Below are 57,671 nucleotides of genomic sequence, written 5' to 3'. Positions count from 1 at the left end.
CTCGGCATCGTGCTGTGGCTGGGGCCGCTGGTCGCCGCCGGCTACTACGGTTCGCTCGGCCGCACCTGGGGTCCGGACGCGCGCCTGGACCAGACCATCGGCGCGGGCATCCTGTGGCTGCTCGGCGATTTCCTCGGGCTGATCTACTCGCTGGTCGTCATGCGGGCCTTCGCTGCCGACGAGAAGCGCCGGGCCGGGGAGATCGATGCCGAGCTGGATGCCGCCGAGGCGGCGCGGACGCGGCGGAAGGCGGTGTCGCGCACCGCGACCCGGGACACGGAGGCCGACGACGAGCAGGTGTCCACCGGACTGTGGTGGGAGAACGACCCGCAGCTGCGCGAGCGCTTCCGCCGCTGATCCACTGAAAGGTGACCTGGCTCACCATGTTTGGGAGTCAGTGATATCGGCTATCGATATACGCCCTTAGCTACCGCTCAGATTCTGACTGCTGGACACTTGACTAGGTGCCTGGCCGGTGCGGGGATCGGCATTCCGCTGGGCGCGGCGGCCGGGTTGATCCTGACCGGGGTGCCCGCGGCCATCATCATCGGCATCGGATTCGTCCAGCACATCAATGATCCGGCGAACCAGCAGTAATCGGCTCACGAAGATAGGCCCGCCTCGACGCTCCCAATGGGGTGTGAGGCGGGCCTCTTTATGCGCCGAAAGGTTGCCTGGGTCACTCGCAAAAGGCTCAGCGAACGCTATCTTTACGCAAAACGTACTTTAAGAAGTGTCTTCGCTACGGTTTGGCAACAAGTAGGCAACATTTGCTGACTTATCTTGTTTCGGGTGCTCGATGAGGACCTCGCTCCCAGGAGGGAAGCGCCCGATCAAGAAAGCGACGAGAAGTATGCGTTACACGAAGTTTGCCGCGACCTCGGCTCTGGCCATCGCGGCCCTCGGCATCTCCGCCGGGACCGCCTATGCGGATCCCGCGGCCGCCGCTGCTCCCGGGATCCACTGGGACACAAAGATCGACGGCGCTTCGGTGGTGCTGAAGACCGACGCGGGCTCGCTGACCACCCAGGACGGCCAGTTCCAGGTGCGTGACAACAACGGCGGCCTGGTCACCCAGTTCCCGCTCAATATCATCACCGGTGACGTCGCCCACCCGGTCGCCGCCAAGATCGACGGCAACACCGCCACCTTCACCCCGAACATGGACCCGGCCGCGAGCTTCGCCGCCCCCGCCCTCCCGGCCCCCGTGGTCAAGGACGTCGCCAGCCAGGCCGACCAGGACGCCGCGTTCGGCGCCGCGGTCAACCAGTTCGGCATCGCCAGCTCCATGGGCACCCTGCTGGGCACCCTCGTCGGCGGTGTGGCCGGCTGCGCCATCGGCGCGCTGGGCGGCGCCATCGCCGGTGTCGTGATCATGTCGGTTCCGACCGGCATCGCGGGCTGTGTCGCCGGCGCCGCGATCGGCATCCCGCTGGGCGCCGCGGCCGGTCTGATCGGTGTTGGCGGGCCCGCCGCCATCGCGGTCGGCATCGGCCTGTTCAACCGGCTGAACGCGCCGGACTCCACCCCGGCCAGCTAGCCGCTGAACGACTGCCGGACCGGGACCACCACGGTCCGGCCGGGCCGCGGCGGGCGGCGCGCCCGCCGCGGCGAGCGGCAGTGCCGATGCAGGTGGCATTGCGTAGCAACAGAATCAGGCATTGCGTGACAACAGAATTCGGGCCGGATCGCTTGGGGGCGATCCGGCCCGAATTCGTTCGCGGTGCTGCCGGAAGGGCCCGGCAAAACCCGAATGCCCCACGGACATGTCCGTGGGGCAAGGGATTTCGTATCGAACTAGCGCGGGCGGCGCGACACGATGGAGTCGCGGATCAGCACGAAGGCCAAACCGGCCGCGAACAGCACCAGGAAGATGTAACCGACATTGCCGGTGCCCGAGGAGCTGCCCTGCTGGTTCTCGAACAGCATGGCCAGCAGGATCACGACGACGACCCAGCCGGCGGCGCGAGCGGTACGGCGCGACTCGCCGCTCCAGCCCCACGCGGCGGACGGAACCTCGGCGGTGTCGACCTTGGTGACAACCTCAGAGGGGTGCGCGGGTTCCAGTTCCGTGGCGGCCACTGTGGCTCCTTTACGGCTCGAATCGATTGCTGGCCAATATCGTGACATACGACCCAGCGTCGTAGCGAGCAGGGGGCAGGGGACAATGGATCCGTGTCCGACGTTGTGAGAGTTCTGCTGCTGGGCAGCACCGGTTCGATTGGTACGCAGGCACTGGAGGTGATCGCGGCCAACCCCGACCGCTTCGAAGTGGTGGGTCTCGCGGCGCGCGGGGGCAATGCGGACCTGCTGGCCCAGCAGATCGCGGCCACCGGGACCGGCAACGTGGCGGTGGCCGATCAGGCGGCGGCCGCGAAACTCGGTGTGGCGCTGTCGGGTCCGGACGCCGTGACCGAGCTGGTCCGGCGCACCGACGCGGACGTGGTGCTCAACGCGCTGGTCGGCTCGCTCGGCCTGGAGCCCACCCTCGCCACGCTGGAATCGGGGCGGCGACTCGCCCTGGCCAACAAGGAGTCTCTGGTGGCGGGCGGCTCGCTGGTGACCCGGGCGGCCAAGCCGGGACAGATCGTGCCCGTGGACTCCGAGCATTCGGCGCTGGCCCAGTGCCTGCGCGGCGGCAGCGCGGGCGAGGTCGCCAAACTGGTGCTCACCGCCTCCGGCGGACCCTTCCGCGGCTGGACCACCGAGATGCTGGAGTCGGTGAATCCGGCCGAGGCCAAGACCCATCCGACCTGGTCCATGGGCCCGATGAATACGCTGAACTCGGCGTCGCTGGTGAACAAGGGCCTCGAGCTGATCGAGACGCACCTGCTGTTCGGCATCGACTACGACCGCATCGACGTCACCGTGCACCCGCAGTCCATCGTGCACTCCATGGTCACCTTCACCGACGGCTCGACGCTTGCCCAGGCCAGCCCGCCCGATATGAAGCTGCCCATCGCGCTCGCGCTGGGCTGGCCGGACCGCGTTCCCGGCGCGGCCGCCGCGTGCGACTTCTCCACCGCCTCCACCTGGACTTTCGAGCCGGTCGACAACACCGTCTTCCCGGCCGTCGAGCTGGCCCGCCAGGCCGGTAAGGCCGGCGGCTGCGTGACCGCGGTCTACAACGCCGCCAACGAGATCGCCGTGCAGGCATTCCTCGACGGGCTCATCCGATTCCCCGACATCGTGCGCACCGTTGCGCGCGTCGTGGAGTCCGCCGACCGCTGGAGCGCCGAACCCGGTAGCTTGGACGAGGTGCTCGCGGCCGATACGTGGGCGCGCGACACCGCACGCACGATCGTGCGCGGCTGACAGCAGGAGGGCTCGGAACCGGATGGTCTACGCGATCGGCTTCGTACTGTTCGCCCTCGGGATCACGGCCTCGGTCGCCCTGCACGAATGCGGCCACATGTGGACCGCGCAGGCCACGGGCATGAAGGTGCGGCGCTACTTCATCGGTTTCGGGCCCAAGGTCTTCTCCTGGCGGCGCGGCGAGACCGAATACGGTCTCAAGGCGCTGCCGCTGGGCGGGTTCTGCGATATCGCGGGCATGACCGCCCTCGACGAGCTCGAACCCGAGGAACTCGACCGGGCCATGTACCGGCAGGCCACCTGGAAGCGGCTGCTGGTGATGTCCGGCGGCATCCTGATGAACTTCCTCATCGGCTATCTGCTCATCGTGCTGCTCGCGGTGGGCTGGGGGCTGCCGCGTTTCGATCAGCCGCCGGCCACCCAGCTCGGGGCGATGAGCTGTGTGGCCAATATGGGCCCGGACCAGAAGGCGCTGCCCTGCACCGGCGAGGGCCCCGCGCAGCTGGCCGGATTGCAGCGTGGCGACCGGGTGACCGCGGTCAATGGCGTCAAGATCAAGACGTGGAACGACTTCCGCGCCGAGACGGAGAAGCAGACCGGCACCTTCACCTACACCGTCGAGCGTGACGGTCAGACCCTCCAGATTCCGGTCACCCCGCAGCTGGCCGTGATCTACCAGGAGAAGAACGGCACCCCGAAGACGGTCGCCAAGGTCGGTGTCGGCCAGGACTATTACGCGCCGGTGCAGCACAACATCCTGTCCGCCATCCCCGCGTCGGGCGCGTTCACCGGCCAGATCGCGGTGCGCACCGTCGAATCCCTGGCCCAGATGCCCTCCAAGGTCGTCGACCTGTGGCACGCCGTCACCGGCGGCACCCGCGACCCCGAGACCCCCGTCAGCGTCTACGGCGCCTCCAAGATCGGCGGCGAGACCGCCGAACACGGCCTCTGGTCGATGTTCGTCCTGACCCTGGCCAGCCTGAACTTCTTCCTCGGCGCCTTCAACCTGCTCCCGCTGCTCCCCCTCGACGGTGGCCACATGGCCGTCGTCGTCTACGAAAAGCTCCGCAACCTCTTCCGCAACCGCAAGGGCCTCCCCGACGGCGCCCCGGTCGACTACCTGAAGCTGCTCCCCGCAACCTACGTCGTGGTCGTCATAGGCGGCGCCTACATGATCCTCACCCTGGTCGCCGACATCGTCAATCCGGTCAAGCTGTTCCCCTGAGCCTGAAAACGGCTGGCTTCCAACGGAACCGGCATCAGTCGACCTGAGCGGTCCGCTGATGGGTGTCGGTGCGGCTGGGTAGTCTGTGTCGCCAAGGCCGCAACTGGGCTCGGATGCGGATCGGAAGTCCAAAGTTCCTGGCGCAGTGCGCGGCTCGAGATCAACTGTGCACGAGGAACGGGGTCTGGGTCGTGGAGTTGGCGCGTGGTGCAAATGCGCTCGTGGCCGCGTCGGCGGTATCGCTGGTGTTGGAATGGGATGGCGACCGGGAAGTCGACCCGCATGCTCTGCTGCTGGCCACGACGGGGAAGATCCGATCCGACGATGATTTCGTCTTCTTCAATGCGCCCCGCCATCCGTCCGGTGCCGTTGTGCTGGAACAGATCACGCCCGGGCGGGCCGGCTTGGCGGTGCACCTGAGCGAGATCGAACCCGGGGTGGACCGTGTCGTGATCGCGGGATCCGTCGCGACCGGTTCCTTCCCGGACGTTCCAGCGCTGGTGATCAGCGTTCAGGACGGCGGCCGTCGGCTGTTCGACTACCGTGTTTCGAGCCCGGAATCGGTGCAGGCCATGGTGTTCGGTGAGTTCTATCGCCGTGACGGCGGCTGGAAGTTCCGTGCGGTCGGACAGGGCTGGTCGAGCGGATTGCGTGGCCTCGCCGAGGAGTTCGGCGTTGCGGTGGACGACGATCAGGCGCCGCCATCGCCACCGGCTGTTCCAGCGGTACCGCCGCCAATGGCGGGTGCCGAGGTGCCTGCGCCGGTCATGGCTCCCGGCTGGTACGTGGCGCCGCAGAGCGCCGGGCAACTGCAGTGGTGGGATGGGACGGCCTGGACTGGGGACCGGCGGCCGCAACACCCACAGCACGATCCAGCGACCTGCGAGCGCTGCGGCCGGCCGAGGGCGGTGCGTCGAGTTGGCGGCGCACCGCCCAGTCGGCGCACCGACCGGTCCGCGGTACGCCGACTTGTTGTCGACTCGCCGTGCCAATGGTGCCTTCGCGAAGTCCACCAGCTGATGGAGACTTGGCGAGGCCAAGCATGGCAGGTGCTGACCGCAGACGGGCCCCGTGGGGCGCGCTGGGCCGAACTCTGGGTCGTGCTTCGTTTCCATATGGTCAGCGAGTTCACCGGGCGCGAGGCGTTGCGGCCGCTGGCGATCGCTCACCTGGAGCGGATGGTCGCCTTCGCTTTCGCCGACGACCAGATCGACCAGGAGGAGCTGGACGACTTCGACCGGACCGTTTCCGAGTTGGAGGCCGCCGCCGATCTGTCCGCCGCGGGATCGCTGATCCATGGTTTGCGGCAACGGATGCTCCGCGGCCGGTCGCTCACTCAGGTGCGGGCCGGGGATCTACCCCGGGTGAGCCGGCCCGATCTGCACCTCGGCGTGGACGAGCTGCTGCACGTGGACGTCGACGCGGTGCAGATCAGATACCTGGCCAGCGGTCCGAAACAGAGTTCGGGGCGGTTGATCGGCAGCAGCCGGAAGCTGCGTTTCATCAGCGCCGGTGCGGGGAGCGAACTGGCGTGGGCCAAGATCGTGTCCGTTCGGCACGAGTACGACACGGTAGTGATCGATGCGACAACGGCCCGAGGCGGCGGTCGCTACCGGGTGCGGGATGCCGAGTACGTCGCCGCCGTCTTGGAGGGCACGCTGCGTATCGCCAAACGTCTGGTGCTCGCGCCCGGACAACGCGACTCCCGTGCGATTCCGCAAGATGTGAAGTCGCAGGTCTGGCAGCGTGACGCCGGGAAATGCGCCGAATGCGGCTCCCAGGAGTACCTCGAGTTCGACCACGTCATTCCTTGGAGCCGAGGCGGTGCGACAAGTGTCGACAACCTCCAGATCCTGTGCCGGGGCTGCAACTTGGCCAAGGGCGCACGCATCTGACGGTGTCCCGCGCCTCAATGCGGTGAAGTTGTTCCAGTAGCGGAGATTTCGCGGAGGAGCTGGCGGCACAGATGATCGGCGCGGCGCGTCGTTTCGGGCTGGCGGTATTCGGGGGTCAATGAGAGGACCTGGCTACAGGCGGTATCCAGGTCGATCAGGTGGCCGACCGAGACATAGACCGGTTTGACGTCGGTGCGGGTGCGGAGGGCGCGGCCGACCGGGCCGCCGTCGATGGTGATGATGGTGGAGGCGCCGCGCTCGGGGGCGGGCTCCTCGAACTCGCCCCAGGCGTTCTTGGCGACTCCGATGGTCGGCACGCCGGTCAAGAGGCCGAGGTGGCAGGCGAAGCCGAAGCGCCGCGGGTGGGCCAGGCCCTGGGAATCGCAGACGAGCAGATCCGGTGTGACGGTGAGGTTTTCGAGGGCGGCCAGGGTGGTGGGGAGCTCCCGGAAGGCGAGCAGGCCCGGCACGTACGGGAAATCGGTGGTGCCGCGCGCGGTGGCGGTCTCGGCGGTCTCGAGCGTGGTGGCGTCCAGCACCACAATGGCGGCCGCCACATTGCCGTCGTCGTCGTAGGCCGAGTCAAGCCCCGCAATCGTCCGGAATTCCGGTGGCCGGGGGTTGGCGGCGATCACCCGCGCGCGCAGCCGATCTTGCAGTGCCACGGCCTCTTCCGGTGTTGCCGGCCACGGATCTGGATTCGCTACCTTCACTTTTCGGAGCGTAAACCTTCGCGTCGACTGCAAGGAATATGAACCGTAGGCCCCGGGCCGATTCCGAGTCCTGCAGCCGGCGCGGGTACCCTTGTCGCCGCCGTCACAGGGCGACCGGTATCAGAGCCTCGGTAAGCTCGGAGCCGGTAAGGGTGAGGACTTAGTCGAAAGTAGGCAGCCGATCGTGAGCAGTGCCATCGCTTTGGGGATGCCGGCCGCACCGGCGGCCGTTCTCGCACCGCGGCGCAAGACGCGCCAGCTGATGGTGGGCAATGTCGGAGTGGGGAGTGAGTTCCCCGTCTCGGTCCAGTCGATGACCACCACCAAGACCCATGACGTCAACGCCACCCTGCAGCAGATCGCAGAGCTGACCGCGTCCGGCTGCGACATCGTGCGCGTGGCCTGCCCGCGTCAGGAGGACGCGGACGCGCTGGCGACCATCGCCCGCAAGTCGCAGATCCCGGTGATCGCCGACATCCACTTCCAGCCGCGCTACATCTTCGCCGCCATCGACGCGGGCTGTGCCGCGGTGCGCGTGAACCCCGGCAACATCAAGGAGTTCGACGGCCGCGTCAAGGAGGTCGCCAAGGCGGCCGGTGACGCGGGCATTCCGATCCGTATCGGCGTCAATGCCGGCTCCCTGGACAAGCGGATGCTGGAGAAGTACGGCAAGGCCACCCCCGAGGCGCTGGTCGAGTCCGCGCTGTGGGAGGCGGGCCTGTTCGAGGAGCACGGCTTCGGCAATATCAAGATCTCGGTCAAGCACAACGACCCGGTGATCATGGTCGAGGCCTACCGCCAGCTCGCCGCGCAGTGCGACTACCCGCTGCACCTGGGCGTGACCGAGGCCGGCCCGGCCTTCCAGGGCACCATCAAGTCGGCGGTCGCCTTCGGCTCCCTGCTGAGCGAGGGCATCGGCGACACCATCCGCGTGTCCCTCTCCGCCCCGCCCGCCGAGGAAATCAAGGTCGGCACCCAGATCCTCCAGTCCCTCAACCTGCGCCCCCGCAAGCTGGAGATCGTCTCCTGCCCGTCCTGCGGCCGCGCCCAGGTCGACGTCTACACCCTCGCCGACCAGGTCACCGCGGGCCTCGAAGGCATGGAGGTCCCCCTCCGCGTGGCCGTCATGGGCTGCGTCGTGAACGGCCCCGGTGAGGCCCGCGAGGCCGACCTCGGCGTCGCCTCCGGCAACGGCAAGGGCCAGATCTTCGTCAAGGGCGAGGTCATCAAGACCGTCCCCGAGCACCTCATCGTCGAGACCCTCATCGAGGAGGCCATGCGCCTCGCCGAGGAAATGGGCGACACCACCGAATCCGGCGCCCCGGTCGTCACCGCCGGCTAGCCACACCCCAACCCCGGCCCGGTCCGCATCGGCATCACCGCCGCTGCCGCCCGGGCCGTTATAGTTCGCGCCTCGGCCCGGGACCCGTACCGGCCGCCGCGTTCGGAGTGGTGTGGGGCGGATGTCGTACCGAGAGGTTGGATTGGGTTGGGGGTTGGGGCTTTTGCCTGATGGGTGGGCGGTTGGGGACAATCGTGCGGCGCGGGCCGGGAAGTTCTGGCAGGCTGTGAGCGTGCGGAGTGTGCTGGAGCCGACTCGCAGGGGCCGGACGTCCGGGACCCGTCAGCTCGCGAACCGCGATCTGACGCAGGTCTTGCGTGTGCTCGACACCGATCCGGTGGCGACCTGTATGGTCGCCGCGCGCCTGCAGGAGTACGGGCTGGACCCGCGCGGGGTGTACGGCGAACTGTGGACCCGGGGTGGGCCGGCGGAGTCGCTGTGTTTCTCGGGCGCGAATCTGGTTCCGCTGCGCGGTGGTCGCGACGATATGAAGGCCTTCGCGGAGCGCGCGATCAAGGGGCCGCGCCTGTGCTCGTCGGTGGTGGGGCGGCGCGAGCTGGCTCTGCCGCTGTGGGAGTTGCTGGCCGAGCACTGGGGGACGCCGCGGGAGGTGCGCGAGGATCAGCCGCTGCTCGCGCTGGAACGGCCCGCGAGTATTGCGCCGGATTTGCGGGTGCGCCGGGTGCGGCCCGAGGAGATCGACCGGTATCTGGTCGCGGCGGTCGCGATGTTCACCGAGGAGATCGGGATCGATCCGCGCACGGGTGACGGCGGGCGCAGTTATCGCCGCCGGGTGTCGGGGCTCATCGAATCCGGCCGGGCCTGGGCACGATTCGAGGACGGTGAGGTCGTCTTCAAGGCGGAAGTCGGCGCGTTGTCACGACGCACCGGACAAATTCAGGGCGTATGGGTCCATCCGGACAAGCGTGGCCAGGGCTACGGCACCGCGGGCACCGCGGCCGTGGCGAATGTGGTGGTCTCCTCCGGGCGCACGGCCAGCCTATATGTCAACTGCTACAACAAAATTGCGCGCCGCGCGTACAGCAAGGTGGGGTTCCGTCAGGTCGCCACCTTTGCGACAGTGCTGCTGGATTGAGCCACATTCTGTGATGTGAGCGTGAAATCCGTTCCGGTGCAGTGTGTCGCACCGGTTTGCCGGTAGTTGGCTCTAGCATCTGATCCGATGTCAACACGGGTCTTCATCACGCTGATCGCCGCCGCGGTCGCCCTCCCGGTCACCGTCGCCGCGGCCGGTTGCTCGTCGGGTCCGCAGGGCCCCGCACAGGCGGCCGAGGCCTTCGTCTCCGCCTTCGCCGACCATGAGGTGCAGGCGGCGGCCGACCGCACCAGCCAGCCCGAAAAGGCCGGTGCCGCACTGGCTTCGGCGTGGGACCAGCTGCAAGCGGAGAAGCTGGTGGCCACCACCGGCGCCGCCCGCGTCACCGGCGATACCGCCATCGTCGACTACACCTACGAATGGCATCTGCCCAAGGACCGCGTCTGGACATACCAGGGCCAGCTGCAGATGGGCCGCGCCAACGGGCAGTGGCAGGTGCGCTGGTCCTCCGCCGACATCCACCCGCAGCTGGGCAATACCCAGACGCTGCAACTGCGTTCGAATCCCGCGCCCCGGGCGCGGGTGAACGAACGCTCGGGCAGTGACGTGATGGTGCCGGGCACGCTGTACCGGGTGCTGTTCAAACCGTCGGCATCGGCCGACCCGACCAGGGTCTCCGCGGCGCTGGCGAACGCCCTGCACCGCTTCGACGCGCACCTCACCCCGGACTCGCTGTTGCGCGCGGCCGGCAGGGCCGACGGCGCCTACACCGCGGCGCTGCTCTCGGAATGGGAGTTCGGCGAGGTGAATTCGCAGCTGCTGGGGCTGTCCGGGGTCACCTTCAGCAAGGAATTCGATCTGGTCCCCGCCGACCGCCACTTCGCCCCCGACCTCATGACCCAGGTCCGCAAGACCGTCATCGACGAGGTGGACGGCAAGGCGGGCTGGAGTGTGGTGACCGTGAATGCCAATGGCGTCGACACCGATGTGCTGCAGGAGGTCGATCCCCAGACCTCCCCGTCGTTCTCGCTCAGCGTCGACCGCTACATCCAGAACGCCGCCCAGAGCGCGGTGGATGCCCGCACCGAGCAGACCATGATGGTGGTGCTGCAACCCTCCACCGGCGCGGTGCTGGCCATCGCCCAGAACGAGGCGGCCGATGCCGACGGCCCGGTGGCGGCGATCGGCCTCTATCCGCCGGGCTCGACCTTCAAGACGGTGACCGCCGCCGCGACCATGACCGCCGGCCACGCCACCCCGGACACCGTGGTGCCGTGCCCGAGCCAGATCGTGGTGGGGGAGCGCACGATTCCCAACTACGACCTGTTCAGCGTCGGCAATGTGGCCATGGCGACGGCCTACGAGCGTTCCTGCAACACCTCGTTCGCCAAGCTCGCCTCGGAGCTGGGTGGCCAGGATCTGCGCACGGCCGCGTCTGCGCTGGGACTGGGCCCGGACTACACGATGGCGGGCCTGCCGACGGTGTCGGGTTCGGTGCCGCCCGACGATGATCCGGTGCAGCGCGCCGAGGACGGCATCGGTCAGGGCAAGGTGCTGGCCAGCCCGTTCGGCATGGCGATGGTGGCGGCGACGGTGGCGCACGGCTCGACGCCCGTGCCGTATCTGATCGCGGGCCATCCGACCCAGGTGTCGGGTGATCGGCCGCAGCTGAAGCCGGAGGTCATCGACGGGTTGCGGTTGATGATGCGCAAGGTGGTGCTCGGCGGTACGGCCGCGCGCATCGTCGATCAGGGCGAGGTCTACGGGAAGACCGGTGAGGCCGAGGTGGACGGCGGTTCGCACTCGTGGTTCATCGGATACCGCGGTGATCTGGCCTGGGCGACCCTGCTGGTGCGCGGTGGCAGTTCGGACAATGCGGTGGCGGTGACGCGGGACATGCTCGCGGCGCTGCCTCCGGGCTACTGAGGACCACCGCCCGGCAGGGTCAGCGTTCGCTGTAGGTGTCGAGTCGCGAGCAGGCGACGGGATGGATCGTGCCGAAGTTGTCGGTCACGAAGCGTTGGTCGGCAAGGGCTTGGACGGGTGGTCCGTCACTGGACGCGTCGCCGAGGATCTCGGTGACGCCCGCACCGGCGAGGATCATGCCTGCGGTGGTGATCAGCAGAAGGGCCGAGCGCTTCATGTCCCTCTCCCTTGTTTGGGGATGAGTTGGGAGACCCGAACGTTCGCCGCTATGGGCGAACACGGTGGTGATCCGGTGCTCATTAAGGGTTGGCTGACTGTTTGCCAATGGAAGAAACGGTAATCGGTCACTTATGCCGAGGCAACCCGCAAGTGTGCTGCCGCATTCCGTTTGGACGGAGATGCGGCAGGTTACGGGCCGGGTTGGAACCCGAAGTTCACTGTCAGTTTTGCCGCTGCATGGTCGCCGCGAGGTGATGGGTCAGCGGTTGCTCGACTGCGGCCATACGCAGCGAGTACTCGAGGGTGTCACCAGCGACGGTGATGGTGCGGCCCAGCGCGGTCACCGATTTCGCGGTGCTGCTGAGGCCGATCGAGGTGGAGTCGAGTTCCAGGCGCAGCTCGCCGTCCTCGGTCACCAGGCTGCCCTCGCAGATCTCGGTGATGCCGGTGGGATGGGCCAGGATGAGCTCGATGCGGTCGGGGCTGATCGCCCGCAGGTATCCGGTCTCGCTGTGCATGGGCCGACTGCCGTCGGCGGCGCGGGTGCGCTGCCGGTAGGTGAGGAAGGGGCGGCCGACGTGGCCGAAGTGCACTTCCTCCAGGTACTCGAACGGTTCGATGGTCGGGTATTCGCCGCGGCCGCGGCCGCGCCAGGTGCCCAGTAGCGGGGCCAGGTGGGCGATATCGGGGTGCGGCGCGACGGTGGATTCGGGTTCGAGCACGGCCGACAGCTTAATCGGCCCGGCGCGTAGCTGCGGGAGGTAGCCGCGCCTGGGCGCCGACATTCCCGGATAGGGGTATTGATCTCAGCGGCGGCTGGCCCGGCGGTAGCCGTAGGCGGAGGGGATGGCGAACACGATGATCAGGCCGGCGGACCAGGCGAGGGTCCGGATGAGCGGGCCCGCCACGGGTCCGCCCTCGGCCAGCGCACGCATGGTGTCGACGGCGACCGACATGGGCTGATCGCGGACCACGGGCTGAATCCACTGGGGGTAGGCCGGGAGCGGCACGAATCCGGTACTGAAGAACATGAGCAGTGACGACAGCAGTGCGACGGCCTCGACCAGGGTGGACTTGGCGGTGAACACGGCGATGGCGGTGACCATGGTGGCGAAGGCCAGTCCGAACAGCACCGGAATCCACAGGAAGGCGATGGCCTGCAACGGTCCCTGCCGGAAGCGGAAGCCGAGCGCGGTGCCGAAGCAGATGATCACGACGGTTCCGGCGAAGATGCGGCAGCCCTCGGCGATGATGCGCGCGGCGAGCCCGGAGGCACGGTGCACCGGCAGCACCCAGAAGCGGGACAGGATGCCCGCCTCCCGTTCCCGGCCGAGCATGACACCGCTGGCCACGGTTCCGGAGAGCGCGCCGACCAGGGTCACCATGGGGGTGGATCCGTAGAGGGCGCTGTGGCCGGAGAACTTCTGGATCTGTGAGCCCACCACGATGTCGAGCATGAGCAGCAGCAGGCACGGCACGATGAGGGTTTCGAGCAGCGTGATGGGGTCGCGGACCCAGCGCAGCAGCAAGCGCTGGGTCTGAATCCAGGTGTGCCGCAGCAGAGCTGGGGCCGAGCCTTCGCCGAAGACGATGGTGTCGGCGAGTTCGGGGTGGTCGAGGGTGGCCATATCAGGACCTCTTCAGGTTCTGCCGGGCGATGAAGTAGCAGGCCAGCGCGGTGCTGCCCACGAGCCACAGCAGCGGCGGCATCATGAGGGACCAGGTCACCGGGTGGGCCTTGCCGAGGGTGTCGCCGCCGAACGCGCGCAGCCCCTCGGCGTATTGGGAGACCGGCTGGTTGCGGACGAAGAACTGGACCCAGTGCGGGAATTGGTGGGCGGGGGCGAGACCGGTGGAGAGCATGCCGAGGATGAGCGGCGGCAGTACCAGCACCTGGGAGGTGGCCTCGGGGCTGTGTGTGGCGGTGCCGACGGCGTCCGCGGCGAGACAGAACGCGATGCCGATGGCCAGTCCGAGGGCCAGGAAGCCCAGGGTGTGCACCGTGCCGCCGACGAAGCGGAACCCGATCACGTGAGTGCTGACCACGGCCGAGGCGAGCCCGATGAGCAGCCGGAACACATTGGAGGACATGCGCGCCGCGGCGGGGACGAGCGGGTGCATGGGCATGGCGTCGAAGCGCCGGTCGAGGCCGGAGACCGCGTCGGTGGCGGCGCGGAAGGCGGCGGAGACCGCGGTGAAGGCGCACGCCTGCAGGATGACGATGGGCGCCATGAACTGCGCGTAGCTGCTGAATCCCAGTCCGGCGAAGGACATCACGCGGTTGAGCGGGATGTAGAAGCTGGCGGTGAAGGTGATGGGTGCCAGGATGGCGGTGATGATTTCGCCGGTTTTGACCGAGGGCACGATGAGCCGCGCCGTGAGCACCCACCACTGGGCGAGGGTGGCGGGGGTGGCGCGGACGTTGGTGAGCCACCCGGCGGGTGCGGCCCCGACGGCGGTCATGACCGGGTCCGATCCTCGGCGCTGAAGCGCCCGTCCGTCGTCCGGAACCGGACCGACGGCGAATCGTCTTCGGCTTCTTCGGATTTGGCGATGTGCCCGGTGAGTTCGAGGAAGACGTCGTCGAGGGAGGGCCGCCGCAGCGCGATGTCGACGAGTTCCATTCCGGCCGTGTCGAGCCGGCGCAGCGCCTCGGCGAGGGTCTTGGCGCCCTCCGGTGCAGGGATGGCGATCCGGTCCGAATCCCCGGTCAGCGCTTCGCGATTGGCGGCGGGCAGCAGGTCGCCGAGGGCGCGGGCGATGGCGGGCAGGTCCTCGATGCGCAGCGGCACGATCTCGCAGTAGCTGCCGCCGGTGCGGGCCTTGAGTTCATCGGCGGTGCCGTCGGCGATGACCAGGCCGTGGTCGATGACGATGATGCGGTCGCAGAGTGCGTCGGCCTCTTCGAGGTACTGCGTGGTGAGCAGGGTGGTGATGCCGTGTTTGCGGAATCCGCCGACGAGGTCCCAGACGCCCTGCCGGCTGCGCGGATCCAGGCCGGTGGTGGGTTCGTCGAGGAAGACCACCTCGGGCCGCACCACGAGTCCGCAGGCGATGTCGATGCGCCGTCGCATGCCGCCGGAGTAGGTGCCGACGCGGCGTCCGGCGGCCTGCACCAGGTCGAATTCCTCGACGAGTTCGTCGGCGCGGGCGCGGGCGGCGCGTTTGCGCAGGCCCATGAGGCGGCCGAACATGACGAGGTTCTCGTACCCGGACAGAGCGTCGTCGAGGGCGGCGAACTGCCCGGTCAGCATGATGGATCGGCGGACCGCGGCGGCGTCGGTGACGACGTCGTGCCCGGCGACCAGGGCGCGCCCGCTGTCGGGGGCGATGAGGGTGGACAGGATATTGACCGTGGTGGTCTTGCCCGCGCCATTGGGTCCGAGGATGCCGAGTACCTCGCCGGGCGCGGCCTTGAAGGTGATGCCGCGCAGCGCCCGGACCGCGCCGAAGGATTTCTCGACGTCTTCGACGACCACGCCGTCGACGCCGGTGTGCACGCTGCTCGGGGGTGCGACCGTCCTGGTTTCCACGTTTGTTGTATCGGGTTTGCCACTGTCGGTGTTCACGGCGTCCCTCCCAGGTGTGCGTCGAGAATGCGTGCGATGGCCGCGAGCGCGTGCGGTGCGGTGAGTTCGTCGTGGCTGACGTCGATGTCGTGGTTGCTGATGGTCCCGGTGATCCAGGGTCGCCAGCCGGCGGGTCCGAAGATGTCGGAGGTGTGCACGGTGGCGCTGAAATACAGTGCGTCGCCGTGGAATACGGGCCGTTGGTAGCCGGTGCGGGTGGCGGCGGAGGCGTTGTAGGAGGCGGCCATGCGTTCCAGGGTCTGCGCGTCGACCAGGCTGACGCCGCCCATGCGGTCGCGGATCATGGCCGCGGCCTGTTCGGCGCTGGCGTCGGCGGGAATGTCGGTGATCCCGAAGACCGAGCCGAAGGCCGCGACGAAGGAGCCGGCGGTGAGCTGGTCGATGCTGTCACCGTCGATATCGGTGCTGTCCGCGTCGAGCAGGGCCAGGGTGCCGACCTCGTCTCCGGTTGCCTCTAGCTGGGCGGCGATCGCGTGGGCGATCAGGCCGCCGAAGGACCATCCGAGCAGATGATAGGGGCCGTGCGGTTGCAGTCGGCGAATTTCGGCCACGTAGCGCGCGGCAAAGTCGGCGATGCTACGGGCGTGCGGTTCGCCGGACAGGTCGGGGGCCTGCAGGCCGTAGATGGGACGGCCAGGGTTCAACGTGTCGGCGAGGCCGAGGTAGGTCCAGGCGATGCCGGAGGACGGATGGATGCAGAACAGGGCGGGCTCGTCGCCGCCGGGCCGGATCGGCAGCACCACGTCCAGGCCGAGTCCCGGGGGCGAATCCGCCCGGATGGCAGCGATTTCGGCCGCGGCCTGCTGGTCGCGCAGATACCGGCGTTCGGCCTCAGCGGCGAGCTCGGCGGCCGGTGAGGTGGCGAAATAGGCTGCGGCGGCGAGCGCGTCGGTCCACAGGTGGGCCAGCATGGTGATCTCGTGGCGGGGCAGCAGGGTTTCGGGGAAGGTGAAGGCGGCCTGCAGGCGGTCCCCGACCACGACGGCATTGATCTCGATCTCGGCGGTGACGGGCACGTCGGGGTGCTCGATGGCGTGCAGGTCGCCGAACTCGTCGGTGGGCAGCCAGCCGAGATCTTCGAGCCCGGCCGGAATGTCGGCGGTGGCGTAGCGGCCGAGGTAGTTGAAGCCGATGCGGCCGGGCACCCGGTCGGGCAGGTCGGCGGCGGTCTCGGGGTTGAGGTAGCGCAGCATGCCGTAGCCGATGCCCTTGTCCGGCACGGACATCAGCTGGTGCTTGACCGCCCGGATGGCCGTGCCCATGGCCGGTCCGCCGGCGAAGGCGTCGCGAATCGGGATGTCGGACAGGGCGAGTCGCACCGGGTACACGGTGGTGAACCAGCCGATGGTGCGCGAAAGATCAGCTCCCGGAACGATTTCCTGCTGTCGCCCGTGCCCTTCGAGCCGGATCAGCACCGCCGCGCCGGGTTCCATCCGCCAGCGCATGACGGCCAGCGTGAGCGCGGCCACCAGGGTGTCCTCGACGGTGCCGTCGAACAGCGCGGGCAGGGTGGTGAGCAGGGCGGTGGTGACGTCCGCGTCGAGCTCGATCTCGACGGTGCGGACGGCCGGCACCCGGTCGACGGCGGGATCGAGCGCGCGCGGCCCGATCGGCGGGTCGGGGGTGGCGGCCACCTCACGCCAGTAATCCAGTTCGGCCGTACGGGTTTCGCGTTGCGCGGCTTCCTCGAGCGCGTGCGCCCAGCGGCGCAGGGAGGTGCCGGTCTCCGGCAGGATCGGTGGCGTGTCCCCGCTGATCTGCGCCCAGGCGGCGATCAGGTCCGGAATGAGGATGCGCCAGGACACGCCGTCGATGACCAGGTGGTGGGCGACCAGGATGAGGCGGCCGCGGCGGTCGGCGGGGCTGCCCGGGGCCGGGTCCAGCCACACCAGCTGCAGGACGGTCCCAGTGGCCGGGTCGAGGCGGCCGAGCGCGGAATCCAGTTCGGTGACGGCGTATTCGCGCAGGTCGACCGCGTCGGCGGTGTCGAATTCGATGCGATGCAGGAGCGCGTCCACATCGACAGCGCCGGGTTCGCGGATGCTCATCCGCCAGTCGCCATCCGCGTAGGCGAGCTGGGCACGCAGGGCGTCGTGGTGGTCGACGACGGCGGTGACGGTGGCGACGAGCTGGTCGCGCCCGATGCCCTGCGGCAGTTCCAGCACCGCGGTCTGCGCGAATCTGCGGTGGTCGCCGCCGCGTTCGACCATCCAGCGCACGATGGGGGTGAGCGGCAGCTCGCCGACTCCGCCGCCGGGCAGCTCCTCGAGGACGACGGTCTCGCCCGCGGCCGCCGCGAGCGCGGCCAGCGCCGCGACGGTGCGATGCTCGAAGATCTGCAATGGCGTGAGTTCGATGCCGCGCAGCCGGGCACGGGAGACCAGCTGGATGGCGAGAATGCTGTCGCCGCCGAGGGCGAAGAACGAGTCGTGCACGCCGACCCGGTCGCGGCCGAGCAGTTCGGCGACGAGCTCGGCGAGCACGGTTTCCAGCTCGGTGCTCGGTGCCCGGTATTCGGTCGCGGCCTCGAACACCGGCGCCGGCAGCGCCTTGCGGTCGAGCTTGCCGACGGCATTGAGCGGGATGGCGTCGAGCACCACGAACGCGGTCGGCACCATATAACCGGGCAGCCTGTCGGCGGCGTGGGCGCGCACGGCGGCCAGGTCGACCTCGCGCCCCGGCTCCGGCAGCAGATACGCCGCGAGCGCGGTGGCGCCGCCGGGTCCGGGAACGCCCAGGGTGACGGCGAATTCGACGCCTTCGGCGGCGGACAGCGCGGCATCGATCTCGCCGAGTTCGATGCGCTGGCCGCGCACCTTGACCTGGAAGTCGGTGCGGCCCAGGTATTCCAGGCGCGGTTCGTCGAGGTAGCCGGTCCAGCGCACCAGATCGCCGGTGCGGTAGAGCCGTTCACCGGGACGCCCGTACGGGTCGGCGACGAAGCGAGCCGCGGTGAGACCGGGTCGCGCGTGATAGCCGCGCGCCAGGGCCGGTCCGGCCAGGTACAGCTCCCCGGCCACACCCATCGGCACCGGGCGCAGGCGGTCGTCGAGGACGAGGGTGCCCGCACCGCGGATCGGGGTGCCGATGGTGACCGGCTGTCCGGCGGTGAGGGGCTCGGAAGCCGTTGCCCAGATGGTGAATTCGGTGGGCCCGTAGAGGTTGATCAGTGTGCGCCCGCTCGACCACCGGGCCACCAGGTCCGGGCTGATGGCCTCGCCCGCCACGGCCAGCACTCGCACGCTGGACACCGCCTCCGGGTCCAGGGTCGCCAGCGCCGAGGGCGTGATCACCAGGTGTGTGACACCCTGCGCCGCAATGAGATCCGACAGCGCCTCGCCGCCGAACACCTCGGGCGGGGCGACCACGGCGGTGCCGCCGGACCCGAAGGCCATGAGCGCCTCGAAGGCCGAGGCGTCGAAACTCGGTGAGGCGACCTGGAGTACGCGGCAGTGCTCACCGAGGCCCAGCAGTTCCCGCTGGGCCCGCACGAGGTCGGCGATGCCGCGATGCGAGACGGATACGCCCTTGGGTGTGCCGGTGGACCCGGAGGTGTAGATGAGCCATGCGGGCTGATCCGGGTACGTGGTCATGGCGCGGATCCGGCTCTGCCCCACTGCGATCCGTACGCTGGAGGCGGCGGGATCGTCGAGTACCAGCCAGCCGACGGTGTCGGGCAGCAGCGGCCGGTGGGCGCTCGTGGTGAGCCCGAGCATCGCACGCGAGTCGGCCAGCATGTGATCGATGCGGTCCAGGGGGTGACGCGGGTCGATGGGCAGGAAGGCCGCCCCGGCCTTGGCGCAGGCCCAGATCGCGGTGATCAGCTCGACGCCGCGCGAGAGGGCCAGCGCCACAATCGTTTCCGATCCCGCTCCGGCGGCCGAGAGCTGCATGGCCAGCCGCTGGGAGGCGGTATCCAGCTCGCGATAGGACACCGCGCGCCCGTCGGCGATGATGGCCGGGCACAGGCGGTGGGCGGTGGCGGCGGCCCGGAAAACCTGGGCGAGTGTGGTGATCCGTTGGTGCCGCGGGCCGCGCAGCGGCACCAGCGCGGTCCGTTCGGCGGCGTCGAGCAGGTCGATATCCGACAGCCGGACCCCGGGGTCGGTGGTGACGGCGGTGAGGATCCGCTGCCACCGGGTCACCAGCCGCGCGGCGGTGGCCTCGTCGAACAGGTCGGTGGCGAAGGTGAGCGTGCCGTCGAGCCCGGCTGCCTCGGTGCCGGGCAGCGGGGTGCGCAGATCGAAGGTCAGGTCGAACTGCGAGGCGTCCCGCTCGATGGGCTCGACCGTCACCTTCAGCCCGGGGAATTCGACCGCCGGCGGCTGGAAGTTCTGCAGCGACAACGACACCTGGAACAGCGGATGCTGTGCCGTCGACCGCGGCGGGTCCAGGACCTGCACCAGCCGCTCGAACGGCACCTCCGCGTGCGCGAAGGCGTCCAGATCGGTGGCCCGCACCTGCGCCAGGAACTCCCGGAACCCCGTGGCGGGATCCACGGGTGTGCGCAGGGCGAGCGTATTCACGAACATGCCGACCAGGTTGTCGAGGGCCGCCTCCCCGCGCCCGGCCACGGCGGTCCCGATCAGAATGTCGGGCGTGCCGGACAGCCGCGAGAGCAGCACCGCCAGCGTCGCATGCAGCACCATGAACAGGCTGGTATCGCTCGCGGCCGCCAATTCGGTGAGCGCAGCGTGCAATCCGGCGTCGAGCCGGAACTCCATATCCGTGCTCCGCAGGCTCTGCACCGCCGGCCGCGGCCGGTCGGTCGGCAGCTCCAGCACGTCGGGCGTCGCCGCCAGCCGTTCCTTCCAGTACCGAATCTGCTGTGCGGCACGCGATTCCGGATCCGCCTCGTCGCCCAGTAGTTCCCGCTGCCAGATCGAATAGTCGGCGTACTGCACCCGCAACGCCGGTCGCTCGGCCTCCGCGCCGCCACTGCGCGCGAGATACGCCGTCACCAGGTCGGTGGCCAGCGGTGCCATGGAGGCCCCGTCCGCGCTGATGTGGTGCACCACCAGCACCACCACGTGCACCTCGGCCGGGCCGGTCAGCCGGAGCACGCGGACCCGCAGCGGGGCTTCGCGGGTGAGATCGAAGCCCGCCCCGGTGCTTTCGGCAATGGCCGCGCGCAGGTCCGGGCCGTCGCCCGTCTCGGCGAAGCTGATCTGCGGCGCGGCCGCTTCGGCGCTGAGCACCACTTGGCGGGGGCCGTCGGCGTCGGCGGGGTAGATGGTGCGCAGCGATTCGTGACGGGCGGCCACATCGGCGACCGCCGCGTGCAGGGCCGCCACATCCAGCTCGCCGGTCAGGCGCAGGGCCGCGGTGATGTTGTAGGCGGCGGAGCCCGGGTCCAGGCGGTTGAGGACCCACATCCGTTGTTGAGCCGGGGACAACGGGATTCGGTCCGGGCGGATGCGCGGGGCCAGTGCCGGCAGCCCGGGAGTCTCGGTGCCGGGGACGATGCGGGACGACAGTTGCGCGACGGTGGGCGCGTCGAAGAGGTCGCGCAGGGCGATGGTCGCGCCGAGGGCGGCGTTCACCCGGGCCACCACGCGGGTGGCGGTGAGCGAGTTGCCGCCGAGGTCGAAGAAGGAGCGGTCGATGCTGACGCGCTCGGCGTCGAGGACGTCGGCGAAGACCTGGGCGACGGCCGTTTCGACGGCGGTGCGCGGGGCCAGGTAGCGCTGGTCGAGGGTCGCGAAATCCGGTGCGGGCAGCGCATTCCGGTCGAGCTTGCCGACCGGTGTCAGCGGCACATCGTCGAGTGCGATCAGGTAGCTCGGCACCATGTAGCCCGGCAGCGCGGCGGCGACGCGGGTGCGCAGCAGTTCGGTGTCGAGGGTGTGCCCGGCCGCGGCGACCACGTAGGAGACCAGCACCGTCTGCCCGCCCGGGCCGGGGCAGCCCAGGGTGGCGGCGTAGTCGACCTGCTCGTCGGCGGCCAGCACCGCGTCGATCTCGCCGAGTTCGATGCGCAGGCCGCGGATCTTGACCTGGAAGTCGCTGCGGCCCAGGTACTCCAGCTCCAGCTGTGCGCCGTCGGGTGTCTTGACCTCCACCCAGCGCACCATGTCGCCGGTGCGGTACATGCGCGCGCCGGGCGCGGTGTACGGGTTGGCGACGAAACGGGCGGCGGTGAGCCCGAATCGGTTGAAGTAGCCGCGGGCCAGTGCGGGACCGGCCAGATACAGCTCCCCGGTCACCCCGGTGGGCACCGGCCGCAGCCAGCCGTCGAGCACCAGGGCGGCCGCGCCGCGAATGGGCGCGCCGATGGTGATGGGTTCGCCCGCCAGCAGCTCACCCGGCCCGGTGGCCCACACGCTGAATTCGGTGGGGCCGTACAGGTTCACCAGGCGCCGCCCGGCGGACCAGGCGGCCACCAGTTCGGGCCCGGCCGCCTCACCGGCCACCGAGAGGCAGCCGAGTTCGTCGAGTCCCGCCGGATTCATGGTGGCCAATACCGACGGCGTGATGACCGCGTGTGTCACCCCTTCGGTGCGCAGCAGTTCCTCGAGTGCGCTGCCGCCGTACACATCCGGCGGCGAGATGACCAGCCGCCCGCCCGCGCCGTGTGCCATGAGCAGTTCGTGCACCGAGGCGTCGAAGCTGGGGGAGGCCACCTGCAGGGTGCTGGAGGCCTCGTCCAGATCCAGCAGACTCTGTTGCGAGGCAACGAGGTTGGCGAGTCCGCGATGGCTCAGCAGCACCGCCTTGGGCTTGCCGGTCGAGCCGGAGGTGTAGATGAGGTAGGCGGTCTGGGCGAGGTTGATGGGCCCGCCGCGTTCGGCGTCGGTGATGTGCGCGTCGGACACCGTCATGACCCGGCGGATGGTGTTGAGGTCGTCGAGCAGCAGCCAGTCGATACTGCCGGGCAGCGTCTCGCCGACCGCGCACACCGTCACCCCGATGGGCGCGCGGGAGTCGCTCAGGATGTGCTCGATGCGCTCGACCGGATAGCTGGGGTCCAGCGGCAGGAACGCCGCCCCGGTCTTGGCCAGGGCCCACACCGCCACCACGGATTCCACCGACCGGGTCAGGGCCAGCACCACGAAGCTCTCGCGGCCGACCCCGCGCCGCAACAGGACTCGTGCGAAGCGATTGGACCAGGCGTCGAGGTCGCGGTAGGTCATGCTGAGGGCGCCGGAGCTGAGGGCGATGCCGTCCGGATTGATACGCGCGCCCGCGGCCAGGATGTCGGGCAGGGTGCGCAGGGGGGTGGGCGTGCCGCCGCGTACGGGCAGCAGCTGGGTGCGTTCGATCGGATCGCAGTGCTGCAGTTGCGCGGTGCGGCGCTCGGGATGGTCGGCGATCTGGTCGAGCAGCAGTACGAACCGGTGGAGCAGCCGGCGCGCGGCCGCCTCGGGCAGCTCGTCGGCCATGAATTTGACGGTGATGGTGAGGCTTTCGCTGCCGTCGGCGGCGCGCTGCGGGATCACCATGAGGTTCAGCGGGTAGGGGGTGGCGTCGGTGCCGGACACGTCGAGGATCCGCATGCCCGCGATATCCAGTGCGCGCGAGAGGGTTTCACGGTCGATGGGATAGGACTCGAAGACGGTGAGGGTGTCGAACAGCTCGGGCAGCCCGACCGCCCGGTGGATGGCGGCCAGCCCGACGTGCTGGTGGTCCAGCAGCCGCGCCTGCTCGGCCTGCACCCGGGCCAGCAGATCGCCCACGCGCTCACCGGGATCCAGCCGCACCCGCACCGGCAGGGTGTTGATGAACAGCCCCACCATCTCCTCGACCCCGGCCAGCTGCGGCGGCCGCCCGGAGACGGTGCCGCCGAACACCACGTCGGTGCGGCCGGTGAGCATGGTCAGCAGCAGCGCCCACGCGGCCTGCACGGCGGTGTTCACCGTGGCCCCGGCGGTGCGCACGGTGTCGGTGAGCCGCTCCAGTCGCGCCGCGGTGAATTCGGCCGAGACCATGCCGGATTCGGTCGAGGTGATGCCCGCGAGGGTGGGCACCGCGCGGGTCGGTGCGTCGACCCCGGCCAGCGCCTCGGTCCAGGCCGCCAGGGACGCGGCGTCGTCCTGCTGATCGAGCCAGGCTAGGAATTCGCGATACGAGTGTGCCGGAGCCTGCGCGATCTCGTGCCCGGTGACCGCGGCCAGGTATCCGGCCAGCAGTTCGCGCACCACCAGCGGCGTGGACCAGCCGTCCAGGGCCAGATGGTGATTGGTCATGAGCAGCGTGTACGCCTCGGGTTCGGTGCGTACCAGGCTGAAGCGCAGCAGCGGCGGCCGGGCGAGGTCGAAGCGGGTGCCCGCGTCCACGGCGATGAGCCGGGCCAGTTCCCGCTGCCGTTCGGCCGGTTCCTCGATGCTGGTGAGATCGATGTCCTGCCAAGGGATCTCGGCCTCGCCGAGCACGAGCTGCCGGGGGCCGTCGGCGGTCTCGACATAGGCCACCCGGAGCACCTCGTGCCGGGCCGTCAGCGCCGCCGCGGCCGTGCGCAGCCGCGCGGCATCGACCCGGCCGGCCAGCGACAGTCGGGTCTGGACGGTGTACCCGTCGGCGGTGTCGGTGTCGTAGCGGGCGTGGAAGAGCAGGCCGTACTGCAGCGGCGACAGCGGCCAGACCTCGGTGAGGTCCGGGTACTCCCGCTCCCAGGCGTCGATCTGCGCCTGATCCACCGTGACCAGCGGGAAGTCCGAGGGCGTGTGCCCGCCGGCTCCGGCGTGCCGGGCATGGGCCACCAGCGCGGTGACCGCCCGCCCCCACAGCCGCGCGAACTCCCGCACCTGCCCGGGCGTGAGCAGCCGTGAGGCGTAGGCCCAGGTCACCTCGAGGCCGGCGGCGGTGTGGAAGGCATTGATGTCGACGACCGCCGCCAGCGGTGCGCGATCGTCCTGGGTGGCGGCGAATCTGACCGGCACCCACGGGGTTTCCGCGCCGCCCGGATGCTCCACCCCCGCGCCCGTGCGACCGAGATAGTTGAAACTGATCTGCGGCGTGGGCGAATCGTCGAGCGGGTTGGGTCCCGCACCGAGGTAGCGCAGCATGCCGAAGCCCACGCCCTTGTCGGGAATCGCCCGCAGCTGCTCCTTCACCGCCTTCAGTGCCGCGCCCGCCGCGGGCCCGCCCCGGAAGGCGTCGTCGAGGTCGAGGTCGCCGAGGTCGAGCGCCACCGGGAACACGCTGGTGAACCAGCCGATGGTGCGTGAGATGTCCGCACCCGGCAGCACCGATTCCTCACGCCCGTGCCCCTCCACGGTGAGCAGCGTCCGGCGGGTGCGCCGCCAGCGGCTCGCCGCCAGCGCCAGCGCGGTGAGCAGGGCGTCGTCGAGTCCGCAGTGGAAGCGCGCCGGAATGAATTCCTGTGCGGCCGTGGCGGTATCGCTGTCGATGACGGTCCGCAGCTGCCCCATGGTGGCCACGGTGTCGAGCTCCGGATCCAGGGCCCGGGTGCCCAGCCGCGGGTCCGGTGTGGTGAGGATCCGCCGCCATTGCGGGATCTCGGCCGCGCGCGCCGGGGTCTGCTCGACCTGCCCGTGCGCCCAGCGCCGGAACGAGGTCCCCACCGGCGCGAGCGGTCCGCCCGCCCAGGCGGTGGCCAGATCCGGCAGCAGGATGCGCCAGGACACGCCGTCGGTGACCAGGTGGTGCAGCACCACCCACAGCAGTGGCAGGGCGTCCTCACGGTCGATGAGCACGAAGCGGGCCACGATCCCGGCGGCGGGATCCAGCAGGTCGGCCGCGCGCTGCAGTTCGTCCTCGCCGTCGGTGCCGGGTGCGGCGGTCACGGTTTCGATGAGGGCCCCGGCCTCGATCGTGCCGGGCGCGCCGACCCGCCACTCCCACGGGCCGCTACCGTTCGCGGGCCGGTGGGTGAGGGTGCTGCGCAGCAGGTCGTGCCGGTCGAGCAGGGCCTGCACCGCGATCGTGAGCCGGGATCGGCCGGCTTCGCCGGAGGCGAAAGTGTCTTCAGTGCCGGAGGCGAGAGTGTCTTCAGTGCCGGAGGCGAAAGTGTCTTCAGTGCCGGAGGCGAAAGTGTCTCCAGCGCCGGAGGCGAAAGTGTCTCCAGCGCCGGAGGCGAGAGTGTCTCCAGCGCCGGAGGCGAAAATGTCTTCAGCGCGGGGGAGCGGAATCAGCACGGCCTGAGCGAATCTGGGCCAGGTCTCGCCCTGCTCGAGCATGGCGTGCACGATCGGGGTGAGCGGCACCGGGCCCACCGCGCCGCCGGGCAGTTCCTGGACCACCGGGGCGGTCACCTCGGTGGCGACGACGGCCAGCGCCGCGACGGTCTTGTGCTCGAACACGTCCCGGGCCCGCAGCCCGAGTCCGGCCGCCTTGGCGCGCGCCACCAGCTGGATGGCCACGATGCTGTCGCCGCCGAGGGCGAAGAAATTGTCGTCCGCCGCAACCGATTCCACCCCGAGCACCGCGGCGAAGACCTCCGCGAGCGCACGTTCCCGCTCGGTGGCGGGCGCGCGACCGGCGCGGGGGCCGGATCCGAAATCTGGTCTGGGCAGCGCGCGGCGATCCACCTTGCCCGCCGGGGTGAGCGGCAGCGAGTGCAGCACCATCACGACCGACGGCACCATGTGCGCCGGAAGCGACTGGGCCACCGTGGCTTTCACCTCCTCCGGCGCGACCACCGAATCGGCCGCCAGCACGTAGGACACCAGCGCGGTCGCACCGCCGGGCGTGGTCGCGCCCACCGTGACCGCCATCTCGACCCCCGGATACCGCGCCACCGCGGCGTCCACCTCGCCGAGTTCGATACGGAAGCCGCGCACCTTCACCTGGGTGTCGCCGCGGCCCAGGTACTCCAGTTCCCAGCGGTCGCCGCGCCGGCGCCACCGCACCAGGTCGCCGGTGCGGTACATGCGCGCGCCCGACGCGAACGGGCTGGCCACGAAACGCTCGGCGCTCAGGCCGATGCGCTGGTGGTAGCCGCGGGCCAGACCAGGCCCGCACAAATACAGTTCACCCGTCACGCCCGGCGGCACCGGACGCAGCCACGGATCGAGGACGACCGCCCCCATGCCCCGCGAGGGCGCGCCGATCGTAATGGGATCGCCGGGGGCGAGCGGGGCGCTCAGGGTGGCGGTGACGGTGGCCTCGGTCGGGCCGTAGCCATTGATGACACACCGCCCGGCCCAGCGGACCGGCAGCTCGGGCGGGCAGGAGTCGCCGCCCACCACCACGGTGCGCAGCCGCGGCAGCGTGTCCGGTTCCAGCGAACCCGCCACGGCCGGTGTCACATTCAGGTGGGTGACCTCCAGGTGCCGCAGCACCCGCGCCAGCTCTTCGCCCGCGTAGGCGGCCGGCGGCACCACCGCCACCGTCGCGCCGACCGCGAGGGCGACCAGCAGCTCCTCCACCGAGATGTCGAAACTCGGCGAGACCGCGTGCGCCACCACGGCATCCGATCCGACGCCGAACGCGGCTCCGGAACTGGTGACCAGATTCGTCAGGCCGCGATGGGTGACCGCGACGCCCTTGGGCAGCCCGGTCGAGCCGGAGGTGTAGATGAGGTAGGCGACCTGGTCCAGGTGCAGGGGCGCACGCCGGTCGGCGTCGGTGATCGGACCGGAATCGCTTGCGGCGATGAGCTTCTCGGTGGCCGGGTCGTCCAGCACCAGCCACTCGACCCGATCCGGCAGGGCCGCTTGGGAACCCGCCACCGTCACGCCCGCGACCACGCCGCTGTCGGTGAGCATGTGCTCGATGCGGTCGATCGGATAGCCGGGGTCGACGGGCACGAACGCCGCGCCGGTCTGGGCGACCGCGCACATGGCCAGCACCGACTGCGCGGAACGCGGGATCGAGATCGCCACCGTGCGTTCCGGTCCGGCCCCCGCCGCGATCAGCACCCGGGCCAGCCGATCGGTGTACTCGGTGAGCTCACGGTAGTTGAACGCGGTCCCGTCCACCCGCAGGGCGATGGCCGACGGGTTCCGGCCCGCCCCCGCCGCGAGGATCTCGGGCAGCGTGCGCGGACCGGTGCCCTCGCTGCCCTGTGCGGGGGCCAGTTCGGCGCGTTCCGTTTCGGAGAGCGCGGTCACCGCCGCCAGCGGTTGTTCGGAGCCACCGGCCAGGAAGCGGTGCAGGAACTCCAGGAAGCGCGCGTGCAGCACCGCGAGTTCGGGCTCGTCGTAGCGGTTCGGATTGGCCTGGAAGTCGATGTGCGTGCGTTCAGCGCCGCCGCCCGGATAGACGTTCACGAACAGGTCGTCGATGAGGCCCGAGGTCAGCACGTGCAGCTGCCCGGTGACCCCGCCCAGGCGGATGCGGGTGTCGGCGAGCATGAGATTGACCGTCGGGCCGAAGCCCGCCACCTCGTCCATGGCCCAGCCGAGGTCGCGGATGATGTCCTCCTGCCGGTACCGCTGGCGGCGCAGCGCGGCGGTGAGTTCACCCTGGGTGGCGCGGATGAGATCGCCGACCGTGGCGGTGGGGGAGGGACGCAGCCGCAGCGGCACCACATTGGCGACCATGCCGCCGGAGCGGCGCAGGACGGCGGTGGTGCGGCCGGACACCGGCAGGCTCAGCACGATCTCGCCCGCCCCGGTCATGGCGCCGACATAGGCGGCGAAGGCGGCGACCACGACCGGCGCCGGACTGGTGGACAGGGCGGTGGTGAGCGAATCCAGCAGGGCCGCCGTGGATTCCGGCAGTGTGCCGCTGAGCAGGCGGGGGTGGGCGTCGACCGCGCCGGTGCGCTTGCCCAGCTGCGCCGGTTCGGGCAGGCCCGCCAGATGCGCGCGCCAGTACTCCCGGTCGGCCTGGAGCTTGTCCGAATCCCGGTATGCCGCATCGGCTTCCACGATGCGCTGCAACGGCTCGGCCCGGCCGGGCGGAATCTCGTGCCCGGCGGCGGCCTCGTTGTAGATCTCGGACGTGCGCTGCAGCATGGTGAGCGCGCCGACGCCGTCGATCAGGATGTGGTGGAACCGCGAGTACCAGTACCAGTGGTCCGGGCCCAGGCGCAGCATGGCGATCAGGCACAGCCGGTCGCGGGTCAGGTCCAGGGGCGCGGTGTACTCGGCGTGCATCCACGCTCGCGCAGCGGCCGCCGGATCGGGCGCGCCGCTCAGGTCGACGGTGTCGATCGCGTCGTCGAGCGTGGTGTCCACGAGCTGCCGGGGCAGCTCGTCGATTTCTGTCAGGCGCAGGTAGCCGGTGCCGAACTCGCGCCCGGCGCGGCGGATCGCGTCGGCGAGCAGCTGCACGTCGACGGGGCCGGCGAGCTCCACGTACTGGGCGATCGAGACGGGCGTGTCACCCGCCAGCTGCTGGGCGAACCAGATGCCGCGCTGGGCCGCCGAGAGAGCGAAGGCCGCGGACGAATCAGGGGTGGATGTGGACAGGGTGCTGAAAACCATTCTGAAACATCCTGCGGGCGATGATGATTCGGTACGGTCAGGCTGCAGCCTCCCGTGCCGGCGGCAGTTCCGCCGCGGTGAGCGGGGCGTCCGAACCGGTGAGGTACTGCACCAGCGTGGAGCGGTCGTCGAGCACCAGCCAGCAGCTCGGATCGGTGATCCGCTCCCGGCCGTCCTTGGTGGTGACGCCGAAATCGGCACGGGCCACCGTGGTTTCGGTGGTGAGCGGCACCGGAATCGCGCCGATCTTGGTGATGGCCAGACGGGACACCGCGGCCTCCAGCTGCGGGGTCTCCGCGATCGCGATGCGGGCCCCCGGGTGGGCTCCGAGCCGCAGCAGCATGCGCGCGAGGCGGTTGCTCCAGCGATCCAGTTCGGCGTAGCTCAGTTCGCAGTCGGCGGCGGTCATCGCGATGGCGGCGGGCGATTCGACCGGCTTGCACATCGAACATCATCCTCTCGGAGGGGCGCTTGCGGTGGCGTTCGGTATGTATCTACTGTCGCCGCCGCGCGCCGTGGCCGATAGCGACCACAGTGCTGCCGGAACCCGCTCCGAGGGTGCGGATGAACCCACCCTGGGGTGGGTGGAAGATCAGCCGCCCAGGCCCTCCATGGTCTGGGAGATCATGGCGATGGAGTCGCGCGGGCTCAGCGCCATGGCTCGGAGCTGGTCGAACATCACGCCGTAGCGGCGTACCTCCGGGTGGCCCTCGATCAGCTCGTCACTGGCGATGCCCTCCACGTAGACCAGCTCCGGGTCCGCGGGGTCCGGGAAGTCCAGCAGCGTGAAGGAGCCCAGCATGCCCGGGTGCGCGCCGGCGTCGAAGGGCAGGATCTGCAGGATCACATTGCGCTTCTCGGTGTGCTCCAGCAGCAGGGTGAACTGCTGGAACATCACCTCCGGGCCGCCCACCAGCCGGCGGATGACGGCCTCGTCCAGCACCACCCACAGCTCCAGCGGATCGTCCTTGGTGAGCACCTTGGCCCGCTCCTGGCGCGCCCGGATCCGTTGCTCGATAACCTGATCCGAGATCTTGGGCATGGTGGTCTGGTACACCGCGTTCGCGTACGCCTCGGTCTGTAGCAGGCCGGGGATATAGGTGGACTGGAAGAACCGAGCCGAGAGCGCCTCGGCTTCGAAGTTGATGTAGGCGCCGTAGACCTCCGACACCGCATCCTCGAAAGACCGTGCCATGCCTGGGCGGAGCGCATCCACCAGCAACTGCAAGGCATCTGAACGTTGCGGCTCGCCGATGCCGTAGAGGTCCAGCATGGCCGTCAGGGTGCGGCGCTGGGGCCTGGCCTGAGCGGTTTCGATGCGGTAGAGGGTGGTCACGTTGATGCCGGTCTTGGCGCTGACCACTTCTTTGCTGAGCTGCGCGTTCTCGCGCATCTCGTGCAGCATCGCTGCGAGCCGCCGCAAACGGACGGTGAGCACGGTGCGCTTGCCTGCCATGACAACCCTTTCCCTTGTCGCACTTGCTAGAACGCAGTATTGCGTTCTTGCATTTGTAAGAGCATGATCCAGCTAGCCTATTCGTGAACAACCGATCCGATGACCGGTATAGCTGAATCCGGAGACCAATCATGTTGGTGCGATTAGTGATGCTGTCGGGTGCGTATAGGGAGTCTCGATGACCATGTCGATAGCCGGTGTCCTGCCGACCGCTCCGCAATTGCTCTGTGCCTTCCAGGGGAGGCGATTTCAAGATCGAGTGTTGCTACGGTCGGCGCACGCACTCGCCGAACTGCACGAACGTCGCGGCCAGGTACGGGATCCCATGATGGTCAGCGAGATCGATTGTCGCCGCAGCGAACTCGTTGACGATATCAATGATTGGGTGGAACAGGAACTGCCGCAACACCGCAACGGCGCCACGCTGCACACCGAGAGCCTGGGCGCGGTCGTCGACCGCATGGCCCGGAGCTGGGTGGAGGCCAATCAGGTGATCGATCACGAGGGCGCGGCCAGTGATAACACCCATAAACACTGGTACCACCTGGCCGAACTGGTGGACGGCTACACTGATCTCGTAATCGACGTGGCCGGTGGCCGCCGCCGTTTACCAGAACAATGATTCCAAATGCATTGACACAATTGATGTATTGCCACCGAATCGTTGATCGTCAGCGGTGACGTCAGCCGAGTCGTGCTATCGGACCAATAGGTCGCTCGAACCGTAGGACGTCGCCCGCCCGAGACGGCGGGCGCAACGGGGCGCCCCGCCCGGCGTGCCGCGTGGTCGACTGGCGCGGCACGCCCGCCTGGATAAATTGCGGAGCGCCCCAAAACCATCCGTGCGGTTTTTGTTCACGCCATGTTTCATTCACGTGGCGGCGGATTCACAACAATGCGGGTGAAATACGGCGTTTCACAATTCGAGGGAGGGAGTTCTTCATGAACACGGGCGAGGGCGCGGCCACCGAGCTCTACCGGCGGGCCCAGGACGGCACATTCCGCCTGGAGGTGGGGGCGGCGCGCACCTGCGCCGCACACTTCCTGCGGTTCGCAGACGCACTGGACCCGCAAATCGAGCGTAGCCACGATACTCATACCCTCACCGGCTTCGGTGATTTCGACTCCGCCCACCAACTCCGGCGCGGTTTCGAACACAAGGGCCGCCAGCTCACCGAGGCCCTGAGCGCCCTGCGGCACTCCGCCCTCGACATGGCCGCCGCCTACCTGCTGGCCGCCGGCCTGATCGAGGCCACCGACGCCACCTACTCGCGCACCCTGCTGGCCGCCACCGCCGGCCTCTGAGACTTCGGGTCTTGTTGATCCCTCACCCGGAGAAGGTTGGGCCGGTATCCGTCGAACGGGTACCGGCCCAATTCTTGTCGTCCGGACCCGGCGCTGTCGGTGGACCGCCAACCCGTTCCGCCGCAGCCGATCTCATCCGTTCCCGGAGAACGCCACCGTCGTCCCCACCCCGATGATCATCGCGCCGCCGGTGGTCCCCACCGCTTCCAGCCGCCGCGGCGAGCGCACGAACACTCACGCGCCGATGCCGCGCCGAGCGCCCACGCCACATCCGAAAGCACCTGCAGCACCGGGAAGATCACCGCCGCCACTCCGAATGCCACCACATGCGACACAGGCACCATCCCCCCAGGGTATCCACGGTGGATGCCGGATGCGGCTGTTCCGCTCGGAAGCTGTTGGGGTCAGCGGGTTTTCCAGTAGTTGTCGGGGCCTACCAGGTTGAGGATGGTGCGGGAGGGGGCCTCGAGGTTGGGTTCGAGGGAGGAGTCGACTGCGAGGTTGATGTAGAGGGAGTAGGACTCGTAGAGGTAGCGGTATTCCTGGCTGCCCCAGCTGGAGTAGGTGGCCTTGAAGAGGGTGTCGGTGTTGGCCTGGCAGACGCTGGAGCCGACGCCCTGGGTGGGGCACCAGACGTCCCAGATCTGGTCCTGGCCCTTGAGGCCGTTGTAGAGGGTTTCGGCCTCGGTGTTGGAGGGGAAGGCGAAGACCTCGATGGAGGTCAGGATCTTCTCTGAGGCGTCGAGGTAGACACCGGTCATCATCTGCTGGCACTTGTTGTTCTGCAGCGCCGTCTTCACGTTCTGCGACATATTGCTGGAGACGCAGTCCTTGGGGCCGAAGGAGCGACGAGTGAACACCACGCCCTTGCTGTCGGTGAAGCTCTGCGGCAGTAGGGCGTCCGCGGTGAACGGGGTCTTGTCGGTGGACTGCTTGTTGAGGGTGTTCTTGTCGAAGCCCGCGGTGGTGCTGGTCGGCGGGGCCGTCGTGGTCACGGTGGTGGTCGTGGAGGCGCCGGCGGCCGAGTTCTTGCTGGAGTCCTTGCCGGTGAGCACCACCGCGCCCACCGCGATGGCGATGACCAGTACCACCAGCAGGACGCCGAGGATCACCTTGAGTGCCGTGTTCGCCGAATTGGACTGCGGTGCGGTCGAATACGCCACCGGCTGCTGTGGCGTGGACCAACCAGTCGGTGGGCTCGGCGTGGTCGGCGAGCCGAACGCCACCGTCGCCATGGCGGGCGCACTGGCCGGCTGCCCGGCGTGCCGATCCAGCACCGCCAGCGCCTCGGGCACATAGTTCGCACCATCGGGCGTCAGATACACCGCCCGCAGCGTGTCACTCCACTCCGTCGCGGAGGGCCTGGCGTCCGGCCCGAATCCGCCATTGCCGAAGGCCCGGTCGAACAGCGCCCGCACCCGCGGATCGAGATCGGCGGGCACCCCGGACGGCTGCCACGGCGCACCGGGCGACCCCGCCCCGGCATCCGGCAGCAACGTCCGATACACCAGCACCGCCAGGTCGTACCGATCCTTCAACCGGTCGTGGGCCGCGTCGAGCGTCGTCGGCCCGGCCGTGTCGATGACGTACGCCAGCGGCGCGGCCGGCTGCCACAGCACGTTCTTGGCGGACAGGTCCCCGTGTACGAATTGCCGTTCCTCGAGCACCCGCGCGATGTCGCTCAGCCGGATCGCCAGTCCGGCCCGGAAATACGACGCCACCTGCCCGGGCGCGGCCCACAGCTGATCCAGCGTGCGCGGCCGCCCGTCCGGCTGCAGGAAGTCCATGGGAATCAACGGCAGCACGGTCCCGGCCAGCATCCCCTCGTGCAGCACCAGATCGATCGGCCAGTTCACCGCCTCGGCGGCGTCCCCGGTGGACCCGCCCGCGGCCTCGGCGGCGAGGACGGTCTGCCGTCCGAAGAACATGGCCTGCCGCGCCGATTCGATGGCGTCGGGACCGGTGACCGGAGTCCGGTACAGCTTGTAGAGCCGCTGCTGCCCACGCGGATCCCGGCACAGGTACTGCACCGACCGGCTGCTCGCGGTATAGAACGGTTCGTTGTCCCCGTCATAGGACTCACCGGACAACCCTGCTACGACCACCATCGAACTACCCCCGCCCGAGCAGTAACTCCGACAACGCGAACGAACCCGACAACGCGGTGAGCCTAACCGCTCAACTGTCCGCCGCGCCCGGCAATAAACGCAAGACACCGCTGACCGTCCCCTCATTCGCGGTCAGCGGTGTGGTGCGGTCGACCCGAAAGCTGACCTGGCAGTCAGCGCAGCGCCGCACGACCTTTCAAGCGGCCCAGGATCACCAGGGCGAGCAGCGTGACCAGCACCAGCAGCGTGGTACTGGCCGCGGCATCGAAGACTTCGCCGCGGTCGGTGGCCGCGAAAATGGCCACCGGCAGGGTTTTCCAGGTCGCGGGGTAGACCATGATGGTCGCCCCCAGCTCACCCATGGACAGTGCGATGGCCAGCCCCGCCGCCGCGCCGAGCGCGGGCAGCAGCAGCGGCAGCGTGATCCGGAACAGGACCCGCGCCGGTCCGGCGCCGAGCGATTCGGCGGCCTGCCGGTAGCCGGGGTCGAGCCGATCCAGCGCCGCCGAGACCCCGCTGAAGGCGTAGGCCAGCACGAGCACCGTATGCGCCAGGATCACGATCCATTTGGTCCCGCCCAGCAGCAGCGGCCGCTCGTTGAAGGTGATGAGCACGCCCAGGCCGATCGCCACCGACGGCACCGCGACCGGCACATGGAACACCGCGTCGGTGAGCCGCCGCAGCCAGCCGGGGGCCTCCATCGACGCCAGCGCCGCCCAGGTGCCCAGCGCCAGCGAGAGCAGTCCTGCCAGCAGCGCGGTCTGCAGGCTCACCGACAGGCTCGCGGACTCCTCTCCCGACAGCGCCCGGGAGAAGTTCGCGAACCCCAGCTGCGAGGGCAGCGGCCCGTTCCAGCGTCCGGCCAGTGCCGCCGCCACCACGGTCGCGATGGGCGCCACGAACACCACGGCGACCACGACCCCGAACACGGCGAGCACCGCGGCCCGCCCGCGCCTGGTCCACACCAGCATGGTTCAGCTCTCCTTCCGCGCACCGGTGAGGCGCGCGAACAGCAGTCGGTATCCGAGATACAGGCCGAGCGACAGCAATACCTGCACCGAGGCCAGCACCGCGGCTCCCGGCAGATCGAAGGTGACGATGCCGCGCGTGTAGATCAGCGCGGGCAGCGTGATGACGCCCTTGGCCCCGGTGAACAGCACGATGCCGAATTCGTTGAGGGTCAACAGCAGCGTGAGGCTGCCACCCGCCGCCAGCGCGGGCCACGCCTCCGGCATCACCACCTGCGCCAGCACCCGCCACGGCGAGGCGCCCAGACTGGAGGCCACATCCAGCTGTTCGCGCGGCAGCTGCGCGAACGCGGCCAGCAGCGGCCGCACCACGAACGGCGTGAAGAAGGTGACCTCGGCGAGGATCACGCCCCAGGGCGTGCTGAGGAAGTTCACCACCGGCCGCGTACCACCGGTGATCTGGTTGATGAGCGCGTTCACCGCCCCCGCTGTCCCGTACAGGAACGTGAAGGCCAGTGTCACCAGGAAGGACGGCAGCGTCAGCACCGAGTCGATGAGCCGACCCACCAGCTGCGAACCCGGAAACGGCACGAATGCCAGCACGATCGCCAGGAATGTCCCCAGCAGCAGGCAGCCGATGGTAGAGCTGACCGCGATGGTCACTGTGCGCGTCAGCGCATTCCGGAACGACTCTTCGGCCAGCACCGCCGACCAGGTCCCGACCCCTCGCCCGGACTTGGTCTTGGTCGACTCCAGCAGCACCCGCACGATCGGATACACCGCGATCAGCAGCACCGTCAGCACCGGCGGCAGTGTCCACAGCACCGGCCGCCACGACCGTCCCGGCTCGCGAGTCCCGGGAGCCTCTGCCGCGGAAGGAGATTCGAGCAGAGCGGTCACGACGACCTCCCGTCCCGCACCGCGGCCGACCCGGCGAACAGCTCGGACCCCTCGTCGGCGGTCACCTCGCGCCGTCGCGACACCGTCCGCCGTTCTTCCCGCAGCGGGCTCGATGTCACTGCGGCATAGTCGAATTCACCCGTGTCTCGACGGGTCGGGGAGGCGGTCATGCGCGGACCTCGCCGTCGGCGGCGGAGTCGGTGCCGATGCCCGGCGGGATGAGCACCCCGGCCGGGTCGGGGAAGCGTACGCCGATGTGGTCGCCGGGCGCGATCTCGGTGTGGCCCAGGACATCCGCGGTGAGCTCGGCGGAGATGCCCGCCACATCGAGGTGCAGCCGGGTCGAAGCGCCCTTCCAGACGCTGGTGATCACGGTGGCGCGCAGCGCATCTCGTTCGGTGAGCGGCACGATGCGCACGGTGTGCGGCCGGACGCACAACTGGGCGTCGGCATTCGGTGCCCAGTCCGGGCGTCCCACGCCGGGCGGCGGCGCGTCCGCGCGCAGCGTGTGCTCGCCCACGGTCACCAGCGCGGCGGTGCCGGAGACGTGTTCGACCGCGCAGGCCAGCAGATTCGCGCCGCCCAGGAAGGAGGCGGTGAATTCGGTGGCGGGCTGCTGCCACAGTTTGTGCGCGGTATCGATGTCGACCAGCCGCGCGTCGCGCATGACCGCGATGCGGTCGGCCAGCGCGAGCGCCTCGGCCTGGTCGTGGGTCACGTACAGCATCGCCGTGTCCGGCAAGGCCTTTCGCAGCTGCTGCAGCTCGCCGAGCATGTTCTGGCGCAACTGCGCGTCCAGCGCCGCGAGGGGCTCGTCGAGCAGCAGCACCCGGGGCCGGATGGCGAGCGCCCGCGCGATGGCGACGCGCTGCTGCTGCCCACCGGACAGCTCGCGCGGCAGCCGCTTGGCGTAGGCGCCCATGCCGACCATGTCCAGGGCTTCGGTCACCCGGGCCCCGATCTCGTTGCGCGGCACGCGATGTGCCTTCAGCCCGAAGGCCACATTGTCGTGCACCCGCATGTGCGGGAACAGCGCGTAGGACTGCACCACCACCCCGATGCCGCGCTTGGCGGGGGAGAGGTCGGTGACGTCGCGGCCGGCCAGCCGCACCGCGCCCGAGGTGGGCCGGACGAACCCGGCCAGCGCCTTGAGCGCGGTGGACTTGCCGGAACCGCTGGGCCCCAGGAGCGCGACCGTTTCCCCCGCGGCCACTCGCAGGTTGAAATCGGCCAGTGCCACAGTGGATTTACGGCCGCGGCCGTAGGTGACTCCGACCCGGTCGAACACGATGGCCGGTTCGTCGGTGGTCTCGCCGGCCACCGTGGATGTCGTCAACGCGGAGGACATGGTTGCTGCTCCTGGGGCTGGTATCGGACTGACGCCGTGCGCTAGCTACCGGTGGCCTTGGTGTAGGCGGCCACGTCGGCGTCGAGGTTGTCGAGCACGGAGGTCCAGTCGAGGTGCAGGACGGTCACGTCCTTGATGGTCGCGGCCGGGGACGGACCGTTGCCGGTGGCCGGGGCGCTCGCCAGATCCGTGCGGGACGGGATGGCGAAGGTGTCGGGCAGCGACTTCTGCACGTCGGCCGAGAGCAGGAACTCCATCAGCTTCTTGGCCGCGTCCGAATGCGGCGCGCCCTTGGCCATGCCCATCAGGTAGGGCAGCGAGACGGTCGACTTCTTGCCGTCGGCGGAAGCCGGGAAGAAGACGTTGAACTTGGAGCCGTTCTTGACGCTCTGCAGGTTCATCTGCACGTCGCCGTTGGCGATGAGGATCTCGCCCTTGTCGACCTTGGCCTGCAGCTTGCCGGTGGAGGAGGACGGGCCGACATTGTTGGCCTGCAGCTTGGCCAGGTAGTCGAGCGCGCCCTGCTTGCCCATGAGCTGCTGCAGCAGCACCAGCACCGCGGTGCCGTCGCCGGCCTGGCCGGGGGTGGAGTACTGCAGCTTGCCCTTGTAGTCGGGCTTGAGCAGGTCGTCCCAGGTCAGCTTGGTGGCGTCGACCGACGGGTTGGCGATGAAGCACAGGTAGTTGCCCGCCAGGGAAACCCACTTGCCGTTGGCGTCCTTGTCGGCGGCGGCGACCGCGCCGGTGTCCACACCGCTGGCCTGCAGCAGCCCGGACTTGTCGGCCTTCTGCATGAACGGCGGCAGGGTGACGACCAGGTCGGCCTGCGGGTTGGACTGTTCCTTCTCCACCCGGCTGACGACCTCGCCGGAGCCGGCCTCCACCTCGTTGACCGTGATGCCGGTCTGCGCCTTGAACTTCTCGAAGACGGGCTTGTACCAGTCGCCGAGGCCATCGACGGAGTAGACGGTGACCGTCTTGCCGTCCTTCGAGTCGCTGCCGGTGCCGCCGCAGGCGGTCAGGCTGAAGGCGACCGCGGTGGCGGAGGTCAGGATGAGAGCGGTGCGGGCGATGTTGCGTGCGAGGCGGTTGTTCGAAATACGCACGGTGACTGCACTTTCAGTTCAGGGGACGGTCGAGTCGAAGACTGGGTGGAATCGAAGGGATGGGGGTACTCCGCCGCCCGGGCGAGGCGCGCCCGGGCGGCGGAATTCTCTAGCCGCGCTCGGCCAGCAGCAGCTGCGCGAATTCGGTGACCGACGGCACCACGTGGGTCGCTCCCGCGGCCCGCAGCTGCTCCTCGGTGTGCGCGCCGGTCAGCGTGCCCGCGACGATGCGCGCGCCCGCGGCCAGGCCGGTGGCGATATCGCTGGACGTATCACCCAGCACCGCAACGCGATCCACGGCGTCGGCTTCCAGCCGCAGCACGGCGGTGAGCACCATGTCGGGGTAGGGACGGCCGCGCCCGGCGTCGGAGGGGACCAGGGCAAGATCGGCGATGTCGTTCCAGCCCAGCGCGTTCAGTAGCCTGTCCTGGGTCTCGCGGCTGAACCCGGTGGTCAGCGCCACCTTGATGCCCGCCGCCCGCAGCGCCGAAATGGCCTCTGCGGCACCGGGAATCGGGTTCACGCCCGCCTCGGCGAATTCCGCGTAGGCGGCCTCGAAGGCGCGGTTGGCCAGCTGGGCGCGGTCCTCGTCGCCGAGCAGGGTGCGGAAGCACCAGATCTTGGACTGGCCCATGGTGTCCTGCACGAACGTGCGGGCCGCCTCGCGCTCCGGGCCCGCGGCGGGCACGCCCGCGGCGGTGATGGCCGCCTCGAACGCCCGCTCGACCAGCCCGTCGTCGGCGACGGTGGTGCCCGCCATATCGAGGACGGCGAGTTCGATCTGCTTGTCGGACACGGTGATTCCTTTGATCGAGGAGGTCTCAGAGCGAGAGGAGGTCGGCGGTCTCTTCGCCGAGGGCGGGGCCGAGCGTCATGCCGCGGCCACCCGGACCGGTGACGACCCAGACGCCGTCGGCCGCCTGCGCGCGGGTGACGATGGTGCCCGGATCGATGGACTGGCTGTACACGCCCGCCCAGCGCCGCACGATCGGCGGCAGCTTGCGGCCCAGCAGTTCCTCCATCACGCCGGTGAGGTGCTCGTAGGGGGCCTCGTCGACGTCGAAGGTGAACGGCTCGTCGTACTCGTGGGTGTCGCCGATGGTGAGCCCGCCGTGCAGGCGCTGCACGGCCAGCAGCTGCATCTTGTGCTGGGCGGCCGTGAACGGCTGCGCCTCTTCACGATTGAGCCGGTCCAGCTCCGGGCCGGCGAAGGCCGGGTAGTAGCGGAAGCTGTCGCCGTCGGCGATGGCGGTGGTGAGCGGTTCGCCCAGGGGAGCGGTCTGCATCATCTGCAGCCGCACCCGGCGCACCGGAATGTCGCCCACCAGTTCGCGGGTCAGGCCGGTGTGCGCGGCGCCCGGGCAGACCAGCACCAGATCGCCCTCGTGCCGGCGGCCGCGGTCGTCGATCACGGTGGTGCCGGTGACGGCGCGGGCCTCGGTGCCGGCGAAGAAGGCGTAGCGTTCAGTGGCCTCCATGTAGCGCCGCAGGGCGGGCAGCGCCTGCCGGGACTCCACGGCGGCATCGGTCGAACAGTGCAGGCCCGCAAGGAATTTGCCGCGCAGCGCGGGGTTCAGCGCGCGCACCCGGTCGACGTCGAGCAGTTCGAAGCCGCGCTCGGCGGCCGAGGGGTGGGCCGCGGCGGCCTCGGCCACCGCGAGCTCGTTCTCCGAGCGCACCAGCGTGAGGGAACCGGCCGCCCGGAAGCCGACGCCGGGGACCCGGCCGCCGATCTCCTCCCACAGCTGCCGCGAGCGCAGGGTGAGCTCCAATTCGTGTGCGCTGCGCCCCGATACCCACACCAGACCGAAGTTGCGCACGGTCGCGCCGCGGGCTTCGACCTCGCGCTCGAGGTGGATGACGTGGTGGCCGCGCCGGATGGCGGCCAGAGCGTGGGCGGTACCGAGGATCCCTCCGCCGATGATGACCAATCGCATGGGAATCATCCTGAGCAATGGTCTAGACCTACGAGTGTTTCGTGTGGAAACGGTAGGTTAATAATTGGTATAGACCAATCCTGTGTAGGCTGGGGTCATGGACACGAGGGAGGCTGCCGGGGTGGAAGACCAGGTGGAGCCAGGCCGTCCGCTGGGCGAAATGCCCGGCGCCGGAACCGATTCCGCGCCGAACGCGCGCCTGCCGAAGTCGTACCGCGTGCGCGCGGAACTCGAGGCGCTGCTCACCGAACTCTCCGAGGGCGACCCGCTGCCCTCGGAACGCGAACTGGCCCTGCGCTGCGGCGTCGCCCGCGAAACCGTGCGTCAGGCCGTACGAGAACTCTTGGTGGAAGGCCGTATTCGCCGTCAGGGCCGCGGCACGGTGGTCTCGCGCCCGAAGATGGTGCAGCCCCTGTCGCTGCGCTCCTACACCGAGGGCGCGATCAAGTTCGGCCGCAAACCCGGCCGTCTGCTCGTCGAATGGACCGATATCCCGGCGGACAAGGACACCGCCCAGGACCTCGCGCTCGAACCCGGCACGCCGGTCATGCATCTCGAGCGCATCCTGCTCGCCGACGGCGAGCGCATCGGCCTGGAGAGCACCTGGATGCCGCTGGACCGCTTCGCCGTGCTGCGCGAGTTCTACAACCCGGAGACCTCGCTGTACGCCGCCACCCGCGGCATGGGCGTGGTCTACGCGGTCGCCACCGAGCGCATCGAAACCGTGCTCGCCTCACCGCGCGAGGCCGCCCTGCTGGAATGCACGACGGCCCTGCCGATGCTGCTGCTGCACCGCCGCAGTGTGGACGGTGAAGGCGTGCCCATCGAACGCGTGCGCTCGCTCTACCGCGGCGACCGCATCGCCTTCCAGGCCAGACTCACCGATTACTGACGCCGGTCAGCCGAGCTGCGGGGCAACCTTTCCGCCCAGCAGTTCGATGGTGTGCAGCACTTTCTCGTGCGGCAGCGTGCCCACGCTGGCGTGCAGCATGAACCGGTCCAGCCCGAGCGTGTCGCGGACATCGGCGATCTTCTCCGCGACATGGTCCGGCGTGCCCACGAACAGCGAACCGCTCTGCGAGCGCAGCGCATCGAACTGCTGCCGGGTCATCGGACCCCAGCCGCGCTCGCGCCCGATTCCCGACATGGCCCGCGCGTACGGCGCGTAGAAGTCCTCGACGGCTGCCTTGTCGGTGTCGGCGACATACCCGTGTGCGTGCACCGCCACCGGCTGCGGCTCGTGCCCGCCTTCCTCCAGCGCCCGGTGATACAGATCCACCAGCGGCTTGAACCGCGCCGGCTGCCCGCCGATGATGGCGATGGCCAGCGGCAGGCCCAGCAGCCCGGCGCGCACGACGGATTCGGGGCTGCCGCCCACCGCGATCCACACCGGCAGCGGCCGATTCTCGGTGCGCGGGTAGACGATCGCGTCGGTCAGTGGTGCGCGGAACCTGCCGGACCAGGTGACCGGCTCCTCCTCGCGGATCTTCAGCAGCAGCGCGAGTTTCTCCTCGAAGAGCTCGTCGTAGTCGCTGAGGTCGTACCCGAACAGCGGGAACGATTCGATGAACGACCCACGCCCGGCCATCAATTCGGCCCGCCCGTTCGAAATCCCGTCCAGCGTCGAGAAGTCCTGGAAGGCCCGTACCGGGTCGGCGGAGCTCAGCACGGTCACCGCGCTGGTGAGCTGGATCCGTTCGGTGCGGGATGCGATGGCCGCCAGCACGACGGCCGGCGAGGACGCGGCGAAGTCCTTGCGGTGATGCTCACCGACGCCGTAGACGTCCAGCCCGGCCTGCTCGGTGGCCACTGCTTCCTCGACCACCTGCCGCAACCGCTCGCCCGCGGTCGGCACCGGCCCGTCTCCACCGACGGGATGAGTTTCAGCGAATGTCGTCAGCCCCAGTTCCACGGCCGCAACCCCTCTCGAGTCTTGTTTCCAAGTCAACCGAAAGGATAAACGGACCACGGTCCGGAAGAATTCCCCCGTACCCGGACCTGGGAATCTCGCGAGCCGGACCGGCAGATAGTCTGGTACCCATGTCTGTGCGCACCCGCAAGCCCCTCGTTCCCGGCACGCAGTCGCCCATTCGCGAGGTCCCGAAAGACATCGAGCGACCCGAGTACGTCTGGAAGAAGACCGCCAAGGAGGGGCACGAGCCCTGGGTGCAGACCCCGGAGACCATCGAGAAGATGCGGATCGCGGGCAAGATCGCGGCCCAGGCCCTGGAAGAGGCCGGCAAGGCCGTCGCGCCCGGCGTCACCACCGACGAGCTGGACCGGATCGCGCACGAGTACATGCTCGACCACGGCGCGTACCCGTCGACCCTGGGCTACAAGGGATTTCCCAAGTCCTGCTGCACCTCACTGAACGAGGTCATCTGCCACGGCATCCCGGACTCGACCGTGATCGAGGACGGCGACATCGTCAATATCGACGTCACCGCCTACATCGACGGCGTGCACGGCGACACCAACAAGACCTTCCTCGCCGGTGATGTGGACGAGGAGGTGCGCCTGCTGGTCGAGCGCACCCAGGAGGCCACCATGCGTGCCATCAAGGCGGTCAAGCCGGGCCGCGCGCTCAATGTCATCGGCCGCGTCATCGAGGCCTACGCCAACCGCTTCGGCTACGGCGTGGTCCGCGACTTCACCGGCCACGGCGTCGGACCGACCTTCCACTCCGGCCTGGTCATCCTGCACTACGACCAGCCCGCCGTGGAGTCGGTCATCGAGCCGGGCATGACCTTCACCATCGAGCCCATGATCAACCTGGGCGGCATCGACTACGAGATCTGGGACGACGGCTGGACGGTGGTCACCAAGGATCGCAAGTGGACGGCCCAGTTCGAGCACACCCTCGTCGTCACCGACGACGGCGCCGAGATCCTGACGCTCCCGTGAGAGTCGCGATGCCCCAGCGGGGTACCAGAACTCGGGCGATCGGCTCCCGAGGCCCGCGGCGGAAGAATTCGCGGGTCCTCCCGCCCAACCCCCGCGACGAGGGGCTGGGAGCGCTCCGCGCCACCATGCGACGCCATGTCGAACTCGCCGCGGGACGGCAGGTGCCGGAAGCGGACGACGCCCCCGGCGAGCAGCCCGACGTCGAGGTGACCAACGGCGCGGACGCCGAAACGGACGACGGCCGCGACGTCTACCCGAGCCGGGACGCCTACACGAGTAGTAGCCGCGACTCCTACCGCAGCCGGGACGCCTACACCAGCAGTGCGCGAGCGGGGAACAGCCCGCGGTGACGGGTGCGCTGCGGGTCGCGGGTGCCACCTCGGATGCCGCGAAAAGCGTTGTGGTGGACGGGTTTTGCCGCCAGCTCGCAGTAGGGAGCGCGGAACGCATCCGGCGTCACCGTCGTCGCCCTCATCTGCGGGTGGAGCATCGGATCGCAGGGGTGAAGGGTGCTCCGCCGGCGGCGGGCGCCACCTCCGAAGCGGGGGTGAGCATTGCCGCGGCCGGGCTTTGCCGGATGCCGGCGAGGCCTGGGGTGAGTGTCGTACCGCGGAGCATGGGGAGCGGCTCTGCGGCGGACGGTATCGGGTGACCCGGGTGAAGGGTGCTCTGCTGGTCGCGGGGACCACCTCCGATGCGGGGAAAAGTGTTGTGGTGGCGGGGCTCTGCCGCATGCTGGCGCGGCGCGGAGTGCGGGTCGCACCGTTCAAGGCGCAGAACATGTCGAACAACTCGGTCGTCACCCTGGACGGCGGGGAGATCGGCCGGGCGCAGGCATTGCAGGCTCGCGCCTGCGGGCTGGAACCCAGCGTGCGATTCAACCCGGTGTTGCTCAAGCCCGGGAGTGATCGGCGCTCGCAGCTGGTTGTGCGCGGCAAGGCCGTCGACACCGTGGGGGCGAAGGATTACTTCCGGCATCGGCAGCAATTGCGTGCCGTTGTCGCCCAGGAATTGGCCTCGCTGCGAGCCGAATTCGATGTGGTGATCTGCGAGGGCGCGGGGTCGCCAGCCGAGATCAATCTGCGGGCAACGGATCTGGCGAACATGGGTTTGGCGCGAGCGGCGGAGCTGCCGGTCGTGGTGGTCGGCGACATTGATCGTGGGGGAGTGCTCGCCCATTTGTTCGGGACCGTGGCGATTCTGGAACCCGAAGACCAGCAACTGATTTCCGGATTCATCATCAACAAGTTCCGGGGCGATGTGGACCTGTTGCGACCGGGGCTGGACCAGCTCGCCGAGCTGACCGCGCGGCCTACGCTCGGTGTCATCCCGTTTGCCGAGGACCTCTGGATCGACGCCGAGGACTCCCTCGGCACCGTCGCGGACGCCCCCGTCGGCCGTTCCCGCCCGCCGCTGGGCGGAGAGTGGCTGACGGTCGCCGCGATCCGGCTGCCGCGCATCTCCAATTCCACCGATGTGGAGGCCCTGGCCTGCGAACCCGGGGTGTCCGTGCGCTGGGTGAGCGACCCGTCCCGCCTGGCCGGAGCGGACCTGGTTGTCATTCCCGGCAGCAAATCCACCGTCGGCGACCTGGAGTGGTTGCGGCGCACCGGGATTGCCGACGCCCTGACGGCGCGTGCGGCGGCCGGTGGCCCCATTCTCGGCATCTGCGGCGGCTACCAGATGCTGGCCCGCACCATCGTCGATCCGGTCGAATCCGCCGCGGGCACCGTCCCCGGCCTGGGCCTGCTGGACCTGGAGATCGAATTCGCCGACCCCAAGGTGCTGCGCCGTTCCAGCGGCGGTGTCCCGAATCATGGTGTGCCGGGCAGTGACAGCGATCTCCCGGTGCACGGCTATGAGATCCACCACGGCCGCGTCACCCGGCAGGGCGACGACCCGTGGTTCGAACTCGACGGCGCTCCCGAAGGCAGTGTGCGCGAGGCGATCTGGGGCACCCATCTGCACGGAGCCCTGGAGTCGGACGAGTTTCGCCGCGCCTGGCTGCGGGTGGTCGCCGCGCGGGCGGGCCGCACCGATTTCGTTGTCTCCGATGCTGTTTCGGTCGCCGAGGTGCGCTCCGCCCAGCTGGATCTGCTGGCCGACCTCATGGAGAAGCACCTCGACCAGGAGGCCCTTGAACAGCTCATCACCGCTGGTGCGCCCACAGATCTCCCGGTTCTGACCATCAAGAAGTGACCGGCGTCACATAAATCCGCCCGACTCGCGTTCGGCCCCTCCGGCGCTCCTGTAGCGTGTTTGACCATGGAATCTCGGCGGATCACGGTCGGTGACCGCGAGTGGGCGGTGCGAATCGGCGGACCCGAATCCCGGCACCATGTCCTGCTGCTACCCGATGCGGGCGATCCGGCCGACATTTATGACCAGGTCTGTGCACGGTTGCAGACCTCGGACCTGCACACCATCGCGATCGAATCGATCGACGGTCTCGACGCCACCACCGTTTTCGCCATCCTCGACCAGCTGCAGGTCCCGTGGGCCAACCTGGTCGGCAGCGGCGCGGGCGCGGACCTGGCCTGGCAGCTGGCCGCCCGCGGCTTCGGTCGCTTCATGAGCCTCATCGTGGCCGGCGGCGGTCACCCGGCCGCGCCGGCCGCGGACGGCGCCGTCAAGGACCCTTCCTGCCCGCCGGTGGAGATCCCCACCACCCTGCTGGCCACCAAGCGCCTGCCGCGCCCGGTGGCCGAGGCTTCCAGCCGGTTCGTCTACGGCGAATTCCGGCTGGTCCCCATGGATGTCACCGATGTGGCCGCCGAAGCGGGCCACGAGCTGGCCACCGAAGTGGTGCTACGCACCAGCTTCTGGTGAGTCGGCCAGCCACTTCAACCAGGAATCCAGCTCCCTGAACGCCTGGGTGCGCGGCGTCTCCGACGACAGGAACACGTCGTGCCGCGCGCCCTCGATGGGCACGATATTGGTGCGCTCGCCCAGGCAGCCCGACCAGCGCTGGATCTGCCGCACGTCCAGCACCACATCCGAGACGTCGGCGGCGGGCCCGTACTCGGCCATGAACTTGGTGACTTTCGAGCGCAGGATCAGCGCGGGCACCCCGATCTCGAGGCCCTTGTGCAGCCGCAGATGCCCGCGCCGGATGGCGCGCAGCCAGCCGGCGTGAACGGGGTAGCCGCTCAACGGTTTCCAGTCCAGGTTGTAGTCCCACTCACCGGCCTGGGTGTGGTGCAGGCTGTCGCCGTAGGTGGTGGCCACGCCCAGCGGCAGCTTGGCGAAGGCGCGCAACCGGCCCAGGCCCTCCAGCAGCGGCGTGCCCACCGAGCGGTAGTAGCCGGGACCCTGCAGGTCGAACCACGGGCTGTTGAGCACCAGTCCGGTAATGCCCTGCGCGCGAACGCCTCCGGCCGCCTCCAGCCGGTTCAGCCACAGCGAGGTCACCAGGCCACCGGTGGAGTGCGCCATGATCAGCACCGGCAGCTCGGTTTCCTCACGGATGACCTGCAGCGACCGGTTCAGTTCGGTGTCGTAGAGCGCCAGGTCGCTCACGTAGTGCGGGGTCTGCCCGGCCCGCTGCGAGCGCCCACATTTGCGCAGATCCAGCGCATAGAAGGCGTAGCCCTGGGCGGCCAGGTGCTGGGCCAGGTGCTCCTGGAAGAAGTAGTCGGTGAACCCGTGCACGTACAGCACGGCCCGGGTGGCGACCGGGGCGTCGGCCGGGGCGTAACGGACCAGGGTGGCGACCACGTCGCCCTCACCGTCCGGATCCGGACCCATCGGAATGGTCAGCTGCTGGTAGTCGGCACCCAGCACGTCGGGCTGCCAGGTGGTGGTCGACGACGTGGTGGATGACGTTTCGGAGGTCACACGCCCAACATAGACCGCGTACCAACTATGTCCATTTGGGAGGGATCTCTCACATTCGGGGATTTCGAAGCGGGATTCGGGAATGGTCAGGGGCAGAATTGAGTCCAAGTGAACGACGGGTAACCTAACCCCCACCTGGTGACCCAAAAAAGACAAGGAAGTCGATCAACGCCGTGTCGAACGCTGCCACGATTGAAAAGACCGATGTAGTACTCATCGGTGCCGGCATCATGAGTGCCACCCTCGGCGCCTTGCTCCGACAGGTGCAGCCGGACTGGTCGATCACCATCTTCGAGCGCCTGGAAGCCGCGGCCGCCGAGAGCAGCGACCCGTGGAACAACGCCGGTACGGGCCACTCCGCCCTGTGCGAGCTGAACTACACGCCGCAGAACGCCGACGGCTCGGTGGAGATCACCAAGGCCATCGACATCAACGAGCGCTTCCAGGTCTCGCGCCAGTTCTGGTCCTACTCGGTCGAGAACGGCGTGCTGGCCAACCCGTCGAACTTCATCAACCCCATCCCGCACGTGAGCTTCACCCACGGCCCGGACGGCGTGGAGTACCTGCGCAAGCGCCACGAGGCGCTGTCCAAGCACCCGCTGTTCGAGGGCATGGAATTCATCGACGACGCAGCCGAATTCAGCCGTCGTCTGCCCCTGATGGCCAAGGGCCGCGACTTCTCCGACCCGGTAGCCCTGAACTGGACCGAGGCGGGCACCGATATCGACTTCGGTGAGCTGACCAAGGAACTGCTGGCCTACCTGGGCGCGTCGGGTGCCGACATCGCGTTCGGCCACGAGGTGCTGAACCTGACCAAGCAGTCCGACGGCTCCTGGCTGGTCAAGGTCCGCAACCTGCGCAGCCACAAGGTGCGGGTCATCAACGCGAAGTTCGTGTTCGTCGGCGCGGGCGGCGGCGCGCTGCCGCTGCTGCAGAAGTCGGGCATCAAGGAGATCCGCGGCTTCGGCGGCTTCCCGGTGTCGGGCCTGTTCCTGCGCTGCACCAATCCGGGCCTGGTGGCTCAGCACGAGGCCAAGGTATATGGCCAGGCGTCGGTTGGTGCGCCTCCGATGTCGGTGCCGCACTTGGACACTCGCGTCATCAATGGCGAGAAGGGCCTGCTCTTCGGCCCGTACGCCGGCTGGACGCCGAAGTTCCTCAAGGACGGCAAGATGACCGACCTGATCAAGTCGGTGAAGCCGAACAACCTGTTCTCCATGCTCGGTGTCGGTGTCACCGAGATGGGCCTGGTCAACTACCTGGTCGGTGAGCTGCTCACGTCGCAGGCCGGTCGCATCGGCGCCATGGAGGAGTTCATTCCGCGTGCCGACGGCGACGATTGGGAGCTGATCATCGCCGGTCAGCGCGTTCAGGTCATCCGCCGCAAGGGCGCGGGCGGCGTGCTGGAGCTGGGCACCGCGGTCGTCGCTGCCGAGGACGGCACCATCGCCGGTCTGCTCGGCGCGTCCCCCGGCGCGTCCACCTGTGTGAGCGCCATGCTGGATGTCATGAAGAAGTGCTTCCCGCGCGAATTCTCCACGTGGGAGCCGAAACTCAAGGAAATGGTGCCGTCGCTGGGCGTCAAGCTCTCCGAGAACCAGGCCCTGTACCGCGAGGTCTGGGACTGGTCCACCAAGGCTCTGCAGCTGGATTCGGTGGATTCGGACAACACGCCCAAGCCCGTCGGTATCGCTTCTCACGCCTAGATGTGATAGCAAGACGCGATGATGTCAACGGTTGCTCTCAAACGGTCGTGGTCCCAAGACCTGGACACCGCGACGCTGTACAAGCTGTTGAAACTTCGCGTCGAGGTGTTCGTCGTCGAGCAGAAGTGCGCGTACCCGGAACTGGACGGGTTCGACCTGCTGCCGGAAACCCGGCACTTCTGGCTCGACGATGAGGGCGAGGTCATCTGCACCCTGCGCCTCATGGAGGAGCACGACGAGGGCGTGAAGTCCTTCCGCATCGGCCGCCTCTGCACCACCCCCGAGGCGCGCGGCCACGGCTACACCACCCGCCTGCTGCAGGCCGCCCTGGCCGAAGCCGGCTCGGCGACCGTCCGCCTGAACGCCCAGACCTACCTGCTCGACATGTACACCAAGCACGGCTTCAAGCCCGACGGCGAGGAGTACATCGAAGACGGCATTCCGCACATCCCGATGCGCCGCGGCTGACCCCGCACCCACCGAACAACCCCGCGCCCGCTGTGAAACCCACAGCGGGCGCGGCTGTTTCATCCAGTGGCCCAGGTCGGCAGCGCGACCGGGAAGGGGTGCTCGGGGTGGGGGACGGGGGCGCCCTTAGAGTTGGGGTCGTGTCCGTTTCTCCTGTGGCTTACTCCGAGAGTGTTCGTACGGCCCGTGATGAGGCCGGGTTTCCGTTCTCCGCGGTGGTGGGGCAGGAGCGGTTGCAGCTGGCGCTGATCCTGTGCGCGGTGCATCCGGGGATCGGCGGGGTGCTGGTGCGCGGGGAGAAGGGGACCGCGAAATCGACCGTGGTGCGGGCGCTGGCGCAGTTGCTGCCGCCGGTGGTGGACGAGTCCGGGGCGCGGCCCGCACGGTTGGTGGAGTTGCCGGTGGGCGCCACCGAGGACCGGGTGGTCGGGTCGCTGGATCTGGAGCGGGTGCTGCGGGACGGGGAGCAGGCGTTCAAGCCGGGGCTGCTGGCCGCCGCGCATCACGGCGTGCTCTACGTCGACGAGGTGAACCTGCTGCACGACCATCTGGTGGATGTGCTGCTCGACGCGGCCGCCATGGGGCGGGTGCACATCGAGCGCGACGGTGTCTCGCACACGCATCCGGCGCGATTCGTCCTGGTGGGCACCATGAATCCGGAGGAAGGCGAGTTGCGGCCGCAGCTGCTGGACCGGTTCGGGCTCACCGTGGACGTGGTCGCCTCCCGCGATGTGGACGTGCGGATGGCCGTCGTCCGCCGCCGCCTGGACTACGAGGCGGATCCCGGCGCCTTCGCCGGCCGCTATGCCGCCGCGGATCGTGAAGTGGCCGAACGCATTCTGACCGCCCGCGACAAGCTCGCCGACGTCGGTCTCGACAATGTCGAGCTGCGCCGCATCGCCGCCCTGTGCGCGAGCTTCGATGTCGACGGCATGCGCGCCGACCTGGTGGTGGCGCGCACCGCGACCGCCCACGCGGCCTGGCGGGGAGCGACCGCGGTCACCGAGGCCGACGTCCGCGTCGCCGCCGAACTGGCGCTGCCGCACCGCCGGCGCCGCGATCCTTTCGACGAACCCGGCATCAGCGAGGAGCAACTCGACGACGCCATGCGGAACGCGGCCGAGGAAGCGGCCCGCGCCGAGGAGGACGACAGCCTGGGAAAAGGTGAAGCGGTCCCGCCGAACAACGGTGCGGGACCGCAGGATCCGGCGGACGGGACCGATGATTCCGGCCTGAATCCGGAACACGCCAATTCACCTGGCGCCGAACCGGACTCGCGCGATTGCGGCCCCGGGTCGTGCGATGGCTCGGACCCCTTGCCGTGTGACTCCGATACCCCGGGTAGCGGCCCGGATTCGGACCATGGCCTCGAGCCGGACAGCGGCCCGGATTTCCCTGGGGGAGGACAGAATCCACCGGGTGACCCGCGCCCGGACGACGACGATCGGCGTGGCCGGAACGACTCGGCCGGCCGACCCGGCCGTGAGGGCCGCGTCGCCGCCCCCACCGCAACTCTGCCCAAGCCCCCGCGCTGGGAGGTCCCCGGCGTCGGCGAGGGCGCGCCCGGCCGCCGCTCCCGTGCCCGCACCCGCCAGGGCCGCGTCGTGCGCACCACCGACGACACCTCCACCGGCCTGCACCTGCTGGGCACCATCTTCGCCGCGGCCCCGCGCCAGTTCGAGCGCGGCCGTCTGTCGGGCCCGCTCGCCTTCGCCCCCGACGACCTGCGGGGCGCGTATCGCGAAGGACGCGAAGGCAACCTGGTCGTCTTCGTCGTCGACACCTCCGGCTCCATGGCCGCCCGCGACCGCCTCGCCGCCGTCACCAACGCGGTGGTGGCGCTGCTCCGCGACGCCTACCAGCGCCGCGACAAGGTCGCCGTCATCACCATGCGCGGCCAGGACGCGGAGCTGGTCCTCCCGCCCACCACGTCGGTCGACATCGCCGTCCGCCGCCTCGCCGACCTCCGCACCGGCGGCAAAACCCCACTCGCCCAAGGCCTTCTGAGGGCCCGCGACCTCATCCGCCGCGAACGCACCCGGGACCCCCACCGCCGCCCCCTCCTCGTCCTCCTCACCGACGGCCGGGCCACCGGCGGCACCGACCCGCTCCCGCGCGCCCGAACCGCCGCCCGCATGCTCGCCGCCGACGCCGTCACCGCCATGGTCATCGACTGCGAACGCGGCATGATCCGCCTGAACCTCGCCCGCGACATGGCCACCGCCCTCCGCGCCGGCTACCTCCAATTGACCGCCCTCACCGGCGATTCCGTCGCCGGCATCGTCCGCGCCACCCGAGCCGCCTGACCTTCGTTCGCGAAGCCGCACCGTCGCGGTCGGCCGATCCGGATCAGGGCTCGCCGGGGTTCCGGAGCGGCCCGGGCCATGACCACAACCGGTGACCGGTCGTCGTGCTGGACCGGGGCGCGGATCGGCGTGCCGGGTGCGTATGGCACCGTGATTAACCGACGAGTCGGTGTGGAAGGAGCTGGAGACGATGCCGAAGGGTGTGCCGCTGCCGGAGAGCATTCCGGATGACGGGCTGACGACGCGGCAGCGTCGGAATCTGCCTGTGCTCGCGGTGCACACCGGGCCCGGGAAGGGGAAGTCGACGGCGGCGTTCGGGATGGCGCTGCGGGCCTGGAATCAGGGGTTCGATGTCGCGGTGTTCCAGTTCGTGAAGAGCGCGAAGTGGAAGGTGGGCGAGGAGGCCGCGTTCCGGACGCTCGGGAAGCTGCACGACGAGACCGGGGTCGGCGGGGCGGTGGAGTGGCACAAGATGGGGGAGGGCTGGTCGTGGACGCGGAAGCAGGGGTCCGATGAGGATCATGCGGCCGCGGCGCTGGCGGGGTGGCAGGAGATTCGCCGCCGCTTGGAGGCCGAGCAGCATCGGTTCTATGTGCTGGACGAGTTCACCTACCCGCTCAAGTGGGGCTGGGTCGACGTGGACGAGGTCGTCGAGACACTGCGCAACCGGCCGGGCAACCAGCACGTGGTGATCACCGGCCGCGACGCACCCCAGGCGCTGATCGAGGCCGCGGACCTGGTCACCGAGATGACCAAGGTGAAGCACCCGATGGACGCGGGCCGCAAGGGCCAGCGCGGCATCGAATGGTGAACACGCCCGCGGTCGTCATCGCCGCGCCCGCGTCGGGGAGCGGGAAGACAACCGTCGCCACCGGATTGATCGGGGCGCTGCGCGGGGCCGGGCACCGGGTCGCGCCGTTCAAGGTGGGCCCGGACTACATCGACCCGGGATATCACGGGCTGGCGGCCGGACGGCCCGGGCGAAACCTGGATCCGGTGCTGGTCGGGGCGGACCGCGTGGTGCCGCTGTACCGGCACGGGAGTCAGGGCTGCGATCTGGCGGTCGTCGAGGGCGTCATGGGCCTGTTCGACGGGCGCATCGACGAACACTACACCGAACCCGTCGCGGAGGGCTCGACTGCCCAGATCGCCGCCATGCTGGGCGCGCCGGTCGTCCTGGTGGTCGACGCGCGCGGGCACAGCCAGAGCCTGGCGGCTCTGCTGCACGGATTCGCGACCTACGACAGTGGAATCCGGCTCGGCGGAGTGATTCTCAACCGGGTCGGCAGCGAACGCCACGAACAGGTGCTGCGTGCGGCCTGCGCCCGCGTCGGGCTGCCGGTACTGGGTGCACTGCCGCGACTGGCCGAATTGGCGGTGCCGTCACGGCATCTCGGCCTGATTCCGGCGGTGGAGCACGGCTCGGCGGCTCAGGCCGCCGTGGACGCCATGACGGATCTCGTTGCGGCACATATCGATCTCGCGGCGGTGGCCGCCTTGGCCGCGTCGAGCGCGCAGGGGCAGGACTGGGATCCCGCCGCCGAGGTGACGGCGGCGGAATCCGGGCCGGTGGTGGCGATGGCGGGCGGACCGGCCTTCACCTTCGGGTACGCCGAACATCGCGAGCTGCTGGCGGCGGCGGGCGCGCAGGTGCGAGTCTTCGACCCGCTGCGCGACGAATTGCCCTCCGGTGCAGCCGGACTGGTCCTTCCCGGCGGTTTCCCCGAAGAGCACGCCGCCGAACTCGCGGCCAATACGGGCCTGCTCGACGCCATCGCCGAACAGGCCGGCCGCGGCCTCCCGATCCACGCCGAATGCGCGGGCCTTCTCTACCTGACCCGCACCCTCGACGGTCACCGCATGGCCGGGGTCATCGACGCCGAAGCCGAATTCGGCCCGCGCCTCACCCTCGGCTACCGGGATGCGGTGGCGCTCACCGATACTCCGCTCTGGAGCGCGGGCGCACGCGTGCGCGGCCACGAATTCCACCGCACCCGCCTGGTCACCCCCGGATCCGCCGCTGCCGCCTGGGCCTGGCGCACTCCCTCCGGCGAGACCGTCCGCGAGGGCGCGGCAGTGCATCGCGTCCACGCGTCCTACCTACACACCCACCCCGCCGGGAATCCAGCGGCCATCGGCCGTTTCGTCACCACCGCCGCTGATTTCGCCCGCACCCATGCCCCGGCCTGAATTGGCTGTCGGGGTTGGACTACGTCCCGGGACAACCGCCGACGCGATCCTCGCCGCCATTCGAAACGCAGTCGGTGACAGGGTGATTCGCTGCTTGGCGACCGTCGAGCGGCGAGTCGGAGATCTTGGGATCAGAACGGCCGCCGACCGGTTGGGTGTCGAGCTGGTGGGATTCACGCTCACGGAGTTGGAGGCCGTTTCCGTTCCCAATCCGTCGGAGCGGGTTGCGCTTGCCGTGGGGAGCGCGAGCGTTGCTGAGGCGGCTGCTGTGCTGGCCGGCGATGGCGGGAATTTGGTCATCGCCAAAACCGTTTTCGGTGGGGTTGTTATCGCCGCGGCGGAATTCAATTCGTAGTCGAAAATTTGAAAAGCCAAGTAATACAGGACATTTCGGGTTCCCCGGTTGTTGCTGTAGCGGTAAAATCAATGCATGAATTCGACGGGGGTGACACTCGACACGTGCGGCATCGCCGACCTGGCAGCCGCCGTCGAAACCCTGTCGAATTCCGTCCTGCACGGCAACCTGAACCCGTTCTCCGACGGTGATGTCGTGGAGCTGATGCAGCGCCTGGAAACCTGCAAACGTCAACTGTCGGCACTGGATTCACGCCTGATCATCGAAGCCTGCAACCGCTCACTGCCCGAAGGCAGCGGGGCGAAGGATGTGGTGCCGTTCCTGCGGCAGACGTTGGGATTGTCGAGGTACGACGCATCGGTGCGGGTGAAGATCACCCGCCAGTGCGGAGAATTCTTCGAACCCACCGGACACCTGCGCCCAGCTGCCCTCGCTGAAACCGCCGAAGCTTTTGAGGCGGGCGGTATCTCGCGTGATCATGTCCGCAACATCATCGACGTCATGACCCACCTGCCCGCCGACATCCCGGCCGAGGCTCGTACGGAGGCCGAACACATCCTGGTCGGCCATTCCCGCACTGGTTGGCCCGATGACCTGCCCAAGATCGGTCGCGACATCCTCGCCCGTGTCGACCCCGATGGCAAGGTCGTCTCCGACGCCGACCGCCGCCGCAAGCGCGGAATGATGCTGTGCCGCCCCGGCATCGATGGCATGTCCTGGATCGAAGGCTGGATCACCCCCGAACTGCGGGCCCTGCTCGATGTGGTGTTCGCGAAGCTGGCGCGTCCGGGCATGTGCAACCTCGAAGACCCCGAAAGCCCCACCGCCACCGCCGGTGTCATCGATTCGAAGGTCCTCGAGGCCGCCGCCCGCCGCGACCGCCGTGATGCCGGGCAGCGCACCCACGACGCGTTGTTCGCGTTGCTGCAGCCCGGTGTCGACCCCGCCAAGCTGGGTTCGCACCGGGGTTTGCCGGTGCAGGCCATCCTGACCATGAACCTCGCCGACCTCGAGCGTGGGGCCGGGGTCGCGACCACCGCTTCCGGTGGCCACGTGAGCATCAACGAGGCCCTGAAGATGGCCGAGGGTACCCGGCCGGTGCTGGCGGTCCTCGACGCCGACGGGTTGCCGCTGTACCTGGGTCGCTGCGAACGCCTGGCCACCCCCGCCCAGCGGTTGGCCCTTATCGCCCGCGACAAGGGCTGTACCCGCCCCGGATGCGATGCGCCAGCGTCGATGTGCGCGGTGCACCACATCACCGACTGGGCCAAGGGCGGCCCCACGGATCTGACCAATCTGACCTTGGTGTGCGATCACTGCCATGCGCTGGTCAATGACAGTGCCGAGGGTTGGAGAACCGTTGTCATGGGCAAGGATTCCCCGTATCGGGGACGTACCGGTTGGATTGCCCCGAAACGTCTTGACCCGACCGGCACGGCGCGGGTGAACGATCGGCATCACGTGGGGCAGTGGGTTGCCGCTGCCATTGATTCCAGTTGCCTGAGGTGGGGTCCACGGGCCGCGTGATTCCCGCATTCCCGCCAACGCGCGAGCCCACGAAGCTGGTGACCCCATTTCGGGCCGCACAGATCAATCCAGCCCGCCAGCCCCCTGTCCTCACCACACTGCCGCCCGCCGGAAGGTCGATCCCCGCCTTCACTACCGATCCGCAGTGTCCCCCAACGGGCGCAAGCCATCACGTGGCGACCCCAACCCCCGTGATCTGAAGGAATACCTCCTGCAGCAACCCCACATGCGACTTCAAAGGTGAGGGGGCTGGTAGGTGCAGGCGCCGACGTGAGCTCGGCCTCCCCCTCCCTTCTCCAGGCATCTTTTGTCCTTTGGTCTTTTGTCTTTTGCGTTTTGTTCTTTATCTTTTGCCTTGTGGCGTATCCCACCCTCGTACCCGACGGCTGGCGCAGTTTCCTGATGTGGTGGCGTTTCTGGGGCACCGTCGGCTTCTGCGTCACAGGCTTCCTGTCCTTCCTCATCATCAGAAACCTGGACGGCATCCCAGAGTTCTGCGGCTGGCGGCACCCTTGCCCACCTCGGATCATCCTGGGCCTGGGCGCGTTCCCTCTGTACACCTGGGCAGCCGGTGGAGCCGTCTCCTGGCAACTGGGTCGCATAGCCCTACGCCATGGCTGGCGTCCCACCTGGGGAATCGCGATCGGTGCCCTGATCTTCATCGCAGGCTTGATACTCAGCCTCTACATGGTCGTCAATTACTGGTGGCCCTCCACCTGACCACTTCCTCATCCGGGCCGTGGCGTCCGCGATCAGTGAATTCCGCAGTAGGACACCGGAATTGCCGACATGTGACGTTACTCTCACACGCCGCAGCCCCTGCCGGGTGGTTGGTTGCCGGCGAGGGCTGCGGCTGTGCGCGATCAGGGTGCGACAGCGCCCCAATCGGCGAATCCGGTCGGATCATGGCGACCCATGGTGCCGTGCTCGAACAGTCCCCAGCCCTCGGCGTCGCCGCAGCGCGCCTTGCCGACATGGTCGATGACGCCGAACGGAATGCGCCCGGCAATGGCCGGGTCGGTCAGGTCGTAGAGCTTGCTCTCGGACCAGTCGCGGCCCTTCCATTGGCCGTGCTGCCAATCGGGGTCGCCGCCGTAGCCGCAACCGACATTGAGGGCCATGAAGGTTCCGGCTTCGACCTCGACCTCGAGCGGCTTGCCGTCGGGCGTGGTGAGATCCAGGCGCACCCGCGTCGGGATGCGCGTGCCGGACTTGTACGTCAGATGCACACGGGGCCAGCCCAGTTGCTCGACTCGCCCGTCCTTCCAGATCCGGGTGGCGTCGTTGAGCGTGCGGAAGCCGTTGGGCTCCTCCTGCACGATGACGATGATGGAGAACTCGTCGAACAGCAGCGGCACGTACAGCCACCAGAAGCCTTCGGACGGTTCGGACCCCAACCGGCCGGGGTGATCGGATTCGCCGACCGGGCGGATCCCCCAGGAGCGGTCGCGGGTGCCGCACCATGCGGACGGGTCCACGCTGATATCGGCGCCGTCGACATGCAGTGTGCCCGACCAGGTTCCGACCTGCGCGAAGCGCTGCGCGTCGATGATGGGCCGGTGCACGCCGGTGAGGATGGTGTGCGGCTGTTCGGCCATGGCCGGGAAGGAACCCTCCCAGGTCAGGTCGAAGGACAGGTCCTCGTGTTCGCAGAGCACACGGATCTTCTGCAGCGGTTCGGCGATCTCGATCCGGTAGCCGCCGACCTTGGGCTCGAGGCTGCGCTCGGCCAGGGCGTCGGAGAACCGCACGGCCCGCTGGGTGTCGCCGCGGCGCACGGTCGCGAACGCGTCGGTCACGCCCAGGTTCGGATACACGCCGAAACCGGTGACCAGGAAGGTGTCACTGCCGGTGTCGAGCGCGTTGAAGTAGTTGCGGTCGTAGAAGTTTCGATCACTGGTCCCGACCCGCGACATGGACAGCGGGGTCTGGTGGATCGGATATTCGTCGAGCGAGTTGATCTGATTCTGCGTCATCTCTCAATCCCACGAGTAGGTGCCGTCGAGCATGGCTTCCAGCAGATGCCGGTGCATCACGTAGTCGTCGCGATCGTCGTTGTCGGCCGCCTCACCGAAGTGGATCATCCGCCGCCGGATGCGGGCCATCACGATGCCGTGCCGCAGCGCGGCGTACATGAGGTACCAGTCCAGGTCGCGCACGGCGTGCCCGCTGGCCTCCTCGTAGAGCTTCTCCACATCGGCGCGCCGCATGTAGTCGGCCAGGCCCGGCTGGTCGAACCGCGTGGCGATGTCCTGGAAGAACCGGTGGATGAGAATCGTCCAGGCCACGTCGAGTTCCCGCGGGCCGATGGCGGCCATCTCCCAGTCCAATACCGCGACCGGATCGAACTCGTCGAACATGACATTGCCCGGCCGGGCGTCGCCCCAGCTCAGCACGTCCGGTGCGGTATCGGTGGGGAAGTTCTCCTCGAGCCAGTCGAAGGTGCGCTCCAGCAGCGGGATGCGGAAGCCGTCGCGCGCGAGCGCCCAGTCGTACCACGCCCGCTGGGCCTCGAAGTGCCGCCGCAGCGCCGAGCCCTCGCCCGCCAGCATCGGAAACCGCTGGGCCGGATCGGGAATCGAGTGCACCGCGGCGATGATCTCGATGGTCCGGCAGGTCACCTGATAGCGCTGC

At 69.1% G+C, this 57,671-nt stretch carries 47 protein-coding genes (2 of these 47 cut by a window edge); 24 read left to right on the top strand and 23 right to left on the bottom strand.

Annotation, left to right across the window (positions count from 1 at the left end; translation table 11 throughout):
• The 3 genes from ACFXHE_RS24600 to ACFXHE_RS24590 all read left to right on the top strand — a co-directional run.
• A protein-coding gene (locus tag ACFXHE_RS24600) for a cytochrome c oxidase assembly protein (RefSeq protein ID WP_379386590.1) crosses the window boundary here: on the top strand, positions 1-357 show its 3' end. It extends 603 nt beyond the left edge of the window; 357 of the gene's 960 nt are visible here — the last part of the coding sequence; the start codon falls outside the window, past its left edge; its stop codon occupies positions 355-357.
• 99 nt (positions 358-456) lie between these two features.
• Positions 457-597, top strand: a complete 141-nt coding sequence (locus ACFXHE_RS24595) for a hypothetical protein (protein WP_379386588.1) — start codon at positions 457-459, stop codon at positions 595-597.
• A gap of 256 nt (positions 598-853) precedes the next feature.
• Complete coding sequence (locus ACFXHE_RS24590) at positions 854-1,540, top strand: hypothetical protein (protein WP_379386586.1); 687 nt, start codon at positions 854-856, stop codon at positions 1,538-1,540.
• A gap of 257 nt (positions 1,541-1,797) precedes the next feature.
• On the opposite strand, the gene ACFXHE_RS24585 is transcribed toward ACFXHE_RS24590, so the two are convergent.
• Positions 1,798-2,082 (bottom strand): DUF2631 domain-containing protein, encoded by a 285-nt coding sequence (locus tag ACFXHE_RS24585; protein ID WP_379386585.1) that lies wholly within the window; start codon positions 2,080-2,082, stop codon positions 1,798-1,800.
• 93 nt (positions 2,083-2,175) lie between these two features.
• Here ACFXHE_RS24585 and dxr point away from each other — a divergent pair, with 93 nt between their 5' ends.
• The 3 genes from dxr to ACFXHE_RS24570 all read left to right on the top strand — a co-directional run bounded on the left by dxr (position 2,176) and on the right by ACFXHE_RS24570 (position 6,435).
• Positions 2,176-3,315 (top strand): 1-deoxy-D-xylulose-5-phosphate reductoisomerase, encoded by a 1,140-nt coding sequence (gene dxr, locus ACFXHE_RS24580; RefSeq protein ID WP_379386583.1) that lies wholly within the window; start codon positions 2,176-2,178, stop codon positions 3,313-3,315.
• A gap of 22 nt (positions 3,316-3,337) precedes the next feature.
• A complete protein-coding gene (locus ACFXHE_RS24575; RefSeq protein ID WP_379386581.1) occupies positions 3,338-4,540 on the top strand; it encodes a M50 family metallopeptidase in 1,203 nt (400 codons plus the stop codon).
• A 191-nt stretch (positions 4,541-4,731) separates the two neighbouring features.
• Positions 4,732-6,435 carry a TerD family protein gene (locus ACFXHE_RS24570; protein ID WP_379386579.1) on the top strand — a complete coding sequence of 568 codons (1,704 nt, stop codon included), beginning with the start codon at positions 4,732-4,734 and terminating at the stop codon, positions 6,433-6,435.
• A gap of 14 nt (positions 6,436-6,449) precedes the next feature.
• Here the strand turns inward: ACFXHE_RS24570 and ACFXHE_RS24565 are convergent, their stop codons facing one another.
• On the bottom strand, positions 6,450-7,100 hold the full coding sequence (locus ACFXHE_RS24565) for an endonuclease V (protein WP_379386577.1): 651 nt from the start codon (positions 7,098-7,100) through the stop codon (positions 6,450-6,452).
• Positions 7,101-7,356: 256 nt separating this feature from the next.
• Between ACFXHE_RS24565 and ispG the strand changes: the two genes are divergently transcribed.
• The 3 genes from ispG to ACFXHE_RS24550 all read left to right on the top strand — a co-directional run bounded on the left by ispG (position 7,357) and on the right by ACFXHE_RS24550 (position 11,473).
• Positions 7,357-8,490 (top strand): flavodoxin-dependent (E)-4-hydroxy-3-methylbut-2-enyl-diphosphate synthase, encoded by a 1,134-nt coding sequence (gene ispG / locus ACFXHE_RS24560; RefSeq protein WP_379386894.1) that lies wholly within the window; start codon positions 7,357-7,359, stop codon positions 8,488-8,490.
• 232 nt (positions 8,491-8,722) lie between these two features.
• On the top strand, positions 8,723-9,586 hold the full coding sequence (locus ACFXHE_RS24555) for a GNAT family N-acetyltransferase (RefSeq protein WP_364623910.1): 864 nt from the start codon (positions 8,723-8,725) through the stop codon (positions 9,584-9,586).
• Between the two features lie 87 nt (positions 9,587-9,673).
• A complete protein-coding gene (locus ACFXHE_RS24550) occupies positions 9,674-11,473 on the top strand; it encodes a penicillin-binding transpeptidase domain-containing protein (RefSeq protein ID WP_379386575.1) in 1,800 nt (599 codons plus the stop codon).
• A 19-nt stretch (positions 11,474-11,492) separates the two neighbouring features.
• Here ACFXHE_RS24550 and ACFXHE_RS24545 read toward each other — a convergent pair whose 3' ends face one another.
• From ACFXHE_RS24545 to ACFXHE_RS24510, 8 genes are all read right to left on the bottom strand, one after another.
• Entirely contained in the window at positions 11,493-11,690 is a 198-nt protein-coding gene (locus tag ACFXHE_RS24545) for a hypothetical protein (RefSeq protein WP_379386573.1), read from the bottom strand.
• A gap of 223 nt (positions 11,691-11,913) precedes the next feature.
• Complete coding sequence (locus tag ACFXHE_RS24540) at positions 11,914-12,423, bottom strand: peroxynitrite isomerase (protein ID WP_379386893.1); 510 nt, start codon at positions 12,421-12,423, stop codon at positions 11,914-11,916.
• Positions 12,424-12,498: 75 nt separating this feature from the next.
• Positions 12,499-13,320 (bottom strand): ABC transporter permease, encoded by an 822-nt coding sequence (locus ACFXHE_RS24535; protein ID WP_379386571.1) that lies wholly within the window; start codon positions 13,318-13,320, stop codon positions 12,499-12,501.
• A 1-nt stretch (position 13,321) separates the two neighbouring features.
• Positions 13,322-14,155: an antibiotic transporter gene (locus ACFXHE_RS24530; protein WP_379386569.1), complete on the bottom strand. Its 834-nt coding sequence runs from the start codon at positions 14,153-14,155 to the stop codon at positions 13,322-13,324.
• Complete coding sequence (locus tag ACFXHE_RS24525) at positions 14,152-15,192, bottom strand: ATP-binding cassette domain-containing protein (RefSeq protein ID WP_379386891.1); 1,041 nt, start codon at positions 15,190-15,192, stop codon at positions 14,152-14,154. The genes ACFXHE_RS24530 and ACFXHE_RS24525 overlap by 4 nt, the downstream gene beginning before the upstream one ends.
• 65 nt (positions 15,193-15,257) lie before the next feature.
• Positions 15,258-28,616 (bottom strand): amino acid adenylation domain-containing protein, encoded by a 13,359-nt coding sequence (locus tag ACFXHE_RS24520; RefSeq protein ID WP_379386567.1) that lies wholly within the window; start codon positions 28,614-28,616, stop codon positions 15,258-15,260.
• Between the two features lie 37 nt (positions 28,617-28,653).
• Positions 28,654-29,061 (bottom strand): AMP-binding protein, encoded by a 408-nt coding sequence (locus tag ACFXHE_RS24515; RefSeq protein WP_379386565.1) that lies wholly within the window; start codon positions 29,059-29,061, stop codon positions 28,654-28,656.
• Between the two features lie 147 nt (positions 29,062-29,208).
• Positions 29,209-30,072, bottom strand: coding sequence for a helix-turn-helix domain-containing protein (locus ACFXHE_RS24510; protein WP_379386563.1), 864 nt, complete (start codon positions 30,070-30,072; stop codon positions 29,209-29,211).
• A gap of 262 nt (positions 30,073-30,334) precedes the next feature.
• Between ACFXHE_RS24510 and ACFXHE_RS24505 the strand changes: the two genes are divergently transcribed.
• Entirely contained in the window at positions 30,335-30,694 is a 360-nt protein-coding gene (locus ACFXHE_RS24505) for a DUF4254 domain-containing protein (RefSeq protein WP_040859778.1), read from the top strand.
• 320 nt (positions 30,695-31,014) lie between these two features.
• Entirely contained in the window at positions 31,015-31,377 is a 363-nt protein-coding gene (locus tag ACFXHE_RS24500; protein WP_379386561.1) for a hypothetical protein, read from the top strand.
• A 176-nt stretch (positions 31,378-31,553) separates the two neighbouring features.
• Here the strand turns inward: ACFXHE_RS24500 and ACFXHE_RS24495 are convergent, their stop codons facing one another.
• The 9 genes from ACFXHE_RS24495 to ACFXHE_RS24455 form a co-directional block, all read right to left on the bottom strand.
• Positions 31,554-31,721, bottom strand: coding sequence for a hypothetical protein (locus ACFXHE_RS24495; RefSeq protein ID WP_379386559.1), 168 nt, complete (start codon positions 31,719-31,721; stop codon positions 31,554-31,556).
• A gap of 60 nt (positions 31,722-31,781) precedes the next feature.
• The gene (locus ACFXHE_RS24490) at positions 31,782-33,485 is read right to left on the bottom strand and encodes a hypothetical protein (protein ID WP_379386557.1); all 1,704 of its coding nucleotides are present in this window, start codon (positions 33,483-33,485) and stop codon (positions 31,782-31,784) included.
• Between the two features lie 173 nt (positions 33,486-33,658).
• Complete coding sequence (locus ACFXHE_RS24485; protein WP_379386556.1) at positions 33,659-34,456, bottom strand: ABC transporter permease subunit; 798 nt, start codon at positions 34,454-34,456, stop codon at positions 33,659-33,661.
• 3 nt (positions 34,457-34,459) lie between these two features.
• A complete protein-coding gene (locus tag ACFXHE_RS24480; protein ID WP_379386554.1) occupies positions 34,460-35,353 on the bottom strand; it encodes a 2-aminoethylphosphonate ABC transporter permease subunit in 894 nt (297 codons plus the stop codon).
• Entirely contained in the window at positions 35,350-35,523 is a 174-nt protein-coding gene (locus ACFXHE_RS24475; RefSeq protein ID WP_379386552.1) for a hypothetical protein, read from the bottom strand. Before ACFXHE_RS24475 ends, ACFXHE_RS24480 begins: the two co-directional genes overlap by 4 nt.
• On the bottom strand, positions 35,520-36,701 hold the full coding sequence (locus ACFXHE_RS24470) for an ABC transporter ATP-binding protein (protein WP_379386551.1): 1,182 nt from the start codon (positions 36,699-36,701) through the stop codon (positions 35,520-35,522). Before ACFXHE_RS24470 ends, ACFXHE_RS24475 begins: the two co-directional genes overlap by 4 nt.
• A 41-nt stretch (positions 36,702-36,742) precedes the next feature.
• A complete protein-coding gene (locus ACFXHE_RS24465; protein WP_379386550.1) occupies positions 36,743-37,807 on the bottom strand; it encodes a 2-aminoethylphosphonate ABC transporter substrate-binding protein in 1,065 nt (354 codons plus the stop codon).
• 109 nt (positions 37,808-37,916) lie between these two features.
• A complete protein-coding gene (locus ACFXHE_RS24460; RefSeq protein WP_379386549.1) occupies positions 37,917-38,603 on the bottom strand; it encodes a phosphonatase-like hydrolase in 687 nt (228 codons plus the stop codon).
• A 25-nt stretch (positions 38,604-38,628) separates the two neighbouring features.
• A complete protein-coding gene (locus ACFXHE_RS24455) occupies positions 38,629-39,744 on the bottom strand; it encodes a TIGR03364 family FAD-dependent oxidoreductase (protein WP_379386547.1) in 1,116 nt (371 codons plus the stop codon).
• Between the two features lie 160 nt (positions 39,745-39,904).
• Between ACFXHE_RS24455 and ACFXHE_RS24450 the strand changes: the two genes are divergently transcribed.
• A complete protein-coding gene (locus ACFXHE_RS24450; RefSeq protein WP_379386890.1) occupies positions 39,905-40,636 on the top strand; it encodes a GntR family transcriptional regulator in 732 nt (243 codons plus the stop codon).
• A 6-nt stretch (positions 40,637-40,642) separates the two neighbouring features.
• Here ACFXHE_RS24450 and ACFXHE_RS24445 read toward each other — a convergent pair whose 3' ends face one another.
• The gene (locus tag ACFXHE_RS24445) at positions 40,643-41,656 is read right to left on the bottom strand and encodes an LLM class flavin-dependent oxidoreductase (protein WP_379386546.1); all 1,014 of its coding nucleotides are present in this window, start codon (positions 41,654-41,656) and stop codon (positions 40,643-40,645) included.
• 128 nt (positions 41,657-41,784) lie between these two features.
• Between ACFXHE_RS24445 and map the strand changes: the two genes are divergently transcribed.
• From map to ACFXHE_RS24425, 4 genes are all read left to right on the top strand, one after another.
• Complete coding sequence (gene map / locus ACFXHE_RS24440; RefSeq protein ID WP_379386544.1) at positions 41,785-42,648, top strand: type I methionyl aminopeptidase; 864 nt, start codon at positions 41,785-41,787, stop codon at positions 42,646-42,648.
• Positions 42,649-42,773: 125 nt separating this feature from the next.
• Positions 42,774-42,998 (top strand): hypothetical protein, encoded by a 225-nt coding sequence (locus ACFXHE_RS24435; RefSeq protein WP_379386542.1) that lies wholly within the window; start codon positions 42,774-42,776, stop codon positions 42,996-42,998.
• Positions 42,999-43,305: 307 nt separating this feature from the next.
• Positions 43,306-44,847 carry a cobyric acid synthase gene (locus ACFXHE_RS24430; protein WP_379386541.1) on the top strand — a complete coding sequence of 514 codons (1,542 nt, stop codon included), beginning with the start codon at positions 43,306-43,308 and terminating at the stop codon, positions 44,845-44,847.
• 66 nt (positions 44,848-44,913) lie between these two features.
• A complete protein-coding gene (locus ACFXHE_RS24425) occupies positions 44,914-45,477 on the top strand; it encodes an alpha/beta fold hydrolase (protein ID WP_379386539.1) in 564 nt (187 codons plus the stop codon).
• Here ACFXHE_RS24425 and ACFXHE_RS24420 read toward each other — a convergent pair.
• The gene (locus ACFXHE_RS24420; RefSeq protein ID WP_379386888.1) at positions 45,457-46,395 is read right to left on the bottom strand and encodes an alpha/beta hydrolase; all 939 of its coding nucleotides are present in this window, start codon (positions 46,393-46,395) and stop codon (positions 45,457-45,459) included. The two genes, ACFXHE_RS24425 and ACFXHE_RS24420, sit on opposite strands and share 21 nt — an antisense overlap.
• Positions 46,396-46,658: 263 nt before the next feature.
• Here ACFXHE_RS24420 and mqo point away from each other — a divergent pair, with 263 nt between their 5' ends.
• The 8 genes from mqo (at position 46,659) to ACFXHE_RS24380 (ending at position 55,757) form a co-directional block, all read left to right on the top strand.
• Entirely contained in the window at positions 46,659-48,191 is a 1,533-nt protein-coding gene (mqo, locus tag ACFXHE_RS24415; RefSeq protein ID WP_379386537.1) for a malate dehydrogenase (quinone), read from the top strand.
• Between the two features lie 18 nt (positions 48,192-48,209).
• Positions 48,210-48,659, top strand: coding sequence for a GNAT family N-acetyltransferase (locus ACFXHE_RS24410; RefSeq protein ID WP_354837578.1), 450 nt, complete (start codon positions 48,210-48,212; stop codon positions 48,657-48,659).
• A 140-nt stretch (positions 48,660-48,799) separates the two neighbouring features.
• A complete protein-coding gene (locus ACFXHE_RS24405; RefSeq protein ID WP_379386535.1) occupies positions 48,800-50,965 on the top strand; it encodes a magnesium chelatase subunit D family protein in 2,166 nt (721 codons plus the stop codon).
• 190 nt (positions 50,966-51,155) lie between these two features.
• Complete coding sequence (cobO, locus tag ACFXHE_RS24400; RefSeq protein WP_356997889.1) at positions 51,156-51,776, top strand: cob(I)yrinic acid a,c-diamide adenosyltransferase; 621 nt, start codon at positions 51,156-51,158, stop codon at positions 51,774-51,776.
• Positions 51,770-53,155, top strand: a complete 1,386-nt coding sequence (locus ACFXHE_RS24395) for a cobyrinate a,c-diamide synthase (RefSeq protein WP_379386533.1) — start codon at positions 51,770-51,772, stop codon at positions 53,153-53,155. The genes cobO and ACFXHE_RS24395 overlap by 7 nt, the downstream gene beginning before the upstream one ends.
• Positions 53,142-53,510 (top strand): cobalamin biosynthesis protein, encoded by a 369-nt coding sequence (locus tag ACFXHE_RS24390; RefSeq protein WP_379386531.1) that lies wholly within the window; start codon positions 53,142-53,144, stop codon positions 53,508-53,510. Before ACFXHE_RS24395 ends, ACFXHE_RS24390 begins: the two co-directional genes overlap by 14 nt.
• Positions 53,511-53,585: 75 nt before the next feature.
• The gene (locus ACFXHE_RS24385) at positions 53,586-55,037 is read left to right on the top strand and encodes a DUF222 domain-containing protein (RefSeq protein WP_379386529.1); all 1,452 of its coding nucleotides are present in this window, start codon (positions 53,586-53,588) and stop codon (positions 55,035-55,037) included.
• A 357-nt stretch (positions 55,038-55,394) separates the two neighbouring features.
• Positions 55,395-55,757 carry a hypothetical protein gene (locus ACFXHE_RS24380; RefSeq protein ID WP_379386528.1) on the top strand — a complete coding sequence of 121 codons (363 nt, stop codon included), beginning with the start codon at positions 55,395-55,397 and terminating at the stop codon, positions 55,755-55,757.
• A gap of 143 nt (positions 55,758-55,900) precedes the next feature.
• Here the strand turns inward: ACFXHE_RS24380 and ACFXHE_RS24375 are convergent, their stop codons facing one another.
• Positions 55,901-57,013 carry a hypothetical protein gene (locus ACFXHE_RS24375; RefSeq protein WP_379386526.1) on the bottom strand — a complete coding sequence of 371 codons (1,113 nt, stop codon included), beginning with the start codon at positions 57,011-57,013 and terminating at the stop codon, positions 55,901-55,903.
• A 3-nt stretch (positions 57,014-57,016) separates the two neighbouring features.
• Positions 57,017-57,671: the 3' portion of a phosphotransferase family protein gene (locus ACFXHE_RS24370; RefSeq protein WP_379386524.1), read on the bottom strand. Its footprint extends 482 nt past the window's final position; the window shows 655 of its 1,137 coding nt (coding positions 483-1,137); the start codon falls outside the window, past its right edge; it ends in the stop codon at positions 57,017-57,019.

The organism is Nocardia sp. NPDC059229, assembly GCF_042754165.1.
In the GTDB taxonomy this organism is placed as follows: domain Bacteria; phylum Actinomycetota; class Actinomycetes; order Mycobacteriales; family Mycobacteriaceae; genus Nocardia.
Note: the sequence above shows the minus strand (reverse complement) of the source record. Positions and strands in the feature narration are given on the sequence as shown.

Excerpts from the sequence above, each read along its gene's own strand:
- ispG (WP_379386894.1), top strand. The coding sequence starts at position 7,357 with ATGCCGGCCGCACCGGCGGCCGTTCTCGCACCGCGGCGCAAGACGCGC.
- ACFXHE_RS24455 (WP_379386547.1), bottom strand. The coding sequence starts at position 39,744 with ATGCGATTGGTCATCATCGGCGGAGGGATCCTCGGTACCGCCCACGCT.
- ACFXHE_RS24475 (WP_379386552.1), bottom strand. The coding sequence starts at position 35,523 with ATGACCGCCTCCCCGACCCGTCGAGACACGGGTGAATTCGACTATGCC.
- ACFXHE_RS24390 (WP_379386531.1), top strand. The coding sequence starts at position 53,142 with ATGCCCCGGCCTGAATTGGCTGTCGGGGTTGGACTACGTCCCGGGACA.
- ACFXHE_RS24545 (WP_379386573.1), bottom strand. The coding sequence starts at position 11,690 with ATGAAGCGCTCGGCCCTTCTGCTGATCACCACCGCAGGCATGATCCTC.
- ACFXHE_RS24510 (WP_379386563.1), bottom strand. The coding sequence starts at position 30,072 with ATGGCAGGCAAGCGCACCGTGCTCACCGTCCGTTTGCGGCGGCTCGCA.
- ACFXHE_RS24435 (WP_379386542.1), top strand. The coding sequence starts at position 42,774 with ATGCGACGCCATGTCGAACTCGCCGCGGGACGGCAGGTGCCGGAAGCG.
- ACFXHE_RS24515 (WP_379386565.1), bottom strand. The coding sequence starts at position 29,061 with ATGTGCAAGCCGGTCGAATCGCCCGCCGCCATCGCGATGACCGCCGCC.
- ACFXHE_RS24470 (WP_379386551.1), bottom strand. The coding sequence starts at position 36,701 with ATGTCCTCCGCGTTGACGACATCCACGGTGGCCGGCGAGACCACCGAC.
- cobO (WP_356997889.1), top strand. The coding sequence starts at position 51,156 with ATGCCGAAGGGTGTGCCGCTGCCGGAGAGCATTCCGGATGACGGGCTG.
- ACFXHE_RS24490 (WP_379386557.1), bottom strand. The coding sequence starts at position 33,485 with ATGGTGGTCGTAGCAGGGTTGTCCGGTGAGTCCTATGACGGGGACAAC.
- map (WP_379386544.1), top strand. The coding sequence starts at position 41,785 with ATGTCTGTGCGCACCCGCAAGCCCCTCGTTCCCGGCACGCAGTCGCCC.
- ACFXHE_RS24550 (WP_379386575.1), top strand. The coding sequence starts at position 9,674 with ATGTCAACACGGGTCTTCATCACGCTGATCGCCGCCGCGGTCGCCCTC.
- ACFXHE_RS24500 (WP_379386561.1), top strand. The coding sequence starts at position 31,015 with ATGAACACGGGCGAGGGCGCGGCCACCGAGCTCTACCGGCGGGCCCAG.
- ACFXHE_RS24410 (WP_354837578.1), top strand. The coding sequence starts at position 48,210 with ATGATGTCAACGGTTGCTCTCAAACGGTCGTGGTCCCAAGACCTGGAC.
- ACFXHE_RS24450 (WP_379386890.1), top strand. The coding sequence starts at position 39,905 with ATGCCCGGCGCCGGAACCGATTCCGCGCCGAACGCGCGCCTGCCGAAG.
- ACFXHE_RS24530 (WP_379386569.1), bottom strand. The coding sequence starts at position 14,155 with ATGACCGCCGTCGGGGCCGCACCCGCCGGGTGGCTCACCAACGTCCGC.
- ACFXHE_RS24375 (WP_379386526.1), bottom strand. The coding sequence starts at position 57,013 with ATGACGCAGAATCAGATCAACTCGCTCGACGAATATCCGATCCACCAG.
- ACFXHE_RS24395 (WP_379386533.1), top strand. The coding sequence starts at position 51,770 with ATGGTGAACACGCCCGCGGTCGTCATCGCCGCGCCCGCGTCGGGGAGC.
- ACFXHE_RS24520 (WP_379386567.1), bottom strand. The coding sequence starts at position 28,616 with ATGGTTTTCAGCACCCTGTCCACATCCACCCCTGATTCGTCCGCGGCC.
- ACFXHE_RS24485 (WP_379386556.1), bottom strand. The coding sequence starts at position 34,456 with ATGCTGGTGTGGACCAGGCGCGGGCGGGCCGCGGTGCTCGCCGTGTTC.
- ACFXHE_RS24385 (WP_379386529.1), top strand. The coding sequence starts at position 53,586 with ATGAATTCGACGGGGGTGACACTCGACACGTGCGGCATCGCCGACCTG.
- ACFXHE_RS24535 (WP_379386571.1), bottom strand. The coding sequence starts at position 13,320 with ATGGCCACCCTCGACCACCCCGAACTCGCCGACACCATCGTCTTCGGC.
- ACFXHE_RS24425 (WP_379386539.1), top strand. The coding sequence starts at position 44,914 with ATGGAATCTCGGCGGATCACGGTCGGTGACCGCGAGTGGGCGGTGCGA.
- ACFXHE_RS24420 (WP_379386888.1), bottom strand. The coding sequence starts at position 46,395 with ATGGGTCCGGATCCGGACGGTGAGGGCGACGTGGTCGCCACCCTGGTC.
- ACFXHE_RS24495 (WP_379386559.1), bottom strand. The coding sequence starts at position 31,721 with ATGGTGCCTGTGTCGCATGTGGTGGCATTCGGAGTGGCGGCGGTGATC.
- ACFXHE_RS24575 (WP_379386581.1), top strand. The coding sequence starts at position 3,338 with ATGGTCTACGCGATCGGCTTCGTACTGTTCGCCCTCGGGATCACGGCC.
- ACFXHE_RS24590 (WP_379386586.1), top strand. The coding sequence starts at position 854 with ATGCGTTACACGAAGTTTGCCGCGACCTCGGCTCTGGCCATCGCGGCC.